A 42699-nucleotide genomic window follows, 5' to 3' on the forward strand; every position below is an offset into this window, starting at 1 on the left:
GCTGCTTCGGCCGGGCTGCCGGCCAACTCGTGGACGTCGTCGACGATCAGCTGGGCCGGCGAAGGCACCCCGCTCTCGGTGGCGACGATGAGCTGGTCGACCGTGGTGGAAGGAGCCAGCGCGTTCGGCAGCACCACCGACAGAGCTTCGGTCACGTGCTGGACGAGCGCGTCCTCGGATCGGTCTTCTGGTCTGGCCCGGTACCAGGCAGTCGGCCGGAGCGGGGTAGCGGCCACCTGCCCGAGCAGGGTCGTCTTGCCCGAGCCGGCCGGTGCCAGCAGCAGACAGACGCTTGGTCCCGATTCGTCGAGCAACGGACGTTCCAAGCGGTCGCGGGACAGACCGGATGGCTCCGGTCGACGGACCTTCTCCCTGAACACCACTGAACCCACTGCAAGCCCCCCGGCGTGACAGACGTCAGGATTCAGTGTGGAGCACCATCGGGGGTCCCGCCCAGCCCATCAGGCCCATCGATTCCGCCGACCCCGCTATCCAGGCCGTCCAGGCCGGCCGCCGTGCCGCCCACACCGTCGCCCGCACCGGCCCCGAGTTCGCCGCCCAGACCGCTCTTCAGCGGATCGGAACCGAACTGCACTTCGAGCCCGTCACCGAGGCCGTCGCCGTCCGAGTCGAGCATCGTCGGCTTCGTCCCCAGCGACAGTTCCGTGTTGTCGGACAGGCCGTCGAGGTCGGTGTCCATGCTCTTCGGGTTGAGGCCCGCCTTGGTCTCGTACGTGTCCGTCAGCCCGTCGTGGTCGGTGTCCACCACACCGCCCCGGATCACCTCGGCGAACTGGCCCTGGCCGCCCACTCCGGCGACGCCCGGGATCTTGCCGGGATCGCTGCCCGACGAGATCTCGAACGGATCGGACAGCCCGTCTTTGTCGGTGTCCGCGACCAGTGGGTCGGTATGCGACTTGATCGCCTCGAACGCGTCCGGCAACCCGTCCTTGTCTGTGTCGGCCGAGGCCGGGTCGGTCCCGGCGAGCTTCTCGAAGGCATCCGTGAGGCCGTCTTTGTCGGTGTCCGGGGGAGCCGCCATCGCCGTACCGAGGTCGATCTGGTCGTAGTGGTTGGTCGCCGCGACGGTCGCGACCGGCATCGAGGTACTCGCCGGGTTCGCCGGTGGTGCCGGCGACGAGTCCAGCCCGGGGATCACCCCGGCGTAGTTGAACCGGTTGTGCGCGGTGAACTCGCCCACGCCGTACTTCGTGCCCTTGGCCTCGATCGTCCGCCCGTCGCCGAGGCTGATCGCGACGTGCGCCCTCGACGGCCGGCCGCCACCCGGAGTGGGCTCGTTCGAGAAGTAGAAGAGCAGCGCGCCCTTGGTGTGCATCGCTTGGTCGACCGGGATCAGCGCGTCCTGCTGCTTCAGATCCAGGTACTGGTACATCGCTCCGTCCGGGATCTCCACCCCGGCCTGGTGCGCGGCCCACTTGGTCAGCTCGGAGCAGTCGAATTTCTCCGGATCCGGATCGCTCAGCTTGGCGCGGACCCCGAAGACGTACTGATCGCCCTTCTGTGCAAGCGCCTCGTCGACGAACCGCTCCACCTTGGTGTTCCCACCGGCTCCCGTCGACGGCGTACCGGCAGCTTGCAGAGTCTGTACTGCGGGCTGGGTGCCAACGGTCTGTACTACGGGTTGCGTGGCGACGGTCTGCGTCATACCGGCCGGCTGCATCCCGGGGATCACCCCGTCACCGCTGTCCGCGTGCTGCGGATCCGATCCGTACTGCACCTCGATCTGGTCCGACAGTCCGTCGTTGTCGCTGTCCCACTTCAGCGGATCGCTGCCGAGCGTCGCCTCGGTGCTGTCCGACAAGCCGTCCAGGTCGCTGTCGGCCAGCTTCGGATTCGAATGGCTGACGGCGATCTCGTACCCGTCGGCGAGCCCGTCGTGGTCCGTGTCGGCGAGCTTCAACCCGGTCCCGGCGGCCCGCTCGAACGCATCCGTCAGACCGTCGCGGTCGGTGTCCAGTTGCATCCCGACCGTCTGTCCGGCATCGATCCGGTCGTACGACGGGGCAACCATCCCGGCCGGCTGCAGCGACTCGTTCGAGGACGGCAGGGGCGGAGGCAGTTCCGAGCCATAGCCGCCCACGCCACGACCGTCGCCCTGCACACCGGTGACGGCTTCCACCTTGTCCAGGTAGGTGCGGTAGTCGGCCGCGGTGCCCTTGTTGGAGTCGTGGGTGGTCGTCCACGGCCGCATGTCCCTGCCGTGGTGGGAGATGTCGTACGCCGCCCTGGCGTTGTTCACCGGGTCGTTCAGATCGCCGTACTTCGTGCCGCGGCTGCCGTCGGAGGCGACATTGATCTGCCACAGCCCCATCGAGTGCTCGCCCCGATCGTTGAGCGCGCCGGTCCGGCCACCCGATTCGGCCATGGCGATAGCGGTCCACGTCGTCGCCTGCTGCGGAGTGAACCCCGCGGACAGAGCGGCGTTGTAGATCTCCCCGATCGACAGTTTGGCCATCAGAACCCCCTGTTCCGATCCTGCCTCGAGTGTAAGTACTTGCCCTACGATGAGTGAACCGTCGGGGCTATCCGGGGTGGGGAATGGGCTATCGGCTGGGCGTTGATCTGGGGACGACTTTCACTGCCGCCGCGATGCGCAACGGCGGTCCGCCGAGCATGCTCGGACTCGGCAATCGCGCGCTGCAGATCCCGTCCGTGCTCTACCTGCAGGAGAACGGCCAGTTCCTGGTCGGCGAAGCCGCCGAGCGCCGCGGCGCCACCGACCCGTCCCGGGTGGTCCGGGAGTTCAAGCGACGGATCGGTGACCCCATCCCGCTGATGGTCGCCGGTACGCCGTTCTCCGCGCAGGCGTTGTCGGCCCGGCTGCTGGCGTCGGTGGTCGCGACCGCCACCGAGCGCCGGGGCGCGGCGCCGGACGAGATCGTCCTGACCTACCCGGCCAACTGGGGCGCGTACAAACGCGACCTGGTCGACCAGGTGATCTCGCTCGCCGACGTCGGGCCCACCGTCACCTGCCCCGAGCCGCAGGCCGCTGCCATCCAGTACGCCGCGCAGGCGCACCTTCAACCCGGCGATCGGGTGGCCGTCTACGACCTCGGCGGCGGCACCTTCGACGTGTGTGTGCTGGAGAAGACCGGTACCGGATTCACCATCCTCGGCAACCCCGAAGGCATCGAGCAGCTCGGTGGGGTCGACTTCGACGAAGCCGTCTTCCAGCACGTCGTCGGCGCGCTCGGCCCGGCGCTGGAGCAGCTCGATCTCGACAGCCCGGAAGGCCGGGCCGCGCTCACCAGGCTGCGCCGCGATTGCGTCGAGGCGAAGGAAGCGTTGTCGGTCGACGTTGATACGACGATCCCGGTGACGCTGCCGGGCCGCAGTACGTCGGTGCGCCTCACCCGTGCGGAGCTGGAGACCTTGATCGCGCCCGCGCTCGAGCAGACCGTCGAGGCGACCGGCCGGGCTCTGCGCACAGCCGGGACGACAGCTGAGCAGTTGACCGCGATCGTCCTGGTCGGCGGTAGCTCACGGATTCCGCTGGTCAGCCACCTGCTGCAGTCCCGCTTCGCCACGCCGACGGCGCTGGACACCCACCCCAAGCACGACATCGCCATGGGCGCGGTGCAGTTCTCGGACGTCGCCGAAGCGACCACCGCGCCGCTGGCAGCAGTCGCCTCGACGAACGGCACAGCAGCCGGTACTGCGCCCGGCGTGCTCCCGAAGCCGACCAAGCAGCCGCTGTCGGCCCAGGCCAAGCGCCGCATCGCCGTGCTGGCCGGGGGGTTGGCACTGCTCGCGATCGGAGCCCTGGTGGGAGTGCAACTGCTCACCGGCGATCCCTCCGGTGCCGCCGCGACGAGCGGGGGCCAGCCGCCACCCACCACCTCGGCTCCGGCGAGCTCGACGGGGACCTCGGCTCCGGCCACGGCACCGCCCGCGCTGAGGGTTCTGCCGGTCGCGCCGGTTCCACTGAGCGCCTCCGAGCTGGTCATCCCGTTGAAGACCGCGGAGGGCGAGCGGCTGTATCTCGCTGATGCGACGGACCCCGACAAGCGGACCAAGCTCAGCAACGGACCGGGCACCGACTCCGGGCCCGCCCTGTCGCCCGATCGGCGGTCGATGATCTACATGCACGCGATGGCGCCGGGAAATGGCATCCCCTGGGTCTCCGGGACGGACGGCAGTGGAGCGCGGCCGTTGTTCCAGAAGCTACCCACCCAGTGCGCGGATGGCGTCACCCGGCCGGCCTGGAACGCCAAGGACCCGACACAGCTCGTCCTGGCCTGCTTCGCGGGCAAGACCACCGGGTTGTACCTGGTCAACACCGACGGCAAGGTCCTTCGCACCCTCTTCACCGCCGGCGGAGAAGGCGTCGGTGTCAGCGATCCCGCTGTCTCCCCGGACGGCACCCGGGTCGCCTTCCAGGCACAGCGGATTCCCGGCTTCGGGATCTTCGTGGTGGGGATGGCCGGCAAGGGCAAGCCGGTCCAGTTGACGTCCGGCGCCGATGCCGATCCGGTCTGGTCGCCGACCGCGCCTGGAGTCGTCGCGTACCGGCACGCGATCACGGCGAGCTCATGGGCGATCGTCCTGGTGAACGCGGACCGCGGAACTGTTCCCTGTGCAGGGCTGGTCCGGTCCAACGAACTAGGTGGCGGCAAGCAGTGCCAGGTGACCGACGGCAGCACGCTCGATCAGGATCCGACCTGGTCGCCGGCGGGGGATCAGATCGCCTTCAAGCGCAACGTCGACGCCGGGACCGGCATCTACGTCACGGCAGCGAGCGGCAAGGGCGACCCCAGGCCGATCTGGCCCAGCAGCCCGGGCAACCAGAACGCACCGGCCTGGACGACCCGCTGAGGTGTACCCGGCGCGGCGGCTCCCCGATACGGCGGACCGCGGTGCGGTGGATCCGGTGCGACGGATCAGCCGAGTGAGCTGGCGGGTTCGTAGGTCGGGCAGGCCGCGTTCGTGTAGGCCTGCTGGGTCTTCGGTGCCAGGCAGAGGTCGAGAGCACCCTCGGACGTCGAGCTCGGGCCGAGGTAGACGACCCAGGCATCGCTGACTGCTACTCCGCTGCTGCTCGCCAGCCCCGGGTACTGTCCCTTCGCCCACAAGGCCTTGGCCGGGACGCCTTGGGCGATCAGCCTGGCCGCGAGGTTCTTGGCCAGCGTGTCTGCCTCCAGACCGGCGTCGGTCGGGTAGGTGTCGAGGACGGCGATCCACTGGCCGCGCTTGAAGGCGGGTGACACCGGGCCCGTGTTCGGCGGGGCCGCGGACTTCACGGTCGCGGGCGGATTCCGGTCGGCCTTGGCGGTGCTGGCCGCCGGCGCCGGCTTCACGCTCTGCTTCGGCGGCGCCGAGACGAGGGGCGAGGCCGCGGGCAGGGGTGGCTGGCTCTCGTCGGCCGGTGGGGACGTGGACGTGCCGTTGGTGATGATGAACGCAAAAGTCGCGACCATCGCGGCACCCGCGACGATCGCGGCTCCGACCGCGCTGTGGGACCTCTTCGATTTCTTCCGCGCCGCCCGGGCAGCCGCACGACCCTCCGCGCGTCCCGCGGGACTGTGCTCGGGCTGGCCTGCGTGCGAGGCTCGGTTGGGTGCTCTCGGGTGATCAACCGGTGTCACGACAAAGGCCCTCCCCAAAGTCCTCTGAGCGGATATTCGCGGTCAGCATAAGCCGATCCGGCAATAAAGTGAGCACTCTTCAGGTGACGGGAATCCCTTGTGGAAACAACTGATTGCGCACCGGAGGCGCTCAGCGACTATCCGCTGCCGAGCAGCCGTTTGATATCACTGCGGGCATTCGCGACGACACGCTCCGAATCAGGCCGGCCGAATCAGGTGCCGGCCGTATCAGGTGCCGGCCGGGCTAGGTTCCGGACGGAATGCCGTCCGTTCGCGGCGTCGGCCGGGTGTCGAGACAGTCGTCGAGCCAGGACTCGACGTCGACCTCGGCGTTCAGGATGTGGTTCACGTACGCCGCGCGCTCGTGGCTGAGCACCTCCAGCTCCCAGACGCACGGCGCGACGCCGATCGGCGCCGGGCGGAGATCGTCCACATCCATCCCGCTGAAGATGCTCAGCCGCGACTGGAAGTCCTTCGCCCAGCTCTGCACGACCAGGTAGATCCCGTCGTCACCGAGGTGCAGGATCACCACGGCCAGGCCGAGCGCGCCCATCGCGTCGTCGAACTCCAGCTGGCGGGCGGCGGCGACCCGCGCCAGCCCCACCATCTGGTCGTCCCAGGATCGTCCTCGTGCGGTGATCACGTACGGCTTCACCAACCGGCCGGGGAACCGCCACGGCATCAACGGAGTGACCGGCCGAGGTCGATAGGCCTCGGCCAGTCCCGTCAGCGCCACCGCGGCCCGGCCCGCTAACGAGGGATCCGAACCCATCAGCCGACCGCGTCGCGCCGCTGAGCCTCCAGGGCCCGCTCGAGATCGGCGCGCGCCTCCCCGACGTACCGGAGGGTCGGGGCGTCGACCGACTCGGCCTCGGTGTCGAGCCAGCCGGTCAGCGCCTCCAGGGTGGCGGCCTCGGGCAGGTTGCGCGGGGACAGGTAGACGAGGACGTTCTCGCCCATCGAGGACCCGAGCCGGGTGTAGACGTCCTTGGCCGCGCTCAGGTACTTGCTGACGTACGGGCGGAGCAGCTCCTCCTGGCCCGGCTGCTGGAAGCCCAGGATCGTGCGGAACTGCGTCTCGTTCGGGGTGTCCTCGGACTCCACCGCGATCCGCCAGGCATCGGCCTTCGCCTCGGCGGTCGGCCGGGCCGCGCGCGCCTGGGCGGCCCGCTCCTGCCCGGTGATGGTGGTGTCGTGGGTGAGCTCGTCCTCGATCGCGTCCGCGTCGACCCGGCCCAGCCGCGCCAGCGCCACGATCAGCGTCCAGCGCAGGTCGGTGTCGACCACCAGGCCTGGCGGCAGGTCGTTGCCGTCGAGCCAGCCGGCCAGCCGGTCCGCGCCCCTGTCGGAGAAGACGCCGGCGATGTAGGCCCGGGCGAAGGCGAGTTGGTGGTCGCTGGCCGACTCGGCGTCGGCGAGCAGTTCGGCCAGGGTCCGCTCGTACGACGCGCGCAGCTCGGCGCGTTTCTCCGGCGCCGCGTAGCTGTTGATCGCGGAGGTGACCTGCCCGAGCAGCGCGCGGACCGCGGTCAGGTCGGTCTCGGCCCGGATGCCCTTCAGCACGATTCCGACGTACTGGCTGGCGGGCATCTCGGCGTCGCGGGTCATGTCCCAGGCCGCGCCCCAGGCCAGCGCCCGGGCCAGCGAGTCCTTCAGCTGGTCGATCGAGTCGACCAGGGTCTCGCGGGACCGCTCGTCCAGCCGGATCTTGGCGTAGGTGAGGTCGTCGTCGTTCAGCAGCACCAGGTCGGGCTGGCTCGCGCCGACCAGTTCGGCGAGCTCGGTGCGCGGACCGTCGACGTCCACCTCGAACCGCTCGGTCCGGACCAGGCCGTCGTCGGTCTTGCGGTACAGGCCGACCGCGAGCCGGTGCGGCCGCAGCGTCGGGAAGGCCGGGGCCGCGGTCTGCTCGATCGCGAAGTCGGTGAACGCACCGGCGTCGTCGACGCTGAAGTCGGTCCGCAGGGTGTTCACCCCGGCGGTCCGCAGCCAGCGCTCGGTCCAGTCGTCCAGGTCGCGCCCGGACGCCTTCTCCAGCGGCTTCAGCAGGTCGGTCAGCTCGGTGTTGCCGAACGCGTGATCGGCGAAGTACTCCTTCAGTGCGCTGACGAAGGTGTCCTCGCCGACGAACGCGACCAGCTGGCGCAGGGTGGACGCGCCCTTGGCGTAGGTGATGCCGTCGAAGTTCACCTCGACCGCGTGGAAGTCGACCATGTCCGCGGCGATCGGGTGCGTCGAGGGCAGCTGGTCCTGCCGGTAGGCCCAGTTCTTCCGCGCGTTGCAGAAGGTGGTCCAGGCATCGGGATACTTCGTCGTCGCGACCGCCTGGGCCCAGTGGCTGGCCCACTCGGCGAAGGACTCGTTCAGCCACAGGTCGTCCCACCAGGTCATCGTGACCAGGTCGCCGAACCACATGTGCGCGAGCTCGTGCAGGATGGTCTCGGCCCGGCGCTCGTACGCCGCGTCCGTCACCTTCGAGCGGAAGACGTACTGGTCGCGGATGGTCACCGCGCCCGCGTTCTCCATCGCGCCCGCGTTGAACTCCGGCACGAACAGCTGGTCGTACTTGGCGAAGGGGTAGTCGTACGCGAACTTCTCCTGGAACCAGTCGAAGCCCTGGCGGGTGACGTCGAAGATGTGGTCCGCGTCCAGGAACTCGGCGAGCGACGGACGGCAGTAGATGCCGAGCGGGACGGTCCGGCCGTCCTTCTCGTACGTCGAGTGCACCGCGTGGTACGGGCCGACGATCAGCGCGGTGACGTACGTCGACAGGCGCGGCGTCGGCTCGAAGACCCAGAGGTCGTCCTTGGGCTCCGGGGTGGGGCTGTTGGAGATCACGGTCCAGCCGGCCGGGGCCTTCACGGTGAACTGGAAGGTCGCCTTCAGATCCGGCTGCTCGAAGGAGGCGAACACCCGGCGCGCGTCCGGGACCTCGAACTGCGTGTACAGGTACGCCTGGTCGTCGACCGGGTCGACGAACCGGTGCAGTCCCTCGCCGGTGTTGGTGTACGCGCAGTCCGCGACGACCTTCAGCTCGTTGCGGCCGGCCTTCAGGTGCGGCAGCGCGATCCGCGAGTCCCGGAACACGGCGGCGACGTCGAGCGGCTCACCGTTCAGGACGGCCTCGTGCACGGCGGGCGCGACGAGGTCGATGAAGGTCTGCGCGCCGTCCTCGGCGGACTCGAAGCGGACGGTGGTGACGGACCGGTAGGTGCCGCCCTCCTGCGCACCGGAGAGGTCCAGTTCGACCTCGTACGCGTCCACGGTCAGCAGCTTCGCCCGCTGCTGCGCCTCTTCACGGGTCAGGTTTGTGCCAGGCACCCGGTCAACTCCTCGGTTTCGTGACGTTTGGCCCATCCTTCCACGGGGTGTGTCAGCGGCGCACCGCGCATTTCCAAGGGCCGTCGCCGCTGATCCGGAGCAGGCCCGGACCGGGCACCGGGGCGCTCACCCGGGTCTCGCCGATCTCGTTGACCAGCAGGTCCTGATCCTCGTCGTCGTACTCCGGGTACGTGGGCGGGCGGTGCTGGTGGACGGTGAAGTTCGACTCGCCGCCGTGGAAGAAGTCCAGGACGCCGGCCGGCCCCTCGTAGATCACCAGATCGTGGGCGTGGCCCTCGATGTGCCCGTCGAAGCGGCGCGCGTGCGTGAGCGGCAGGACCCGCAGGGTCCAGGGGGTGTCGGCCGCCACGCGCAGGCTCAGCGGCCGGCCCTTGGGGACCAGCGCGACGGTCCGTGCGTGCACGTCGTCCTCGTACGCCATGAGCAGGAACTCCTCGGCGCGGCCGTAGGCGTCGCGGGACTCGATGGTGGTGGAGATGGAGTTGTGCGCCTCGATCTCCAGGAGCGCCCAGCCGGGCGGGATGGCGGGGTCGCAGTGCACGGTCTCCTTGCCGCGGCCTTGAGCCACGAAGGGGCGGAAGGAGGAGGAGAAGGGGTCGGGCGGGGGCTGGTACGCGGCGGGGGGCTGGTAGGCGGCGGGTGTGACCGGCGCCGGCTGGTACGCGGCCGGGGGCGCCGGGGCCGTCGGCCGGTACGCGGCCGGAGCCGGCGCGGTCGGGTGTGGGTACGCCACCGGCGGTGGGACGTACCCCGGGCCCGGGATCGGGGCCGGCGGGGCCTCGACCACGATGCCGAAGTCCGTCGCCAGGCCGGCCAGGCCCGAGGCGTACCCCTGCCCCACGGCGCGGAACTTCCAGCCGCCGGTCCTGCGGTAGAACTCGCCGAAGACGAACGCGGTCTCCGTCGTCGCGTCCCCGATGGCGAAGTACGCCACCGGCGCGCCCTGCGGGTCCGTCACCCGCACGTCGAGACCGGGCACCCGCCCGAACGGCCCGCCGTCCGCCGAGGCGGCCACCACGACCCGCTCCACCTCCGGCTCGATCCGCGCGAGATCCAGCCACAGCCAGTCCGCGACCACCGCGCCCGGGGAGGCCGGGGCCGACTTGCCCAGATGCCGCACGGCGCCCGAGGGGTGGGTCGCGTGGTTGTAGAACACCAGGTCCGCGTCCCCGCGCACCCGCCCGCCCGCGTCGAGCAGCAGCGCCGACACGTCTACGTCCGGCGCCCCGGCCACGCTCTGCCAGGCCACCGCCACCTGAAGCGCCTGCGTGGGCAGCGGGACGTTCGCGCCCTTCGGTATCTGGGTCATGGTCGGATCCTGTCACCGACCGCCCCCGCGTCGAACGCGTTGTCCGAATTCCGCCGGTGCCGACCGCCCCGCTCCGTGACGCTGGGGCCATGACCTCGTACACCGCCCGGGCCGTCGAGCCCGCCGCCCTCGCCGCGCTCCGCGTCACCGACGACGCCGGCCGCCCCTGTGTCCCGTTCACCGCGACGGAGGGCGGTGAGCCGCTGCGCTGCTGCCTGCGCCCTGCCGAGCCCGGGGAGCGGATCGCCCTCGTCTCGTACGCCCCGCTGCGCCGCTGGGCCGCGGACACCGGCGCCGAGCCGGGCGCGTACGACGAGCAGGGCCCGGTCTTCGTGCACGCCGAGGAGTGCGGGGGCCCGGCGGCCTCGGAGGAGTACCCCTTCGCCCGCCCCGGCGTCCTGCGGACCCTGCGCCGCTACGACGCGCACGGCCGAATCGCCGGCGGCCGCCTCCTGGAGATCCCGGAGACGGCCGGCGAGGCCTTCGACGAGGCGCTCACGGAAGCCTTCGCCGACCCGACCGTCGCCCTGGTCCACGTCAGGGCCGTCGAGTACGGCTGCTTCCAGTTCGAGGTCAGGCGCCCTTGAGCTCCTGCGCCACCAGCTCCGCGATCTGCACCGCGTTCAGGGCCGCGCCCTTGCGGAGGTTGTCGTTGGAGAGGAAGAGGGCGAGGCCGTTGTCGACCGTCTCGTCGACGCGGATGCGGCCCACGTAGGAGACGTCCTTGCCGGCCGCCTGGAGGGGGGTCGGGATCTCGGAGAGCTCGACGCCCTCGGCGTCCTTCAGGATCTCGTACGCGCGCTCCACGCTGATCGGGCGCTCGAAGCGGGCGTTGACCTGGAGCGAGTGGCCGGAGAAGACCGGGACGCGCACGCAGGTGCCGGAGACCTTGAGCTCCGGGATCTCCAGGATCTTGCGGGACTCGTTGCGGAGCTTCTGCTCCTCGTCGGTCTCGTGCGTGCCGTCGTCGACCAGGTTGCCGGCCAGCGGGACCACGTTGAAGGCGATCGGGCGGCGGTACACGGCGGGCTCGGGGAAGGCCACGGCCTCGCCGTCGAACGCCAGCTGGTCGGCCTGCTCGGCGACGGCGCACGCCTGGGTGCGCAGCTCGGCGACGCCGGCCACGCCCGAGCCGGACACGGCCTGGTACGTCGTGGCGACCAGCGCGGTCAGCCCGGCCTCCTGGTGGAGCGGCTTGAGGACGGGCATCGCGGCCATCGTGGTGCAGTTCGGGTTGGCGATGATGCCCTTCGGGCGGTCCTTGATCGCGTGCGGGTTGACCTCGGACACGACCAGCGGGACCTCGGGGTCGCGGCGCCAGGCGGAGGAGTTGTCGATCACGACCGCGCCCTGGGAGGCGACCTTCTCGGCGAGCGCCTTGGAGGTGGCGCCGCCGGCGGAGAACAGCACGATGTCCAGGCCGGTGTAGTCGGCGGTGGAGGCGTCCTCGACCGTGACGCCGTCCAGGACGGTGCCGGCGGAGCGGGCGGAGGCGAAGAGCCGCAGCTCGGCGACGGGGAAGTTGCGCTCGGCCAGGATCTTGCGCATGACTGTGCCGACCTGACCGGTGGCTCCGACGATTCCGACCTTCACGGGGACTCCTCCGTACGTTTGTGCAGGTGCTGCCGATCCATGATGCGTATCACCCGGGGCGGCTTGTCCAATCCATTGTCCAAGGGTCGGGACGCGAAAAGGGCGGGCGCCGGTTTCGGCGCCCGCCCCCTCACTCACCTGCCGGTGCTACGGAGTGACCTCGCCGATCACCACGCTGCCGGCGCCCGCGGCGGTGCCGCGCGCGTTCAGCAGCTGGACCTCGCCGAAGAACTGCCGGCCCGCGGGCGCGGCGGCCGCGACCAGGACCTCGGCGCCGACCTTGGCGCTCGCGCCGTTGGCCAGCGGGTAGGACTTCGACGCGTCGACCTGGACGCTGCCGAGCGCGGCGGAGAAGTACACGTCCTTGTAGTCGTAGGTCGTGCCTCCCGTCGCCTGCACCGAGTAGCCGTCGATCACGATGGTGTACGTGCCCGCGGCGGGCTTCACCAGCGAGACGGACTCCTCCGAGTCGCCGTCCGCCGACTGGCCGACCTGCTTGCCGTTCAGCAGAACGGTCAGGTCGAGGTCGGCGGCCTTGTCGGAGGTGTTGCCGATGGAGACGTCGAGGCGCTCGACGCCCTCACCGACGGTGACGGTCTTCGTCTGCTGCTCGTGGTGCTGGATGGTCGGGGTCTCGACCTTGGCCGAGCCCAGCGAGCCGCCCTTGAGCTTGCCCTCGAGACCGGCGAACTTGTTCGTCACCGTCCACTCGACGGCGGCCGGGACGCCGACCTTCGCCGAGGCGACGGTCTGCACGGCCGGGTCGAAGTCGGCGCCGAGCACCGAGACGTCCAGCTTGTACGGGTTGTCCAGGTCGGGCGAGGTGCGGCGCGCCTCGACCTCGATCTCCCAGACGCCCGGCGTGGGGTTGGCGTACGAACGCAGGTCCGGACGGCAGGTGTTGGCCGGGTTGTAGTGCGGGTAGCACGCGGTGGACGCGGTCGACTCGATGGCCACGCCGTACGGGTGGATCGAGATGAACCGGGTCTGGCTCTGCTCCTTCAGGCCGCCGAGGGCGACCTCCAGGGACTTGGCGCCCGCGGGCACCTTCACGAAGTACGACTTGTGGCTGTTGCGCTGCACCGAGCCGGACGCGGAGTACGCGTAACCGGGCGCGGTCAGCTGGCTCGCCACGACGACGGTCGACAGGATCTGCTTGTCGACGCCCTCGGTGCGCTCGTCGTCCAGCTCCAGGATGGCGCTGTGCACGCCGGCCGACTGGGGCTTCGCCTGGACCTTGACGGTGACCGGCTTGTTCAGCGGCAGCGTGATGTAGTCGTACGCGGTGGCCGCCTTGAAGGTGCCGTCGTTGTACTTCCAGTTGAGCTCGTGCCGCACGCCGTACGCCGGGCCGGAGGTCCGGGTGATCGTGACGTCGTACGTCTTCTTCTGGCCGACCTTCAGGCCGCCCTCGCGGTCGTACACGCCGGTGCCGGTGTGCGGGGCCGGGAAGATGACCGTGTCGACCGGGGCCTCGACCTTGTAGTCGTGGGCGGTCGCGCCGTCCTGGATGGAGTCCCAGGCCTCGTTGATGTCGATCAGGCCGGAGCCCTGCTCGTGCGCGGCGACACCCGGGATCCGCTGGGCGGTCGAGGTGAGCGCGGTGCGCAGGGTGAGCGGGGAGAGCGCGATGCCCTTCTGCTTCGCGGCGGAGAGCAGCAGCGCGCTCGCGCCCGCGACCTGCGGGGAGGACATCGAGGTGCCGTTGAGCATCCCGTAGCCGGCGGGCAGGGTGTAGCCCGCCTCGGGCACGCCGGAGCCGGCCTGCCAGGTCGGGATGGTGTTCACGGCCGAGCCGGGACCGGTGATGGTCGGGGTGAAGCCGCCGTCCTCACGCGGGCCGCGCGAGGAGAAGGGGAACATGGCGTACTTCTTCTCCACGGCCGAGCCGTAGTTGGCCGCCCAGGTGGCCTGGGAGATGGCCGCGCCGACCGAGAGGACCTTGTCGGCCAGGCCGGGGTCGCCGATCGTGTTGATGCCCGGGCCGGAGTTGCCGGCCGAGATGACCAGCTGGACGCCGTGCTCGTCGATCAGCCGGGTGTAGAGCCGGGCGCGCACGTTGTCGCCGTCGTTCTGCGCGGGCAGGCCGCCGATCGACATGTTGACGATGTCGACGCCGCGGTTGACGACGAGGTCCGTCATGCCCTCCATGAGGGCGGTGTTGGTGCAGCCGCCGGTCCAGGTGCAGGCGCGCGAGGAGACGATCTTCGCGCCCGGGGCCGCGCCGTTCATCCTGCCGCCGAAGAGGCCCTTGGCGGCGGTGATGCCGGCGACGTGGGTGCCGTGCGAGGACTCGACGATGCCGATGTTGACGAAGTCGGCCTTCTTGCCGACCCAGGTCCCGCCGAGCGGGTCCATCGCCACGTCCTTGCGGATCTCGACGACGAACGGCGTCTTCTCGACGACCTCGGTGGCCGGGTTGTCGGCACCGAAGTAGCCGACCTGGTTCCCGTCCTTGTACGGCTTCATCGGCGCGTTGTCCGTGAAGTCGTTGTTCTGGTCGGTGTCGACGCGGACGGTGCCGGCGGCCGGGTCGTACAGCATGCCGAACAGGTCGGCCGTGTCGCCGTCGCGGTTGATGTCACCGGCCGGGTCGCCGCCCGCGGTGATCGCCTCGTTGAAGCGGCTGAACTGGTAGGAGCCCTCAGGCGCCTTCCAGGACTGCGAGGAGGCGGTGAACTCCGGGCCGGTGACCGGGGTGATCTGCGCGCGCCAGGTGGCGTCGCCCTCGGTCAGCGGGTCGGTGGCGGTGACCCAGTCGACGATCTTGCGCTCGCCGGTGGTGGTCTTCTGCAGCGCCGGGTGTCCGAGGTCGACGCCGGAGTCGAGGATGCCGATGGTCACGCCGCGGCCGTCGGCCTTGGGGTGGTCCTGGACGAACTCGACCGCGCCGGTCTCGTGCGACGGGTTGTACGGGTTCTTCGCCGGGGTGTCCTTGCCCGGCGCCGGCGACGTGGTCGCGGTGGCGCCCGGGGCGGAGCCCTTGACGCCCGCGTCCGGCGTCGGGTCGTCCAGGACGATCTCGGCCTGGAGGTCGATCGACTGGACGGAGGAGAGCTTGGCAGCCGACTTGATGGCGGCGTCCGCCTTGGCCGTCGGCAGGGTGGCGCGGACGTAGCCGAGCTTGTCGTCCTGCTTGCCGACGGAGCCGCCGGCGACGGCGTCGAGCTGGCCTGCGACCTGCTCGGTGGCGCCGGGCGCGGTGGCGACGAGGATCGTGACGTTCTTCTCGCCGGTGGCCTCGGCCTCGTTGAGGCGCTGGGCGTCGGTGGCGCCGAGCTTGTCGGCGGAGTCGGAGGACTTGACCGGGGGAGTGGTCGCCGGGTCGGCGGCGGCCACGACCGGAGCGGCGCCGGCCGCGATCAGCGCGGTCACCAGTCCGGCGGCCGCGGCGACGCGGACGGCCCGTCTGTGCCCGGGGGTCGAGCGTCCGGGTATGGAGCTCTGCGATTCGGGGGTGGTCATTTACATCCCTGTTTGTGAAAGAAGAGGGTCCGGATTTCGGTACCGGATGACCGCTCAGCCAATCGCAAATGACAGGGGTTTGTGGAGAGTTGTCGAGGGGCGGGATGTGCGAGTGGCGTACATCCGCCACGCGGGGACATACGCCACAGGAGAGAAATCGCCCTCAATCGGGGCGATTCACTAGGTGATTGTTAGTTGTCCTTTGTACGGGCGTAGTGGCGCGAGGCCTTGGCCCGGTTGCCGCAGACGGCCATCGAGCACCACCGACGCGTGCCGTTCCGCGAGGTGTCGAAGAAGTGCAGGATGCACGCCTCGTGCGCACAGGCGCGGATCCGGTCCGGCGCGGTGCGCAGCAGGTCCAGGTAGTCGCGGGCGGCGGTCCAGGCGGGTCCCCAGGCGGGGTCGCGGAACTCGGGCTGCTCGCCCGGGCCGTCGACGGTGAGCGTGGCGCGGATCCGGCCGTGGCCGAGGACCGCGTCGAGGCGCTCGGTGGCGGCGGGGTCGCCGGGCCGCTCGACCAGCCCGTTCAGCGCGTCGCGGGCCGCCAGGGTGTGCCGGAGCGTCGTGGCGTCGGCGGCGAAGCGGTCGTCGAGCCCGTTGGCCGCGAGCCAGATCGCCAGGCCGGCCGGGTCGGCGAGCAGGTCCTGCCGCACGCCCTCCTGCATCCACCGGGTGTTGAGCAGGTCCAGGGAGACGGGCTCGCCGGTGAGCGGGCGGGGGTCGGAGACGGTCACGGCGGACTCCTTGCTGCCATTGCTAACCCCTGAAGCGTACGTGACCGGTTGCACATTCTGCGATCTAACCTCTAAAGTCGAATTAAGAGGTTAGCCCGGAGGGGGTTGGCCACGCACCGAGGGGACAGTCATGTCTGCGATCGGCACGCTGCGCACGGGGCACATCGGGATCAATGTCACCGACCTGGAGCGCTCGCTCGGCTTCTACGGCGACGTCCTCGGCTTCGAGGTGCTCGGCGAGGGCAAGGAGGAGGGCCGGCGCTACGCCTTCCTGGGCCAGGGCGGCACGCTCGTCGTCACGCTGTGGCAGCAGGCGGAGGCCGCGTACGACGCGACCCGCGCGGGGCTGCACCACCTGGCCTTCGAGGCCGAGTCGATCGACCGCGTCCGCGACGCCGAGGCGGCCCTGAAGGCCCGCGACGTCTCCTTCGCGTACGAGGGCGTGGTCGCCCACCGCGAGGGCGCGTCCTCGGGCGGCATCTTCTTCCACGACCCCGACGGCACCCGCCTGGAGATCTACGCCCCGACAGGCGCGGAAGAAGCCCCCACCCCGAACGACTCAGCCCCGACCTGCGGCTTCTTCTAAAGAAGGCCGGGGCTCCGCCCTCGGCCGCACCCGCTCCGCCAGCCGCGGGCACCCCGCCCGTCCCACCCTGCTGTGCGCGGTCGTTCCGCAGGGCGGAACGGGTGGGCACGGCGCACGAACGCGCTCACCGCGCCAAGGGCCCGTACCCCGCCCCCCCGCCCCCCGCACCCCGACCCCCCGGACCCGCAGACGAAAGGGACCCCATGAACACCGTGGACGCGTACAACCCCGGCTCCCTGGCCGTCCAGGCGCGGGTCGGGGTCCGCGACCTCGCCGACCACGTAGGCCGCTCCATAGGCGCCGGCATCAAACCGGTCGCCGCCGCCTTCCTGGAGCTCCAGCCGATGCTGGTGCTGGGCGCCGCAGCCCAAGACGGCCACGTCTGGAGCTCCCTCCTCACCGGCGCCCCCGGCTTCGTCAAAGCCACCGGCCCCACCCGCATCTCCATCGCCGGCGGCGTCCCACCCGGCGACCCCCTGGAAGCCGCCTTCGACACCGCCACCCCCATCGGCACCCTCGCCCTGGACCCCCGCACCCGCCGCCGCATGCGCCTCAACGGCACCGCCCTCCCCAGTCACCGCGGCCTCGCCGTAGAGGCCGAGCAGGTCTTCGCCAACTGCCCGAAGTACCTCCAGAAGCGCGAGCTGTACGGGGCCGAGCCCGGCGCCCGTGCCGGTGCCGCGCGGCGCGGCCGGGCCCTCAGCCCCGACCAGGAGCGGTTCGTCCGCGCCGCCGACACCTTCTTCGTCGCCACCTCCGCGCCGGACGGCGTCGACGCCAGCCACCGCGGCGGCTTTCCCGGATTCGTCCGGGTCGTCTCGCCGACCGAGCTGAGCTGGCTGGACTATCCGGGCAACTCGATGTTCCTGACCCTCGGCAATCTGGAGGCCGACGGCCGCGCGGGGCTGCTCTTCCTCGACTGGAGCACCGGCGACACGCTCCAGGTCTCGGGCGCCGCCCGTACCGAGTTCGGTCCGGAGGGCCGGGCCACTTACCTTAGAATTCAACAAATTGTCGAAACGGAGGGGGCGAGTCCGCTGCGCTGGTCGGCGCCCGACTACTCGCCGGCCAACCCTCCCCTGGACGAAGGAGCGCAATGGTGACGCAGACGGCCGAGGCGGAGGCCCCCGCAGACGTCCAGGCGGACGCCCCCGCAGACGCCCAGGCGGGGGCCCCCGCACCCGAGGCGGCCATACCCCGCCCCAGCCGGCTCGCCCGGATCTCCCGCATCGCCGCCGCCGGCCCCCCGCGCCCCCGCCCCCGTACGATCCTCGCCGCCACGGCCCTGAGCACGCTCGCGTTGCTCTGCCTCGTCGGCCTCGGCGGCGTGGTCCACCACCCGCTGCTCATCCCGCCGCTCGCCGCCAGCATGGCGCTCGTGGCCGGCGCGCCCGACCTGCCGCTCTCCCAGCCCCGCTCGGTCGTCGGCGGTCAGCTCCTCTCCGCGCTCACCGGCTTCGCCGTGCTCGCCGTCGCCGGCCCCGGCCTGTGGAGCGCGGCGGTCGCGGGCGGTCTGGCCCTCGGGGTGATGATGCTGGCCCGCACCCCGCACTCGCCGGCCGCCGCCACCGCGGTGATCGTCGCGCTCCAGGGCCCGCCGTTCTGGACCTTCACCGGCCTGCTCGCCCTGGCCTGCGCCGTCCTGGTGGCGGCGGGCGTCCTGGGCGCGCGCCTCACCGGCCGCGGCTATCCGGCCTACTGGTGACGGCGCCCACCCCCTAATCTCGCTCCATGGTTCAGGAGTTGAGGGTGGCGGCCTACGCCGTGTGTGTACGCGACGACCAGATCCTGCTGGCCCGCTGGGTGGCGGGGGACGGGGTCAAGCAGTGGACGCTGCCCGGCGGCGGCATGGATCACGGCGAGGACCTGCTCGACACCGTGGTGCGCGAGGTGGAGGAGGAAACCGGCCATCTCGTCGAGGCGACCCGGCTGCTCGGCGTCGACACCATACGCCGCCGCTGGTCGCGCCGATTCGGCGCGGCCGCCGACTGGCAGGGCGTGCGCATCGTCTACGAATGCCGGCTCACCGGCGGCGAACTGCGCAACGAGATCGGCGGCTCCACCGACCTCGCCGCCTGGTTCCCGCTCGACGAGGTCGCCGGGCTCGACCGCGTGGAACTCGTCGACACGGGCCTCGCGTTGTGGCGCGAGCGGCCCCCGCTCGGCAGGCTCGTGCGGAACGGCTGAAAGCCGCTCAACCCCACCGCACGGCTCAACGCCGCACAACCCGGCGGAGTCCTGCTCCACGACCACACAGTCGACGAGCAGGGGAGCTCGCACATGTCCGTACGCACGGTCCGCCCGGTCCGCCCGGTCCGCACGGCGCTCGCGGCGGCGACGGTCGTCGCCGCCCTCACCGCCACCGCCCTCGCGCCCGCTTCGGCCCTCGCCGCCGAGCGGGACGCCGACCGGGCCGCCCGGCCCGACCACACCGCGACGCAGCAGGCCCTGGAGGCGCAGGTCGCCGCCGGGGTGCCCGGCGCGGTGGCGCAGGCCCGTGTCGGCCGCGCCTCGTGGACCGGCACGGCCGGCGAGCGCAGGGGCAACCAGCGCTTCCGGGTCGGGTCCATCACCAAGACCTTCGTCTCCACCGTTCTGCTCCAGCTCCAGGCCGAGGGCCGGCTCGACCTCGACGACCCGGTGGAGAAGCATCTGCCCGGCGTCGTGCGCGGCAACGGCCACGACGGGCGGAAGATCACCGTCCGTCAGCTTCTCAACCACACCAGCGGCATCAACAGCTACACCGAGGACGCCGACTTCGTGGCGAAGGTCTTCGGCCCCGGTTTCTTCACGCACCGCTACGACACCTGGACGCCCGAGCAGCTCGTCGCGATAGCCATGACCCACAAGCCGGACTTCGAACCCGGCACGTCCTGGAACTACTCCAACACCAACTTCGTCCTGGCCGGCATGGTCGTCGAGAAGGTCACCGGCCGTCCGTACGGCAAGGCGGTCGAGCGGCGCATCCTCAAGCCGCTCAAGCTGCGCGCCACCAGTGTCCCCGGCACGTCCCCGGCCATGCCGAAGCCCAGCGGCCGGGCGTACTCCACGCTCTCCCGGGACCCGAACGCCCCGGTCCACGACGTCACCGAGCTCAACCCCAGCCTCGCCGGCGCGGCGGGCGAGATGATCTCCGACTCCAACGACCTGCAGACCTTCTACCGCGCCCTGCTCAAGGGCCGGCTGCTGCCGCCCGCGGAACTGAAGGAAATGACCACGACCGTCCCGGTCTCACCGGACTTCCCCGACTACAGCTACGGCCTCGGGCTGTCCCGGCAGAAGCTCAGCTGCGGCAAGGAGGTCTGGGGCCACGGCGGCGGCATCCACGGCTCCTCGTCCCAGGCCCAGGTCACCCGGGACGGCGAGCACTCCGTCGCGCTCAACCTGAACGCCGACTGGACGGGCGACGCCGAGGCGGTCCTGGAGGCCGAGTTCTGCGGCAAGCTCCCTGCGAAGAGCCTCGCGAAGCCCTCCGCGAAGACCCCCGAGCAGGCCCCGGCAGCGGCGTCTCGGGCGACGCTCCGGTAGCCGTTCAGCGCGGCAGGACGACGACGTAGGCGGCCGGGTCGCGGTCCGTCGCGGCCATCAGCGCCGTACGGACCACGGTCGCCTGCTGCTCCATCGCGTCCCGCAGCTTGCGCGGGGTGATGTGGACGACGGTGATGCCGAGCCGCTCCAGGACCTCCCGCTTGCGGGTGTACTCGGACCACAGCGCGTCGTCGTCCTGCCGCGGCGAGCGCGTGTCGAGCTCCACGGCGACCGCCTGGTCCGGCCAGTACGCGTCGAGGCCGCCGAGGTGCGGGCCGCCGGCCAGCCGCAGGTCCACGTTCCACAGGGGGTCGGGCAGCGCGAAGGACCGCACCATCTCGTACAGCCGGTCCTCCGCGATCGCCCGGCCCTCGGCGAGCAGCGAGTCCACCGCGTCCACGACGTGCGGCCGGGACAGCAGCCGCGCCCGGTTCAACTCCCGTACCACCGCACCCGGTTCGCAGTGCCCGCCGCGCACCGCCTCGGTGAGCAACCGGCGTACGACCCCGGCGTCGGTGAGAGTGTCGACCGCGTCGGCGAGCGCCCGGGAGACCGGCGCGACCGGCATCCCGTCGATCTGCACCGGCTCGGGCGGCTCCGCCTCGCGCACCACCCGGACCTGCCCGGTGGACCGCAGCCGGCGGATGCGCGGGACCAGGACGTCGATCCGGTCGACCATGGCGGGCGGGGGAGCGGAGGCGAAGCGGTGCAGGGCGAGCGCGGCGAGACCGGTGATCATCGCCTCGGGGCCCTGCTCCGGAACGGACCCGCGGCGGCGCGCGTGATGGAGAGCCTCCCGGAGCCGGTCGTCGCCGGAACGGGGAAGCGGGCGGGGGGAGATGGGGGTGTTGTGGTTCATGCCGGGGGTCTTCCGCCGTCCGAACCCCAATTAACCGCTGTTACACACTCGTCGACATTCAGGGACAAGCCTGCCCTAAAGTACGCGCGTTCGACGACCGAAGGGCGCGACGCCGTTCGAGTGACGCCGCGCCCTCCACACGGCCTAGGCCGCTCCGTCGCAGGCCTGCGCCCGCAGCGCGCGGGCCAGGTCGTCGCGCGCCTCCAGGACGAGCCGGCGCAGCGCCGGGGCCGCCGAGGCGTGCGCGGCGAGCCAGTCGTCCGTCGCCGCGAGCGTCTCCGGGGAGTCCTGCAGCCCCGGGTACAGGCCGCGGACCACGTCCATGCCGATCTGGATCGACCGGTCCGCCCAGACCCGCTCGATCACCTCGAAGTACTTCGCCGCGTACGGCGCGATCAGCTGCCGCTGCGAGGACTGCACGAAGCCCGCGATCGTGGCCTCCACCAGCGCGTTCGACAGCGCGTCGGACTCCACGACCGTCGCCCACGCCTGCGCCTTGACCGCCTCGGACGGCCGCGCCGCCAGGCAGCGCACCGAGTGCCGCTTGCCCGTCGCCGTGTCGTCGCGGGACAGCTCGGCGGCGATCCGCTCCTCGTCCGCCCGGCCGTGCGCGGCCAGCGGGCCGAGCAGCGCCCAGCGCAACTCCTGGTCGACGTCGAGACCGTCGATCTTCGCGGTGCCGTCGAGCAGCCCCTCCACGAGCTGGAAGTCGGCGTCCGACTCGGCGGTCGCGGCGAAGAACCGCGCCCAGGTCAGCTGCTGCTCGCTGCCCGGTGCGGCGAGCCGCAGTTCGCGCAGCCCGCCCTCGGCGAGCAGCCGGCCGCCCTCCTCGCGCCAGGCGGGGGCCGCGTAGTGGGTGAGCGCCGACTGCGCCCAGGCGTGCACCATCTGGAGCACGCCGATGTCGGTCTCGCGGCCGGCGAAGTCCAGCGCGATCGCGACGAAGTCCCGGGCCGGCATGAGCGCGTCCCGCGTCAGGTTCCACAGCGCCGACCAGCACAGCGCCCGCGCCAGGGGGTCGGTGATGTCGCCGAGGTGCGCCCGCAGGGTGGCCAGCGAGCCCTCGTCGAAGCGGATCTTGCAGTACGTGAGGTCGTCGTCGTTGACCAGGACCAGGTCCGGCTTCTCCGCGCCGGCCAGCTCGGTGACGACCGTCCGCGCGCCCGTGATGTCCGCCTCTGCCCGCGCGTACCGCACCAGCTCGCCCGCCGGATTCAGCCGGTAGAGACCCACCGCCGCCCGGTGCGGCCGCAGCTCATCGCCGTCCTGGACGACGGCCAGCTCGGTGATCCGGTCCTCCGCGTCGTACGTGACGACCGGCGTCAGCGCGTTGACCCCGGAGGTCTGCAGCCAGGACTTCGCCCAGGCCTTCATGTCCCGGCCGGAGGTCTCCTCCAGGACGGTCAGCAGGTCCGCGAGGCGGGTGTTCCCGTACGCGTGCCGCTTGAAGTAGCGCCGCGCGCCCTCCAGGAACGCGTCCCTGCCCGCGTACGCCACCAGCTGCTTCAGCACCGACGCGCCCTTGGCGTACGTGATGCCGTCGAAGTTGAGCTTGGCGTCCTCCAGGTCACGGATGTCGGCCGTGATCGGGTGGGTGGACGGCAGCTGGTCGGCCCGGTACGCCCACGACTTGCGGTTGTTGGCGAAGGTGACCCAGCTGTTGGTGAAGCGGGTCGCCTCGGCCAGCGAGAACGAGCCCATGAAGTCCGCGAAGGACTCCTTCAGCCACAGGTCGTCCCACCAGACCATGGTGACCAGGTCGCCGAACCACATGTGCGCCATCTCGTGCAGGATGACGTTCGCCCGGCGCTCGTACGCCGCCTGCGTGACCTTGCCCCGGTAGATGTACTCCTCGCGGAAGGTCACCATGCCCGGGTTCTCCATCGCGCCGAGGTTGTACTCGGGGACGAAGGCCTGGTCGTACTTCCCGAAGGGGTACGGGTAGTCGAAGTTGTCGTGGAAGAAGTCGAAGCCCTGCTTGGTGATCAGGAAGACGTCGTCCGCGTCGAAGTGCTTGGCGAGGCCCTTGCGGCACATCGCGCCGAGCGGGATCTCGAGGTCCCCGCGCTTGTACGTGTCCGTGACGTAGTGGTACGGACCGGCCACCACACACGTGATGTACGTCGAGATCGGCGCGGTCTCCGCGAACCGCCACACCCCGTCCGGGCCCTGCTCGCCCACGCCGTTCGACCAGACCGTCCAGCCCTCGGGCGCGGTCACCTCGAAGCGGTACGGGGCCTTCAGGTCGGGCTGCTCGAAGTTCGCGTACACCCGGCGGGCGTCGGCCGGCTCGTACTGCGTGTAGAGGTAGACCTCGCCGTCCTCCGGGTCGACGAAGCGGTGCAGGCCCTCGCCGGTCCGGCTGTACGCGCACTGCGCGTCCACCACCAGCACGTTCTCGTCCGCGAGCCCGTCCAGCGCGATCCGCGCCCCGTCGAAGACCGTCGCCGGGTCGAGCGACCGCCCGTTGAGGGTGACCGAGGTGACGGCGGGGGCGACCAGGTCGACGAAGGTGGCCGAGCCGGTCCCGGTCCGCCGGAAGCGGATCGTCGTCACCGAGCGGAAGGTGCGCACCCCTTCCCCGGACTCTCCGACCGCCGAGCGCAGGTCGAGGGCGACCTCGTACCCGTCGACGGACAGCAGCTCGGCCCGCTCACGGGCCTCGTCGCGGGACAGATTCTCACCGGGCACGGTCACTCCTTCGTGGCTCGTTGGTCAGCAGCGATCCTGCCATGTGCGGCTGACGCCCGACACTCCGGGAATGCGCCCGCCAGGAGGTGACGTTGCCCCCGGTGGCACTTACGCATTCATTCAAGAGGAGTGACATGTCCGAGAGCAGGACCATCGCCGACTTCTGGTTCGACCCGCTGTGCCCGTGGGCCTGGATGACCTCCCGCTGGATGCTCGAGGTGGAGCAGGTCCGCCCGGTGGACGTGCGGTGGAAGGTGATGAGCCTGGCAGTCCTCAACGAGGACAAGCTGGACGAGGTGCCGGAGCAGTACCGCGACCTGCTCGCCAACAAGGCCTGGGGCCCGGTCCGCGTGGTGACGGCGGCCAAGGAGCTGCACGGCGACGAGTACGTCGGCAAGCTCTACACGGCGCTCGGCACCCGCTTCCACAACAACGGCGAGGCTCCGACGAAGGAGACCATAGTCGGCGCCCTGGAGGAGGTCGGCCTGCCGGTCGAGCTCGCCGAGTACGCGGACCAGGACGTGTACGACACCCTGCTGCGCGCCTCCCACAAGGAGGGCATCGACAAGGTCGGCCAGGACGTCGGCACCCCGGTCATCGCGGTGCCCGGCCCGGACGGCGACGAGGTCGCGTTCTTCGGCCCGGTCGTCACCCCGACCCCGCGCGGCGAGTCGGCGGCGCGACTGTGGGACGGCACGCTCCTGGTGGCCTCGACGCCCGGCTTCTACGAGATCAAGCGCACGCGGACGTCGGCGCCGAGCTTCGAGTAGTCCGGCTCCGCATGCAGACGGCCCCCGCGATTCTCCCCCAAAGCTGCCTTTGGGGGTGCCCCCAGTCATCGCGGGGGCCGTCCTCTTTGCCGCCTGCCCGGTGAAGGTTGAGAAGACGATCACGAGCAGGACGTTCTTCAGATGCTGATGAGCGGGACGCTGGCCTTGGCCGCCTGGTAGCGCTGGTGCACGTCCTGCCAGTTGACGACCTGCCACATGGCCTCGATGAAGTCCACTTTTTGGTTCTTGTACTGCAGATAGAAGGCGTGCTCCCAGGCGTCGAAGACCAGGATCGGGACCGAGCCCTGGCCGACGTTGCCCTGGTGGTCGTAGACCTGCTCGACGATCAGCCGGCCGCTGATGGGCTCGTACGCGAGGACGCCCCAGCCGGAGCCCTGGGTGGTCGCGGAGGCCTTGGTCAGCTGGGTCTTGAACTTGGCGAACGAGCCGAACGACTCGCTGATCGCGTCGGCGAGCTCGCCGACCCCGTCGGCGGCCAGCGGCTCGCCGCCGCCGCCGTCCTTCGGACTGTCCATGTTGTTCCAGTAGATGCTGTGCAGGACGTGGCCGGACAGGTGGAAAGCCAGGTTCTTCTCCAGGCCGTTGATCGCTCCCCACTGCTCCTTGTCGCGGGCCTCCTCCAGCTGTTCCAGGGTGTCGTTCGCGCCCTTGACGTACGCCGCGTGGTGCTTGTCGTGGTGCAGCTCGATGATCTGCGGATTGATCACCGGCTCCAGCGCCGCGTAGTCGTACGGAAGCTCCGGAAGTGTGTAGATCGCCATGCCGAGCCCTCCCACTGCTTATTGCACATCTTATGCAAGTGCAGATTAGCAGCAAGAAGATCACGGGGTCGCGGAGGCCGCGCAGACCGCCGAGAACGCCGGAACCCCCGGACCGCTTCGAAGCGGTCCGGGGGTTCCGGGGGGTCGATCGGGTGCGGAGCGTCAGGCGTCCTGGCGCACACCCTCCGTCTTCGCCGCCGCCTTCTGGCGGACGAGGCCGATGACGGCGAGCGCCACGGTCATCGCGCCCGTCGCGTAGAGCTGCACGCGGGTGCCCTCCTCGCGGGCCATCAGGAAGAAGATGACCGCCATGCCGGCCAGGGCGACCCAGGTGAGGACCGGGTAGGCCCACATCCGCACGACCAGCTTCTCGGGCGCCTCGCGCTCGAGGCGGCGGCGCAGCACCAGCTGCGAGGCCGCGATGAAGATCCAGACGACCAGGATCACGCCGCCGATCATGTTGAGCAGCCACGGGAAGATGGTCTCGGGGGACCAGTAGTTGAGGCCCACGCAGACGAAGCCGAAGAAGCAGGACGCGAGCACGGCCGGACGCGGCACACCGCTGGAGACCGTGCCGAGCAGCTTCGGGCCGAGGCCGCGCTTGACCAGCGAGAAGGCGATGCGCGAGGAGCCGTAGATGTTCGCGTTCATCGCGGACAGCAGGGCGATCAGCACCACGATGTTCATGATCTGGCCGGCGGCCGGAATGCCCAGGTGGTCGAGCGCGGCGACGTACGGGCCCTTCTCGGTGACCGCCTTGTCGTTCCACGGGACGAGCGTGACGACGACGGCCATCGAGCCGACGTAGAACACCGCCACGCGCCACATCGCGGTCCGCACGGCCTTCGCGACGCCCTTGACGGGGTCCTCGGACTCGGCGGCGGCGATGGTGACGGTCTCCATGCCGCCGTACGAGAACACCGAGGCGAGCAGGCCGATGACCAGGCCCTCGCTGCCGTTCGGCAGGAACCCGCCCTGACCGAACAGGTTGGTCGTGCCGGGGGAGTCGGTGCCGGGCAGGATGCCCAGGACAGCGAGCACGCCGAGGCCCAGGAAGAGCGCGATCGCGCCGACCTTGAGCGCGGCGAACCAGAACTCGAACTCGCCGAAGTTCTTCACGGCCGCCAGGTTGGTGCCGGCGAAGATCAGCATGAAGAGGGCGACCCACGCCCACTCCGGGGTGCCGGGCAGCCAGCCGGTGACGATCTTCGCGGCGCCGATGCCTTCCAGGCCTACGGCGACGCTGAGCAGCACCCAGAACGCCCAGCCGGCGGTGAATCCGGCCCAGGAGCCGAAGGCCCGCTCCGCGTGGGAGGAGAACGAGCCGGAGGACGGGTAGGCGGCCGACATCTCGCCGAGCATGCGCATCACGAGCATGACGAGCAGGCCGGAGATTGCGTAGGCGACCACGATCGACGGGCCGGCGGCGGCGATGCCGGCGCCGGAGCCGACGAAGAGGCCGGCGCCGATGACGCCGCCGAGGGCGATCATCGACAGATGGCGCTGCTTGAGGCCGTGGGAGAGGGTCGCCGAGTCGTCCGTGCGGTCGACGGGCGGCGCGGGCGCGGTGGTCCGGGACATGAACCTGCCCTGTTCAGAGGATGAGACGGGGGGACGCGCCACAGTCTGTGGGGGTGCACCGCTCATAGGGAACGGATGTCCGCTATACGGGCACGAGCTTCACGCAACGTGAAGATCCGGTGTCGTTTCGTACGCGCCGGTAGCCTGCCCGGGCCCGCTCGCCGGGTTCAGGAGCGGCGACGATCCCTCAACTCCCGTACGCCCGCGACCAACAGGACCGCCCCCGTTGCCGCGCCCGACCACAGCACCTGCGGGCGCGCCGCGTCGTCGGTCAGCATCAGGAGCAGGACGGCGACCATGGCGGCCAGCGCCGTCCAGGTCAGCCACGGGAAGCCCCACATCCGCAGCGTCAGCGTCTCGGGCGCCTCGCGCTCGATGCGGCGGCGCAGTCGCAGCTGCGAGACCGCGATCAGGCCCCAGACGAACAGGAGCACCGCGCCGACGGAGTTGAGGAGATAGAGGAAGACCGAGTCCGGCCACTTGAGATTGAGCAGTACGGAGACGAAGCCGAAGGCCACCGAGGCGAGCACCGCCCGGCGCGGCACTCCCCCACTCTCGGCTTCGCTCGAGCGGGGGGACCCCCATCCGCCCGTGATCCGCAGCAGCCCCTTGGGCGCCTCCCCCCGCTCGGCGAGGGAGAAGATCATCCGGGACGAGCCGTACAGGTTCGCGTTGAGCGCCGAGAGCAGTGCCACGAAGACCACGACGTTCATGATCTGGCCGGCCCCCGGGACCCCGATCGCGTCGAGGGCGGCGACGTACGGGGACTCGCCCGGCTTCATCGAGGTCCACGGCAGCAGCGTCACGATCACCAGCATCGAGCCGACATAGAAGAAGAGGATGCGCCACACCGCGCTGCGCACCGCGCGGGCCACGTTGCGCGCCGGGTCGTCCGACTCGGCCGCCGCGATCGTGACGACCTCCAGGCCGCCGAAGGCGAAGACCACCGCCAGGACGCCGGAGATCACACCCTCCCCGCCGTGCGGCAGAAAGCCGCCCTGCCCGGTCAGGTTCGTCAGGCCCACCGGGTCCCCGGAGGAAGTCGACGCCGTGGGCAGCCAGCCGACGATCGCCAGCACGCCCAGGACGAGGAAGAGGACGATCGCGCCGACCTTGAGCGCGGCGAACCAGAACTCGAACTCGCCGAAGTTCTTCACCGCCGCGAGGTTCGCCCCGGTGAACACCAGCATGAAGATCAGCACCCAGGCCCACTGCGGCACCCCGGGCGCCCAGCCGTTCGCGATCCGCGCCGCGCCGGTGGCCTCCACCGCGAGGACGACCACCAGCAGGAACCAGTACAGCCAGCCGACCGAGAACCCGGCCCAGCGGCCCAGCGCCCGCTCGGCGTGCACGGAGAACGCGCCCGAGGCCGGCATCGCCGCCGACATCTCGCCGAGCATCCGCATGACCAGCATCGCGAGCGCGCCCGCGATCAGGTACGAGAGCACGATGCCCGGCCCGGCGACCGCGATGCCCGCGCCGGAGCCGACGAACAGCCCCGCTCCGATGACCCCGCCCAGCCCCAGCATCGTCAGATGACGTTGCTTCAGCCCGTGGGAGAGCGGCTCGGTTTCGGCGGTCAGGGGGGACGGCGGGGCGTCGTGCATGCGGCGGCTCGTGCTCTCGGGGGCTCATGGCGATTTATGGAGACCCCACAGTCTCTCCGCTCCACCACCCTTGGCGCAAAAAGGACCTCATGGCGGGAGTTCCCCGTGACGAGCGTCACGTGGCGGGAGGCATGATCGGCCGCCTTTGTGTGATCTCCACCAAGCCCTCACCCGTCGCTTTGTCGGCGGCTGACCGTGATCGGGCGCTCACCCCTCGACTACGGTCGAGCTGGCCCACCCGACCCCTCGCCCCGCGGAGTACCGATGAGCACCGCCGTCGCCCCCGTCCGTTCCCTCCGCCCCGGAAAGGTCCTCGCCGACCTGCTGCCGGCAGCAGGTCTCACCCGCGAGATCGCGCTGGTCGTCGGCGGCGCCGCGCTCACCGGCCTCGCCGCCCAGATCTCCGTCCCGGTCCCCGGCTCCCCGGTCCCGGTCTCCGGCCAGACCTTCGCCGCCCTGCTGGTCGGCACCGCCTTCGGCGCCCGCCGCGGCTTCCTGGCGCTCGCGCTCTACGCGGTCGCCGGCATGGCGGGCGTGCCGTGGTTCGCCCAGGCGTCCTCGGGCTACGCGATGCCGTCCTTCGGCTACATCCTCGGCATGATGCTCGCCGCCACCGTCGTCGGCGCCCTCGCCCGCCGCGGCGCCGACCGCTCGGTGCTGCGCACGGCGGGCGCGATGGCGCTCGGCTCCGCGATCGTCTACGCGGTCGGCGTGCCGTACCTGGCCCTCGCCACCGGCATGACCTTCGGCCAGGCGGTCGCGGCCGGCCTCACCCCGTTCCTGATCGGCGACGCCCTCAAGGCCGCGCTCGCCATGGGCCTGCTGCCCACCGCCTGGAAGCTGGTCGGCCGCAAGGGCTGACCGCTCACCGCCTTCCGAAGAGGTTCGCCGGGTCGAGTTCCGTCTCGACCGCGGCGAGCCTCTTTCGCGTCCCGGGGCCGAACAGGCCCTGGACACGGAAAGGCTCTCCGTTCCCGAGGCGATCGGTGTACGGAGAGCCTTCCGTGGATACCTGACAGCTTCCGTCAGGTAGGGATTCAGACCTGCTCGATCTCCGAGCGCTTGGCGAACTTGTCCTTGACGAGCCCGATCGCGAGCACGAGCCCGGCCACGAGCAGCGAGAGCACGACCTGCTCACGGTTGCTGCCGCCGTCGTAGACCATGAAGCCGAGGACGAAGACGATCATGGCGGCGGTCGCCCACGTCAGGTACGGGAAGAGCCACATCTTCACGACGAGCTTCTCCGGCGACTCGCGCAGGATGATCTTGCGCATCCGCAGCTGGGTCAGGCAGATGACCAGCCAGACGAAGAGCGCCACCGCACCCGAGGAGTTCAGCAGGAAGGCGAAGACGTCGTCCGGCCGCCAGTAGTTGAAGAAGACCGCCACGAAGCCGAAGACCACAGAGGCGAGGATCGCCGCGACCGGGACGCCGCGCTTGTTGGCGCGGGCGAAGGCCTTCGGCGCGTCACCGCGCTGGCCGAGCGAGAAGGCCATGCGGGAGGCCGTGTACAGGCCCGAGTTGAGGCAGGACAGCACGGCGGTGAGCACGATGACGTTCATGACCTGGCCGGCGTGCGGGATGCCGATCGAGTCGAGGGCGGCGACGTACGAGCCCTTCTCGACGATCGACTTGTCGTTCCACGGCAGCAGCGTCAGGACGACGAAGATCGAGCCCAGGTAGAAGACGCCGATCCGCCAGATCACGCTGTTGGTCGCCTTGGTCACGGCGCGCTGCGGGTCCTCGGACTCGCCCGCGGCCAGGGTGACGATCTCGCTGCCCATGAAGGAGAACACGACCATCAGCACGCCGGTGAGGATCGCGCCCGCGCCCATCGGGAGGAATCCCCCGGCGTCGCTGAGATGCGCGAAGCCCGCGCCCGGGTTGTCCGAGCCCGGCAGCACGCCGAAGACGGCGAGCAGACCGACCACCACGAAGGCGGCGATCGCGACGACCTTGATGCCGGCGAACCAGAACTCGAACTCGCCGTACGAGGCGACCGAGCCGAGGTTGGTGGCGGTCAGCACGACCATCACGATCAGCGCCCAGGCCCACTGCGGCACGGCCGGGACCCAGCTCTCCAGGATGACCGCGCCCGCGGTCGCCTCGACGGCCAGCACCACGACCCAGAAGAACCAGTACAGCCAGCCGATGGTGAAGCCCGCCCAGCGGCCGAGCGCCTGGTCGGCGTAGGCGGAGAAGGAGCCCGAGGACGGCCGTGCGGCAGCCATCTCGCCGAGCATCCGCATCACGAAGACGACCATCGCGCCGACGAGTGCGTACGAGAGAAGGATTGCGGGGCCGGCTGCGGCGATGCCGGAGCCGGAGCCGACGAACAGGCCGGCGCCGATGACGCCGCCAATGGCGATCATCGAGAGGTGGCGGTTCTTGAGGCCGGCCTTGAGACCGTCGGAATGCTGGGAATCACCGGTGGATCCGGTGCTTCCGCCTTCCTTCGTAAGGGTCGGTTGCGTGTTCATCGACGCTTCCTTGGGTGAGGGGAGGGGCTCGGGTCGCGAGCCCGAGAATGGAACACCGAGTCCGGGGCAATTCGGAAGGGCTGACTCCGGATCGTTATCGGAGGGGGGTCCTGATCCGGACACCCCGCGGACCCGCCCGACCGGGCCCGACCCCGCTGACCGCTACCCCGCTCCCGCCGTGCCACACTCGGAGCCATGCGCGTGTACCTCGGCTCCGACCATGCCGGCTTCGAACTCAAGAACCACCTCGTCGAGTGGCTCACGGCCCACGGCCACGAGCCCGTCGACTGCGGACCCCACATCTACGACGCCCTGGACGACTACCCGCCGTTCTGCCTGCGCGCCGCCGAGAAGACGGCCGCGGACCCGGACAGCCTCGGCGTCGTCATCGGCGGCTCCGGCAACGGCGAGCAGATCGCCGCGAACAAGGTGAAGGGGGTGCGCGCGGCCCTCGCCTGGAGCAACCAGACCGCCGCCCTCGGCCGCGAGCACAACAACGCCAACGTCGTCGCCATCGGCGGCCGCATGCACACCCAGGACGAGGCGACCACCTTCGTCGAGGTCTTCCTCAAGACCCCGTACTCGGGTGACGAGCGCCACACCCGCCGCATCGAGATGCTGGCGGCGTACGAGGCCACCGGCGAGCTCCCGCCCATCCCGGCCCACCACCCGCAGGAGCCGACCGCCTGATGCCCGAAGGGCACACCATCCACCGACTGGCCGCCGACCACCGGGAACGGTTCGGCGGCCGGTCCGTGCGGGTGACCAGCCCGCAGGGCCGGTTCGCCGACTCGGCGGCGCTGCTCGACGGCGGCGTCCTGGAGGACGTCGACGCCCACGGCAAGCACCTCTTCCTCGGCTTCGCCGGGCGCGGCTGGGTCCACATCCACCTCGGCCTGTTCGGCAAGGTGAACTTCGGCGCCGCCCCCGCCGCGCCGCCTGCCGACACGGTCCGGCTGCGGCTCGCGCACCCCGAGGCGTACGTGGACCTGCGCGGCCCCACGACCTGCGCGCTGATCACGGACGCCGAGAAGCAGGCGATACACGACCGGCTCGGCCCCGACCCGCTGCGCGCCGGCGAGGACCCGGACCGCGCGTGGCGACGCGTCTCCCGCAGCCGTACGACCGTGGCCGCGCTGCTCATGGACCAGAAGGTCGTCGCGGGCGTCGGCAACGTCTACCGCGCCGAGGTCCTGTTCCGGCACGGCATCGACCCGTACCGCGCGGGCAAGGACCTCACCCGACGCGAATGGGACGCGATCTGGGCGGACCTGGTGGCCCTGATGCGCGAGGGCGTCCGCCTGAACCGCATCGACACGGTCCGCCCCGAACACACCCCCGAGGCGATGGGCCGCCCCCCAAGGGTCGACGACCACGGCGGCGAGGTCTACGTCTACCGCCGAGCGACGATGCCGTGCCACATCTGCGACACGGAGATCCGCACAGCAGACCTGTCCAACCGCAACCTCTTCTGGTGCCCCGGCTGCCAGACCAGGTGAGCAGGGCGGGCCGGCGCCCGCCCGCTTCACCGTTGTGGGCAGCTAGAACCCGTGCGGCAGCCACGGCGCCACGGGCCACCCGAAGGCGACGGACGCCTCCGTCGACGCGCCCGCCCGCAGCTCGCGCACGCGCCCGGCCGCGGCCAGCGACGCAAGGCTCACGCCCCCCAGATACACGGCCCCCAACTCCCGCACGGACAGCGCGAGATCCGCCGCCTCCTCCGTCCGCACACACGTCGCACCCGTCGCGTCCCCGGTGAGCCGCCACCGCCCCGCATTCCAAGGACAGAACGCGTCCGCGACCTCGAGCACCACATCCACCGGCGCCTGATACGCCCGCGCCGCCAGCGCCGCCCCCACATCCACCAGCCGCACATGCAGCACGTCCCGCAGCGTCGGCTCGCAGCGCCGGATGTCGCTGACCAAGTGCTGCCAGGCGTCGTCCACCGGCCGGCTGTGGATCCGTACCGACGACGTCAGGTCGATCGAGCAGAGGAACCGCCACAGCGCCCCTGCCGCCGCCGGGTCCAGCGCCCCCACGTCCTTCACGGCCACCGAGCCCTGCGCACCCGCGGTGCTCCACTCCGGCTTGATCGCGTACCGCGCGTACCCGACGACCTCCCCGTCCCGCTCCGCGAGCACGCACTGCAGCGGCGACGCCCCGCCCCGCTCGCCCGCCGGGTCCAGCAGCCCCAGGGCCTCCCAGCCGGGCTGCCGCGCGAGCATCCCGGGCCGGGCCGGTACCAGCCGCGCGTACACCGCCTCGCACGCCGCGGCCGCCTTCGCCGGGTCGGCCTGCCGCAGCACCACGTCGTCCGCGCCCGCCGGCACGATCAGCCGCACCCGGGTCTTGTCGATCGTCGCGCGCGTCGCGTACGTGCCGACGCCGTAGCCGAAGCGTCCGTAGATCACCGGCTCCGAGGCGGTCAGCACGGCCAGTGGCTCGCCCCACGCCCGTACGTCGTCGAGCTGACGTCGCATCATCGAGGTGAGGATCCCGCGTCGCCGGTGCGTCGCGGCCACGCTCACCATCGTGACGCCCGCCGTCGGGACGAGCGCCCCGCCCGGGACGCTCAACTTGAAGGAGAAGGCTCCCGCCGTGCCGACGGCGCGCTCGCCGTCCCAGACGCCCATGAACCGGTCGAACTCGGTCAACTCCCGCCAGAGCGCGCGCTCCTCGGCGGCCTCCGGGACGCCGCCGAACGCGAGCTCCAGGTTCCCGTACCAGTCGTCCCATTCGCTCGGGTCGAGCACCCGCAATTCCGTGGTCATATGCCATCGATATCAGCGGCCGCCCTCACCCGGCGACCCGATTTCACGTGTGATGTCTGAGGGGTCCCCCTGCACGAGGTCCGATCGGGTGGATAGGGTCCAGGCCAATGGGAAGTCGCGCGGGAGTGGATTCGCACGCGGCCCGGCTGCGCAGGAGCGCACACCGGGCCCGCATCGGCCTGCGCAAGTCCGGCGTCGACTACTTCCGGGGCGAGGGCTCCGACTGGGTGGCGTTCGCGGGGCTGCTGCTGGTCATTCCGGCGATCACCCTCGGCACGCTCGCCAACCCCGTCTGGTGCGCGCCCGCCGCCCTCGTCCTGCCGATCGTGGCCGGCGGACTGCTGCTGCGGCCCGCCAGCCTGCTCGGTCTGTACGCGGCGGCCGCCGGCGCGCTGATCGTCGAGTCGCTGGTGCTCGGCCCGTACCCGCATGCCCCCGCCGCGGTCACGCCGGGAACGGTCCTGGTGGTCGCCGCGTGCGGACTGTTCGGCCTGCTCATCGCCCAGTTCCGGGCGCGGGTCGGGGTCCCCTGGCGGCGCGGCGGCACCATGCTCTTCGACCTGCGCGAACGCATCCGGGTGCAGAGCTCCCTGCCCCGGCTGCCCAAGGGCTGGCACCGCGAGATGGCGCTCCGCCCGGCCGGCGGCCAGTCCTTCTCCGGCGACTTCGTCGTCGCCGCCCGGACGAACGGCGGCCGCACCCTGGAGGTCCTGCTCACGGACGTCTCCGGCAAGGGCATGGACGCGGGCTCCCGCGCGCTGCTGCTCTCCGGCGCGTTCGGCGGCCTGCTCGGCTCGCTGCCCCCGCACGGCTTCCTGCCCGCCGCCAACGGCTACCTGCTGCGGCAGGACTGGGACGAGGGGTTCGCGACCTCCATCCACCTCGTCCTCGACCTGGAGTCCGGCGACTACGAGCTCCTGTCGGCCGGCCACCTGCCGGCGCTCCAGCTGCACGCGGGCAGCGGGCGCTGGGAGGAGAAGACCGGCGAGGGCCCGCTGCTCGGCGTCTACGACGGCGCCGAGTTCCACCCGGTCAAGGGCTCGCTGCGCCCCGGCGACGTGCTGATGCTCTTCACCGACGGCCTGGTGGAGGCCTCCGGCCGCGACATCGCCGAGGGCATCGACCGACTGACCGGCGAGGCCGACCGCTACGTCGCCTCCGGCTTCGAGGGCGCCGCCTGGCACCTCATCGAGGCCTGCGCCAAGGACGTCAACGACGACCGCGCGCTGCTGCTCATCAGCCGCACGGGCTGAGCGCGCGAGCCCTGCCGTACAGTCCCCCGCATGGCGCACCTCACGCTCCCCGAGATCGAGGCCCTCGCCCGCGCGGCCCACGAGGGCCAGACGGACAAGGCGGGACGCCCGTACGCCGAGCACCTCCAGGCCGTCGCCGACGGCGTACGGGCGCGGGGCGGCAGCGACGAGCAGATCGCCGCGGCCTGGCTGCACGACGCGGTGGAGGACGACGCGCTCTCCGCAGACTGGCTGCGCGACGCCCAACTCCCGCAGCCCGTCAAGGACATGGTCCTCGCACTCACGAAACGCCCCGGCGAGCCCCCGGAGTCGTACGCCGGACGCGTCCTGGCGGTCCCCGGCGCGCTCCTGGTCAAGGAGTCCGACCTCGCCCACAACGCCGACCCGGCCCGGCTCGCCGTCCTCGACGCCCCCACCCGCCGCCGACTGACCGAGAAGTACGCCCGCATGCGCGCCCTCCTGGGCCTCCCGGCGGCCGAACGGAACGATCAAGCCTAATTCCCGCGCTCCGACGCCCGGATATCGCCGAAGTGGCCCGATCCGTACGTCCACGATTCGTCACCGGGGGACCAACAGGCCGTGGTTGGTGGCACGATGGGGGGAGCGGGGGCGCCTGAGTCGTGTGTCCCCCGGCCGGCTAGGCGGACCGACCAGGGGTGTGATCAGTTGTGGTCCTTTCACTGTCTGTGGTGCTTCTTTTGGGCATCGTCCTCGTCGTACTAGTCCGAGGCGGCTCGCTCAAAGCAGGCCCCGCCGTCGTGGCCGCCCTCTTCGGCTTCTTTCTCGCCTCCACCGGCATGGCGGACGACATCCAGCGCTTCCTCGACTCGATAGCGCAGACGATCAACTCGATCAAGTTCTAGCCGGACTGCTTCTTCGCGGCGGAACGCTTCGCGGCGGAGCGCTTCGTGGCCCTGCCCCTGCCGGCGCTCGCCTTGGGCGGCGCCGTAGGGGCAGGCGCGATCGACCACTTGAACTCGAGCTCCAGTTCGATCTCCCCGTCCCCGACCTCCACCTCGATCTCGCTACGGAGGTCGTCGGGGATCCGCATGCTCAGGGTCACGGGGGCGAGCTCGAACTCGGCCTCCCCGCCCTCGCGCAGCGCCTTCGCGAGCGCCTCCAGCTGATCGGCCGCCTCGAGCCGGGACAGCGCGCGCTTCTGCTCGAACTTGAGGTCCGACATACCGGTCTCCGATCCCTCGGGCACTACGAAGAGTCGCTACCGCCCATTCTCGCGCCCCACGCCGGACCGGCCACCGCAACGCATCAGGGCCAGGTCGGAGGATGATCCTCCGACCTGGCCCTGAGCCATGTGGAGCGGGCGACGGGAATCGAACCCGCGTAGCTAGTTTGGAAGACTAGGGCTCTACCATTGAGCTACGCCCGCATGCGTCGCGCCGCAGGTCACGAGGGCCGCGGCACGGGCGCCATCCTAGCGGGTTCCGGGGCGTCGTCGCACGCCCCTTTCATCGGGGGCGTCGGACGGTCTCCGGGCATGTACCCTACGTGTCGCACCGACGGGGTGTGGCGCAGCTTGGTAGCGCGTCCGCTTTGGGAGCGGAAGGCCGTGGGTTCAAATCCCGCCACCCCGACCACCAGGGACTCCCGTGGTCGCCCTGCGCAACCAAGATCGCGTTGTGGGGCGCGTCCGGCTTGCGGTTACTATGCAGGCTACGTGCCCGTGTGTCTTTCTGACCGGGCCGATCGGCCGGAACCGCCACCAAGCGGAACCGGCCGCATCCCAGAATCAGCCATCAAGGAGACCGAACCGTGAAGAGCGCCGTGGAGACCCTGAACCCGACCCGGGTTCGGCTCACTGTCGAGGTGCCCTTCGAGGAGCTCAAGGACAGCCTCGACGCGGCGTACAAGAAGATCAACCAGCAGGTCACGGTCAAGGGCTTCCGCAAGGGCAAGATCCCGGCTCGTGTGATCGACCAGCGGTTCGGTCGCGGCGCTGTGCTGGAGGAGGCCGTCAACGACGCGCTCCCGAAGTTCTACACCGAGGCCGTGAACGAGGCCGAGGTCAACCCGCTGGGCCAGCCCGAGGTCGACATCACCGAGCTGAAGGACGGCGAGCTGCTGGCCTTCACCGCCGAGGTCGACATCCGCCCGACCATCGAGATCCCGGACTACTCCGGCATCGAGGTCACCGTCGACGCCGTCGAGGTCACCGACGAGGACGTCGAGAAGTCGGTCGAGCAGCTCCGCGAGCGCTTCGCCTCCACCTCCGCGGTCGAGCGCGCCGCCGCCGAGGGCGACGTCGTCACCCTCGACCTCGAGGCCAAGGTCGACGGCGAGGTGCTGCCCGACGGCGTCGCCAGCGGCGTCTCGTACACCATCGGCTCCGGCGAGCTCCTCGACGGCATCGACGAGGCCGTCACCGGCCTGGAGGCCGACGGCGAGGCCACCTTCACCTCGCAGCTGAAGGGCGGCTCCGCCGAGGGCAAGGACGCGGAGGTCACCGTCAAGGTCACCGCCGTCTCCGCCCGCGAGCTCCCCGCGCTGGACGACGACTTCGCCCAGCTCGCCTCCGAGTTCGACACCCTCGACGAGCTGAAGGCCGACGCCCGCAAGCGCCTCGAGAACCAGAAGCAGTTCGACCAGGCCACCCAGGCCCAGGAGCGCGTCCTCGACGAGCTCATCAAGCTGGTCGAGGTCCCGATGCCCGAGAAGCTTCTCGAGGACGAGATCAACACCCGCAAGCACAACCTGGAGCACCACCAGCTCGGCCAGATGGGCCTCACCCTCGAGAAGTTCCTGGAGATCCAGGGCAAGACCGAGGAGGAGTTCCTGGCCGAGACCAAGGAGCAGGCGGAGAAGGGCATCAAGACGCAGTTCATCCTCGATGAGCTCGTCAACAAGGAGAAGCTGAACGTCAGCCAGGAGGAGCTCACCGAGCACCTGCTGCGCCGCGCCTCCTCCTCCGGCATGAGCCCCGACCAGTTCGCCCAGGCCGTCGTCGAGGGCGGCCAGGTGCCGATGCTCGTCGGCGAGGTCGCCCGCGGCAAGGCCCTCGCGGTCGTCGTCGAGGCCGCCAAGGTCGTCGACGCCAACGGTGAGGTCGTCGACCTCTCCGACGACGAGGACGAGGTCGAGGAGGCCGCCGAGGTCGTCGAGACCGTCGTCGACGGCGACGCCGAGGCCGAGGCCAAGTAAGCCCCGCCCGGCTCCCCTGGAGCCGGTGGCAGGAAGGGCCCGGACGCACGCGCGTCCGGGCCCTTCCCCGTCCCGCACACGGAGTGCAAACGGCCCCTGGCACCTTGCGCTCCGAGCGAACAGTTCGGGAACCGGGATGGCGTTGTCCTACCAGGGCGTTAGGGTCCATGAATAGCGAGGGCAGTGCCCTCCGAACGAGACGCTGAGACGGCACACGCGCCGTCGGAGACGAGCAGGTGGATACGTGACGAATCTGAAGCCTTACGCCGCGGGTGAGCCGTCCATCGGTGGTGGCCTCGGCGACCATGTCTACAACCGGCTGCTCGGCGAGCGCATCATCTTCCTCGGCCAGCAGGTCGACGACGAGATCGCCAACAAGATCACCGCCCAGATGCTCCTCCTGGCCGCCGACCCGGAGAAGGACATCTACCTGTACATCAACAGCCCCGGTGGCTCCGTGACGGCCGGCATGGCCATCTACGACACCATGCAGTACATCCCCAACGACATCGTGACGATCGGCATGGGTATGGCGGCCTCGATGGGCCAGTTCCTGCTCACCGGCGGCACCGCCGGCAAGCGCTTCGCGCTGCCGAACACCGACGTCCTGATGCACCAGGGCTCCGCCGGCATCGGCGGCACGGCCTCGGACATCAAGATCCAGGCCGAGTACCTGCTCCGCACGAAGAAGCGCATGGCCGAGATCACCGCGCTCCACTCCGGTCAGACCGTCGAGACGATCATCCGCGACGGTGACCGCGACCGCTGGTTCACCGCGGACGAGGCCAAGGAGTACGGCCTCATCGACGACATCATCACGCACGCCGCGGGCGTTCCCGGCGGCGGCGGCACGGGCGCCTGAGCCCGGCACCGCTGAAGAGCCCCAGCCCCCGCCGAACGCCACCAGGACGGTGAACACCCAGATGCAGAACAACCTCTCCGCGAGCGGCCTCTACACCGGCGCGCCGATGGACAACCGCTACGTCGTGCCGCGCTTCGTCGAGCGCACCTCGCAGGGCATCCGCGAGTACGACCCGTACGCGAAGCTCTTCGAGGAGCGCGTGATCTTCCTCGGCGTGCAGATCGACGACGCGTCCGCCAACGACGTCATGGCGCAGCTGCTGTGCCTGGAGTCGATGGACCCGGACCGCGACATCTCGATCTACATCAACAGCCCCGGTGGCTCCTTCACGGCGCTCACCGCGATCTACGACACGATGCAGTTCGTGAAGCCCGACATCCAGACGGTCTGCATGGGCCAGGCGGCCTCCGCCGCGGCCGTGCTGCTCGCCGCCGGCACCCCCGGCAAGCGGATGGCCCTGCCGAACGCCCGTGTGCTGATCCACCAGCCCTCCGGCGGCACCGGCCGCGAGCAGCTCTCCGACCTGGAGATCGCGGCCCGCGAGATCCTGCGGATGCGCAGCCAGCTGGAGGAGATGCTGGCCAAGCACTCCTCGACGCCGATCGAGAAGATCCGCGACGACATCGAGCGTGACAAGATCCTGACGGCCGAGGACGCCCTGGCGTACGGCCTGATCGACCAGATCGTCTCGACCCGCAAGAGCACGGCCGCCGCGGCAGCCTGACGCTCGACCTTCCCCTGGCACGGTTCGCCCGGAGTACCGCTTCGATGTGAACCGTGCCAAGGGGGGCCCGAACGGGGGGCCCGGCAAGGTACCGTCGGATATGAGGCACCAGGAGTCGGCTGAACCAAGCCGCTCCCAGGCGAAGGGGAAGCACCTCGTGGCACGCATCGGTGATGGCGGCGACCTGCTCAAGTGCTCGTTCTGCGGAAAGAGCCAGAAGCAGGTGAAGAAGCTCATCGCAGGCCCCGGTGTGTACATCTGCGACGAGTGCATCGACCTCTGCAACGAGATCATCGAAGAGGAGCTCGCCGAGACGAGCGAGGTGCGGTGGGAGGAACTCCCCAAGCCCCGCGAGATCTACGAGTTCCTGGAGGGGTACGTCGTCGGGCAGGAGCCCGCGAAGAAGGCCCTCTCCGTCGCTGTGTACAACCATTACAAGCGCGTCCAGGCCGGCGAGAACGGCGGCGCGCAGGGCCGGGACGACGCCATCGAGCTGGCGAAGTCCAACATCCTGCTGCTGGGCCCCACGGGCTCCGGCAAGACGCTGCTGGCCCAGACGCTCGCCCGCATGCTCAACGTCCCGTTCGCCATCGCCGACGCGACGGCGCTGACGGAGGCGGGCTATGTCGGCGAGGACGTCGAGAACATCCTGCTCAAGCTGATCCAGGCGGCCGACTACGACGTCAAGAAGGCCGAGACCGGGATCATCTACATCGACGAGATCGACAAGGTCGCCCGGAAGAGCGAAAACCCGTCGATCACCCGTGATGTGAGCGGCGAGGGCGTCCAGCAGGCCCTGCTGAAGATCCTGGAGGGCACCACCGCCTCCGTGCCGCCGCAGGGCGGCCGGAAGCACCCGCACCAGGAGTTCATCCAGATCGACACGACGAACGTGCTCTTCATCGTGGGCGGCGCCTTCGCCGGCCTGGAGAAGATCATCGAGTCGCGGGCGGGCGCCAAGGGCATCGGCTTCGGGGCGACCATCCGCTCCAAGCGCGAGATCGAGGCGAGCGACCAGTTCCAGGAGGTCATGCCCGAGGACCTGGTGAAGTTCGGGATGATCCCCGAGTTCATCGGCCGGCTCCCGGTCATCACCTCGGTGCACAACCTGGACCGCGAGGCACTCCTGAAGATCCTCGTCGAGCCGCGCAACGCGCTGGTGAAGCAGTACCAGCGGCTCTTCGAACTCGACGGCGTGGAGCTGGACTTCGACCGCCCGGCCCTGGAGGCCATCGCCGACCAGGCGATCCTGCGCGGCACCGGCGCGCGGGGTCTGCGGGCCATCATGGAAGAGGTCCTGATGTCGGTGATGTACGAGGTCCCGTCCCGCAAGGACGTGGCCCGCGTCGTCATCACGGCCGACGTCGTCCGCAACAACGTCAACCCGACGCTGGTGCCCCGCATCGTCAAGAACGACGGCCGGCACGAGAAGAGCGCGTAGCCGCAGCAGACATACACAGGGGCGCCCGGCCGGATTCCAACCGGCCGGGCGCCCCTGTGTGTTGAGCCGGAGGCTCAGGCCTTCGTGCGGGCCGTGGCGTACAGCTTCGCGGTCAGGTCGGCCACCTCGGCCTGCTGCACGGTCGACTGACCGGTCACCAGGGAGGTCATGTCGATGACGTTGATCGAGCCGAGCGTGGAGTAGTCCGCCCAGGCGCAGGTGGGGACCTCCAGCGAGCTCGGACCACCGGCGGGATTACCGGTCGGACTCGAGCTGCTCATCTTCACCATCTGGCACTTCATGAGCGCGCCTTCGAAGCCGGCCGGCTCCACCGTCTCGGCCGTGCCGACCGGCTCGATCTTGAGGCCCGCCTCCATGTCCTGGTTCTTGCCGATGTTGGCGAAGTAGGTGTCCAGCGCCTTCTCGGGGTCCGCGATCTCGCCGTACAGGCCGCTGAGCGTCAGCTGCTTGCCCTTGAGCTTCTCGGTGCTCGTCTTGTACTGGGCGATGACCTGGGAGGGGTTCGCGATGCCGAACGCCTCGGCCTTCGCCTTCTGCGCCGGGCTGAGCGGCTTCTCGCCGTTCGTGTCGTTCTCGACCTTCTTGTACTCGCCGACGGTCGCCGGGGGCGTGATCTTGTAGCCCTTGGTGTCGTCGCTCACGCCACCGCCGCCGAGGCCGCCTCCGCCTCCGCCGCCGAACACGAAGTACGCCCCGACGCCGAGCGCGGCCACCACCGCGATCACGGCGATGACCGCGCCGGTCTTCTTCTTCGGGGCCGGCGGCGGGAAGCCCGGGCCGCCCTGCCCGTACTGCGGCTGCTGCCCGTACGGTCCGGGCTGCTGCGGCTGGCCGTAAGGCCCCGGCTGTCCATAAGGCTGCTGCGGCGGGACCCCGCCCTGCGGATACCCGTAGCCCGGCTGCGGCGCCTGCTGCGGATACCCGTAGCCGGGCTGGGGCGCCTGCGGCTGCTGGCCGTAGGGACCCGGCTGCCCGTACGGCCCGGGCTGCTGCGGCTGACCGCCGTACGGTCCGGGCTGGTTGTAGCTCATTAAGAGGTTCCCCTCACAGGATGTTTATGCGTACCGAACATCCTGGCGGAACCCGTGCCCCGGTCGGGCGGTGGGGGGCACACCGTTACGGAACTATCTCGTTTCAGGACCGGCCCGGGACCCCTCTAAACTGACCCCGTGACCGAGAACTCTCAGCAGCAGACAGCCGCCAACCCCGAACTGCCGACCCAGTACGCGCCGGCCGAAGTAGAGGGGAAGCTGTACGAGCGCTGGGTAGAGCGCGGTTACTTCGAGGCGGACGCGAAGAGCGAGAAGCCCGCGTACACCATCGTCATCCCGCCGCCCAACGTCACCGGCTCCCTGCACCTGGGCCACGCCTTCGAGCACACGCTGATCGACGCCCTCACCCGCCGCAAGCGGATGCAGGGCTACGAGACGCTGTGGCAGCCGGGCATGGACCACGCCGGCATCGCCACCCAGAACGTCGTCGAGCGCGAGCTCGCCAAGGAGGGCAAGTCCCGCCACGACCTGGGCCGTGAGGCGTTC

Annotated in this window: 37 protein-coding genes and 2 tRNA genes; 20 read left to right on the top strand and 19 right to left on the bottom strand. The window is 70.6% G+C overall.

Annotated elements, in window-relative coordinates:
- Both VIU94_RS08680 and VIU94_RS08685 read right to left on the bottom strand, forming a co-directional pair.
- A partial coding sequence (locus VIU94_RS08680; RefSeq protein WP_331909297.1) for an AAA family ATPase occupies positions 1–314 on the bottom strand: 314 nt, incomplete at its 3' end.
- A gap of 110 nt (positions 315–424) precedes the next feature.
- Positions 425–2476 (bottom strand): NlpC/P60 family protein, encoded by a 2052-nt coding sequence (locus VIU94_RS08685; protein WP_331909299.1) that lies wholly within the window; start codon positions 2474–2476, stop codon positions 425–427.
- An 83-nt stretch (positions 2477–2559) separates the two neighbouring features.
- Between VIU94_RS08685 and VIU94_RS08690 the strand changes: the two genes are divergently transcribed.
- The gene (locus tag VIU94_RS08690) at positions 2560–4836 is read left to right on the top strand and encodes an Hsp70 family protein (RefSeq protein WP_331909301.1); all 2277 of its coding nucleotides are present in this window, start codon (positions 2560–2562) and stop codon (positions 4834–4836) included.
- Positions 4837–4901: 65 nt separating this feature from the next.
- Here VIU94_RS08690 and VIU94_RS08695 read toward each other — a convergent pair whose 3' ends face one another.
- The 4 genes from VIU94_RS08695 to VIU94_RS08710 form a co-directional block, all read right to left on the bottom strand.
- Positions 4902–5438, bottom strand: coding sequence for a hypothetical protein (locus VIU94_RS08695; RefSeq protein WP_331909303.1), 537 nt, complete (start codon positions 5436–5438; stop codon positions 4902–4904).
- A gap of 412 nt (positions 5439–5850) precedes the next feature.
- Positions 5851–6288: a hypothetical protein gene (locus VIU94_RS08700; RefSeq protein WP_331909305.1), complete on the bottom strand. Its 438-nt coding sequence runs from the start codon at positions 6286–6288 to the stop codon at positions 5851–5853.
- A gap of 89 nt (positions 6289–6377) precedes the next feature.
- Positions 6378–8927, bottom strand: a complete 2550-nt coding sequence (pepN, locus tag VIU94_RS08705; protein ID WP_331909307.1) for an aminopeptidase N — start codon at positions 8925–8927, stop codon at positions 6378–6380.
- Positions 8928–8979: 52 nt separating this feature from the next.
- On the bottom strand, positions 8980–10257 hold the full coding sequence (locus VIU94_RS08710; RefSeq protein WP_331909309.1) for a TerD family protein: 1278 nt from the start codon (positions 10255–10257) through the stop codon (positions 8980–8982).
- A gap of 89 nt (positions 10258–10346) precedes the next feature.
- On the opposite strand from VIU94_RS08710, the gene VIU94_RS08715 reads away from it, so the two are divergent.
- Positions 10347–10844 (top strand): DUF1203 domain-containing protein, encoded by a 498-nt coding sequence (locus VIU94_RS08715; RefSeq protein WP_331909311.1) that lies wholly within the window; start codon positions 10347–10349, stop codon positions 10842–10844.
- Here the strand turns inward: VIU94_RS08715 and VIU94_RS08720 are convergent.
- The 3 genes from VIU94_RS08720 to VIU94_RS08730 form a co-directional block, all read right to left on the bottom strand.
- Positions 10831–11850: an aspartate-semialdehyde dehydrogenase gene (locus tag VIU94_RS08720; RefSeq protein WP_331909313.1), complete on the bottom strand. Its 1020-nt coding sequence runs from the start codon at positions 11848–11850 to the stop codon at positions 10831–10833. The genes VIU94_RS08715 and VIU94_RS08720 overlap by 14 nt on opposite strands.
- Before the next feature lie 147 nt (positions 11851–11997).
- Positions 11998–15315, bottom strand: a complete 3318-nt coding sequence (locus VIU94_RS08725; RefSeq protein WP_331909315.1) for a S8 family serine peptidase — start codon at positions 15313–15315, stop codon at positions 11998–12000.
- 191 nt (positions 15316–15506) lie between these two features.
- On the bottom strand, positions 15507–16049 hold the full coding sequence (locus VIU94_RS08730; RefSeq protein WP_331909317.1) for a CGNR zinc finger domain-containing protein: 543 nt from the start codon (positions 16047–16049) through the stop codon (positions 15507–15509).
- Between the two features lie 130 nt (positions 16050–16179).
- On the opposite strand from VIU94_RS08730, the gene VIU94_RS08735 reads away from it, so the two are divergent.
- The 5 genes from VIU94_RS08735 (at position 16180) to VIU94_RS08755 (ending at position 20163) form a co-directional block, all read left to right on the top strand.
- Positions 16180–16635: a VOC family protein gene (locus VIU94_RS08735; RefSeq protein ID WP_331909319.1), complete on the top strand. Its 456-nt coding sequence runs from the start codon at positions 16180–16182 to the stop codon at positions 16633–16635.
- A gap of 203 nt (positions 16636–16838) precedes the next feature.
- Positions 16839–17738: a pyridoxamine 5'-phosphate oxidase family protein gene (locus VIU94_RS08740; RefSeq protein WP_414720911.1), complete on the top strand. Its 900-nt coding sequence runs from the start codon at positions 16839–16841 to the stop codon at positions 17736–17738.
- Complete coding sequence (locus VIU94_RS08745) at positions 17732–18340, top strand: HPP family protein (protein WP_331909321.1); 609 nt, start codon at positions 17732–17734, stop codon at positions 18338–18340. The genes VIU94_RS08740 and VIU94_RS08745 overlap by 7 nt, the downstream gene beginning before the upstream one ends.
- Before the next feature lie 26 nt (positions 18341–18366).
- Complete coding sequence (locus VIU94_RS08750) at positions 18367–18822, top strand: NUDIX hydrolase (protein ID WP_331909323.1); 456 nt, start codon at positions 18367–18369, stop codon at positions 18820–18822.
- Positions 18823–18915: 93 nt separating this feature from the next.
- Positions 18916–20163, top strand: coding sequence for a serine hydrolase domain-containing protein (locus VIU94_RS08755; RefSeq protein WP_331909325.1), 1248 nt, complete (start codon positions 18916–18918; stop codon positions 20161–20163).
- Between the two features lie 4 nt (positions 20164–20167).
- Here VIU94_RS08755 and VIU94_RS08760 read toward each other — a convergent pair whose 3' ends face one another.
- Together VIU94_RS08760 and pepN (VIU94_RS08765) are read right to left on the bottom strand one after the other, a co-directional pair.
- Complete coding sequence (locus tag VIU94_RS08760) at positions 20168–21022, bottom strand: hypothetical protein (protein ID WP_331909327.1); 855 nt, start codon at positions 21020–21022, stop codon at positions 20168–20170.
- A 144-nt stretch (positions 21023–21166) separates the two neighbouring features.
- Positions 21167–23713: an aminopeptidase N gene (pepN, locus tag VIU94_RS08765; RefSeq protein ID WP_331909329.1), complete on the bottom strand. Its 2547-nt coding sequence runs from the start codon at positions 23711–23713 to the stop codon at positions 21167–21169.
- Between the two features lie 134 nt (positions 23714–23847).
- On the opposite strand from pepN (VIU94_RS08765), the gene VIU94_RS08770 reads away from it, so the two are divergent.
- Positions 23848–24483 (top strand): mycothiol-dependent nitroreductase Rv2466c family protein, encoded by a 636-nt coding sequence (locus VIU94_RS08770; RefSeq protein ID WP_331909331.1) that lies wholly within the window; start codon positions 23848–23850, stop codon positions 24481–24483.
- A 137-nt stretch (positions 24484–24620) separates the two neighbouring features.
- On the opposite strand, the gene VIU94_RS08775 is transcribed toward VIU94_RS08770, so the two are convergent.
- The 3 genes from VIU94_RS08775 to VIU94_RS08785 all read right to left on the bottom strand — a co-directional run bounded on the left by VIU94_RS08775 (position 24621) and on the right by VIU94_RS08785 (position 28453).
- Positions 24621–25265, bottom strand: coding sequence for a superoxide dismutase (locus VIU94_RS08775; protein ID WP_331909333.1), 645 nt, complete (start codon positions 25263–25265; stop codon positions 24621–24623).
- 162 nt (positions 25266–25427) lie between these two features.
- Complete coding sequence (locus VIU94_RS08780) at positions 25428–26846, bottom strand: amino acid permease (RefSeq protein ID WP_331909335.1); 1419 nt, start codon at positions 26844–26846, stop codon at positions 25428–25430.
- A 167-nt stretch (positions 26847–27013) separates the two neighbouring features.
- On the bottom strand, positions 27014–28453 hold the full coding sequence (locus VIU94_RS08785; protein WP_331909337.1) for an amino acid permease: 1440 nt from the start codon (positions 28451–28453) through the stop codon (positions 27014–27016).
- 264 nt (positions 28454–28717) lie between these two features.
- On the opposite strand from VIU94_RS08785, the gene VIU94_RS08790 reads away from it, so the two are divergent.
- On the top strand, positions 28718–29314 hold the full coding sequence (locus VIU94_RS08790; protein WP_331909339.1) for a biotin transporter BioY: 597 nt from the start codon (positions 28718–28720) through the stop codon (positions 29312–29314).
- Positions 29315–29490: 176 nt separating this feature from the next.
- Here VIU94_RS08790 and VIU94_RS08795 read toward each other — a convergent pair whose 3' ends face one another.
- Entirely contained in the window at positions 29491–30933 is a 1443-nt protein-coding gene (locus tag VIU94_RS08795; protein WP_331909341.1) for an amino acid permease, read from the bottom strand.
- A 195-nt stretch (positions 30934–31128) separates the two neighbouring features.
- Between VIU94_RS08795 and VIU94_RS08800 the strand changes: the two genes are divergently transcribed.
- Positions 31129–31623 (top strand): ribose-5-phosphate isomerase, encoded by a 495-nt coding sequence (locus tag VIU94_RS08800; protein ID WP_331909343.1) that lies wholly within the window; start codon positions 31129–31131, stop codon positions 31621–31623.
- On the top strand, positions 31623–32432 hold the full coding sequence (locus VIU94_RS08805; protein WP_331909345.1) for an Fpg/Nei family DNA glycosylase: 810 nt from the start codon (positions 31623–31625) through the stop codon (positions 32430–32432). The genes VIU94_RS08800 and VIU94_RS08805 overlap by 1 nt, the downstream gene beginning before the upstream one ends.
- Before the next feature lie 42 nt (positions 32433–32474).
- Here VIU94_RS08805 and VIU94_RS08810 read toward each other — a convergent pair whose 3' ends face one another.
- Entirely contained in the window at positions 32475–33704 is a 1230-nt protein-coding gene (locus VIU94_RS08810) for a GNAT family N-acetyltransferase (RefSeq protein WP_331909347.1), read from the bottom strand.
- 107 nt (positions 33705–33811) lie between these two features.
- Here VIU94_RS08810 and VIU94_RS08815 point away from each other — a divergent pair, with 107 nt between their 5' ends.
- The 3 genes from VIU94_RS08815 to VIU94_RS08825 all read left to right on the top strand — a co-directional run bounded on the left by VIU94_RS08815 (position 33812) and on the right by VIU94_RS08825 (position 35820).
- Positions 33812–34957: a SpoIIE family protein phosphatase gene (locus tag VIU94_RS08815; RefSeq protein WP_331909349.1), complete on the top strand. Its 1146-nt coding sequence runs from the start codon at positions 33812–33814 to the stop codon at positions 34955–34957.
- 30 nt (positions 34958–34987) lie between these two features.
- The gene (locus VIU94_RS08820; RefSeq protein ID WP_331909351.1) at positions 34988–35455 is read left to right on the top strand and encodes an HD domain-containing protein; all 468 of its coding nucleotides are present in this window, start codon (positions 34988–34990) and stop codon (positions 35453–35455) included.
- A 170-nt stretch (positions 35456–35625) separates the two neighbouring features.
- Positions 35626–35820, top strand: a complete 195-nt coding sequence (locus VIU94_RS08825) for a hypothetical protein (RefSeq protein WP_318106822.1) — start codon at positions 35626–35628, stop codon at positions 35818–35820.
- Here VIU94_RS08825 and VIU94_RS08830 read toward each other — a convergent pair.
- Entirely contained in the window at positions 35817–36140 is a 324-nt protein-coding gene (locus tag VIU94_RS08830; RefSeq protein ID WP_331909353.1) for an amphi-Trp domain-containing protein, read from the bottom strand. The two genes, VIU94_RS08825 and VIU94_RS08830, sit on opposite strands and share 4 nt — an antisense overlap.
- Before the next feature lie 130 nt (positions 36141–36270).
- Positions 36271–36344: transfer RNA gene (locus tag VIU94_RS08835), tRNA-Gly, on the bottom strand.
- Between the two features lie 131 nt (positions 36345–36475).
- Between VIU94_RS08835 and VIU94_RS08840 the strand changes: the two genes are divergently transcribed.
- The 5 genes from VIU94_RS08840 (at position 36476) to clpX (ending at position 41140) form a co-directional block, all read left to right on the top strand.
- A tRNA-Pro gene (locus VIU94_RS08840) sits at positions 36476–36552 on the top strand.
- A 175-nt stretch (positions 36553–36727) separates the two neighbouring features.
- Positions 36728–38113, top strand: a complete 1386-nt coding sequence (gene tig / locus VIU94_RS08845; protein WP_331909355.1) for a trigger factor — start codon at positions 36728–36730, stop codon at positions 38111–38113.
- A gap of 244 nt (positions 38114–38357) precedes the next feature.
- Positions 38358–38975 (top strand): ATP-dependent Clp protease proteolytic subunit, encoded by a 618-nt coding sequence (locus VIU94_RS08850; RefSeq protein ID WP_331909357.1) that lies wholly within the window; start codon positions 38358–38360, stop codon positions 38973–38975.
- 61 nt (positions 38976–39036) lie between these two features.
- Entirely contained in the window at positions 39037–39699 is a 663-nt protein-coding gene (locus tag VIU94_RS08855) for an ATP-dependent Clp protease proteolytic subunit (RefSeq protein ID WP_331909359.1), read from the top strand.
- 157 nt (positions 39700–39856) lie between these two features.
- A complete protein-coding gene (gene clpX / locus VIU94_RS08860) occupies positions 39857–41140 on the top strand; it encodes an ATP-dependent Clp protease ATP-binding subunit ClpX (RefSeq protein WP_331909361.1) in 1284 nt (427 codons plus the stop codon).
- Positions 41141–41214: 74 nt separating this feature from the next.
- On the opposite strand, the gene VIU94_RS08865 is transcribed toward clpX, so the two are convergent.
- Positions 41215–42192 (bottom strand): hypothetical protein, encoded by a 978-nt coding sequence (locus tag VIU94_RS08865; protein WP_331909363.1) that lies wholly within the window; start codon positions 42190–42192, stop codon positions 41215–41217.
- Between the two features lie 138 nt (positions 42193–42330).
- On the opposite strand from VIU94_RS08865, the gene VIU94_RS08870 reads away from it, so the two are divergent.
- On the top strand, positions 42331–42699 hold a 369-nt coding region (locus VIU94_RS08870), incomplete at its 3' end, for a class I tRNA ligase family protein (RefSeq protein ID WP_331909365.1).

This window comes from Streptomyces sp. (genome assembly GCF_036566765.1).
Lineage (GTDB): Bacteria > Actinomycetota > Actinomycetes > Streptomycetales > Streptomycetaceae > Streptomyces.

What these genes read in the sequence shown, in the direction of transcription:
- VIU94_RS08855 (WP_331909359.1), top strand. Translation starts at nt 39,037, where the DNA reads ATGCAGAACAACCTCTCCGCGAGCGGCCTCTACACCGGCGCGCCGATG.
- VIU94_RS08740 (WP_414720911.1), top strand. Translation starts at nt 16,839, where the DNA reads ATGAACACCGTGGACGCGTACAACCCCGGCTCCCTGGCCGTCCAGGCG.
- VIU94_RS08750 (WP_331909323.1), top strand. Translation starts at nt 18,367, where the DNA reads ATGGTTCAGGAGTTGAGGGTGGCGGCCTACGCCGTGTGTGTACGCGAC.
- VIU94_RS08810 (WP_331909347.1), bottom strand. Translation starts at nt 33,704, where the DNA reads ATGACCACGGAATTGCGGGTGCTCGACCCGAGCGAATGGGACGACTGG.
- VIU94_RS08725 (WP_331909315.1), bottom strand. Translation starts at nt 15,315, where the DNA reads ATGACCACCCCCGAATCGCAGAGCTCCATACCCGGACGCTCGACCCCC.
- VIU94_RS08865 (WP_331909363.1), bottom strand. Translation starts at nt 42,192, where the DNA reads ATGAGCTACAACCAGCCCGGACCGTACGGCGGTCAGCCGCAGCAGCCC.
- VIU94_RS08695 (WP_331909303.1), bottom strand. Translation starts at nt 5,438, where the DNA reads ATGGTCGCGACTTTTGCGTTCATCATCACCAACGGCACGTCCACGTCC.
- VIU94_RS08830 (WP_331909353.1), bottom strand. Translation starts at nt 36,140, where the DNA reads ATGTCGGACCTCAAGTTCGAGCAGAAGCGCGCGCTGTCCCGGCTCGAG.
- VIU94_RS08780 (WP_331909335.1), bottom strand. Translation starts at nt 26,846, where the DNA reads ATGTCCCGGACCACCGCGCCCGCGCCGCCCGTCGACCGCACGGACGAC.
- VIU94_RS08710 (WP_331909309.1), bottom strand. Translation starts at nt 10,257, where the DNA reads ATGACCCAGATACCGAAGGGCGCGAACGTCCCGCTGCCCACGCAGGCG.
- VIU94_RS08770 (WP_331909331.1), top strand. Translation starts at nt 23,848, where the DNA reads ATGTCCGAGAGCAGGACCATCGCCGACTTCTGGTTCGACCCGCTGTGC.
- VIU94_RS08735 (WP_331909319.1), top strand. Translation starts at nt 16,180, where the DNA reads ATGTCTGCGATCGGCACGCTGCGCACGGGGCACATCGGGATCAATGTC.
- VIU94_RS08745 (WP_331909321.1), top strand. Translation starts at nt 17,732, where the DNA reads ATGGTGACGCAGACGGCCGAGGCGGAGGCCCCCGCAGACGTCCAGGCG.
- VIU94_RS08715 (WP_331909311.1), top strand. Translation starts at nt 10,347, where the DNA reads ATGACCTCGTACACCGCCCGGGCCGTCGAGCCCGCCGCCCTCGCCGCG.
- VIU94_RS08685 (WP_331909299.1), bottom strand. Translation starts at nt 2,476, where the DNA reads ATGGCCAAACTGTCGATCGGGGAGATCTACAACGCCGCTCTGTCCGCG.
- VIU94_RS08795 (WP_331909341.1), bottom strand. Translation starts at nt 30,933, where the DNA reads ATGAACACGCAACCGACCCTTACGAAGGAAGGCGGAAGCACCGGATCC.
- VIU94_RS08700 (WP_331909305.1), bottom strand. Translation starts at nt 6,288, where the DNA reads ATGCCGTGGCGGTTCCCCGGCCGGTTGGTGAAGCCGTACGTGATCACC.
- VIU94_RS08755 (WP_331909325.1), top strand. Translation starts at nt 18,916, where the DNA reads ATGTCCGTACGCACGGTCCGCCCGGTCCGCCCGGTCCGCACGGCGCTC.
- VIU94_RS08800 (WP_331909343.1), top strand. Translation starts at nt 31,129, where the DNA reads ATGCGCGTGTACCTCGGCTCCGACCATGCCGGCTTCGAACTCAAGAAC.
- VIU94_RS08760 (WP_331909327.1), bottom strand. Translation starts at nt 21,022, where the DNA reads ATGAACCACAACACCCCCATCTCCCCCCGCCCGCTTCCCCGTTCCGGC.
- VIU94_RS08775 (WP_331909333.1), bottom strand. Translation starts at nt 25,265, where the DNA reads ATGGCGATCTACACACTTCCGGAGCTTCCGTACGACTACGCGGCGCTG.
- VIU94_RS08690 (WP_331909301.1), top strand. Translation starts at nt 2,560, where the DNA reads ATGGGCTATCGGCTGGGCGTTGATCTGGGGACGACTTTCACTGCCGCC.
- VIU94_RS08790 (WP_331909339.1), top strand. Translation starts at nt 28,718, where the DNA reads ATGAGCACCGCCGTCGCCCCCGTCCGTTCCCTCCGCCCCGGAAAGGTC.
- VIU94_RS08815 (WP_331909349.1), top strand. Translation starts at nt 33,812, where the DNA reads ATGGGAAGTCGCGCGGGAGTGGATTCGCACGCGGCCCGGCTGCGCAGG.
- VIU94_RS08785 (WP_331909337.1), bottom strand. Translation starts at nt 28,453, where the DNA reads ATGCACGACGCCCCGCCGTCCCCCCTGACCGCCGAAACCGAGCCGCTC.
- VIU94_RS08805 (WP_331909345.1), top strand. Translation starts at nt 31,623, where the DNA reads ATGCCCGAAGGGCACACCATCCACCGACTGGCCGCCGACCACCGGGAA.
- VIU94_RS08820 (WP_331909351.1), top strand. Translation starts at nt 34,988, where the DNA reads ATGGCGCACCTCACGCTCCCCGAGATCGAGGCCCTCGCCCGCGCGGCC.